Here is a 54,528-nt window from a genome sequence, read left to right on the forward strand (position 1 = left end):
CACCGGCAAGATGCCGGCGCCCAGCATGAGCCCGGCCCTCAGACGCCGCACCGGCGCAATTGACGAAACTGTTCGTACCATCTGGATCCTCCCTGTGACCTGCGCCCCGCCAGCCAGGAGCGAACCCTCCGGGCAACTTGGACGCAGAACCAACAGGTATTAGAATAATTTACATTTTTCAACGCCGGATATACATTATTGAGAACGCCATTGATTGTCGTCGATGTCGCAAAGAACGTGCGATCCGCGAAAATCCTCGCGATTGCGCTGAGACAACAAGAATCGAGCCCTGACCAACCCGGGACGTGGCGGAGGAGTGCGCCTTGGAATCATACACGATCTTGCACAGGCTCTTCGGGCGCATTTGCGATTCTAGACATGTTGCTTTCCGATGAGTGATGACATCCGGCATGTCGGAACGGTTAACAGTGCGCCCAGGATGCGCTTGAGCGACACGGTCCGCGAGAACTTCGAGCACCTGACCTCCCGCGGCGACATCGCTTCTGACCGGCGCCTGCCCTCCGATTTGGAACTCGCGGAACGGTTCGAAGTCTCACGCCCCGTAACCGCGGCGCGCTGGCGCGCCTCGGAAATGACGGTGTTGTCGTGTCGCGGCAGGGGTCCGGCTCTTTCGTGCGAAGCCAACGGGACCGTGCGGAGCGTCCGCCGAAGAGCGACCCGCGCCGACGTCCAACGCTGCCGCGAGGTCCGCGCCAGCTTCGTGTCGGCCAGAACTGCGTTGCTCGATCAAATCAATAACGCGCGACAGCGCATGTTCGAAGGGAACCGATACATGACCGATTCAAGCCGACCCACCAATGGCGCCTGGCCGGGCCGCGCTCGGAGTCCGATCGAGCGATCCGGTCCGCGCGTCGCATTGACCGGCGCGTCCGGCTGGGTTGGCGTGCCGTCGAACGGGTCGACCAAGAACGCCGCGACGGCTCCTGGTCATATCCCTGCCGACAATGCCGGAACCCTGGCCGGGCCGGGTACCGAACGGAAGCGCCCGTCGCCCCTTCCAAGGATCGCCGAGCATCTACCGGGAGGCCGTTTCCGCGCGATCGGACATGACGGCACGGTTTGTCGGCGCCTGCAATGAGGGCATTCCGGGCGCACGCGCGACAGCCTGGCTCTGCGCGCCATGTCATTTCCAGCGACAGCATGGAGGCGGTCTTCTGGCCCGAGGCTGGCGGGCGCATGCTGCGCCTGCGTCATATCGATCACGGCGACCTTCTCGTGCCGCTGGAGGAGCGCTCCATCGACCTGGAAAACTGGCCCAAGGCAGGGGCCTTTCCGCTCTTTCCGTTTCATAACCGACTGCAGGGGGCCGCCTTCCCCCACGAAGGCCGTCTGATCCGCCTTCGCCCGAATTCGGGGAACGGCATGGATGTCATGCACGGTCCAGCCCATCGCCGGCCCTGGGTGACCTCCGACATGGGCGGTGATTTCCTCGAGATGAGACTGGAGTATCGCGCTGACGACTCGTGGCCCTTTGATTTCACGGCCATTCAGCGGTTCGAGCTGCACGGGAATAACCTCTCGGTGGCCTTGAGGCTAACGAATACGGGGGGTGCGGCCATGCCTTGCGGCATGGGCTGGCATCCGTACTTCCGATCGTGCAGCCGCAAGAGGATTCGCACCAACGCATGTCGCCAATGGAAACTCGCGGGCGGTTCGGACCTGCCGGAACAACTGGCTCGTCATGCCGGGACCGGAGAGGTCGCGATCGAGAGCGGACAAACGCTGCACTTTTCCGATTGGACCGAAGCAGCTGCCCTTGTCGGCGATGGTGCCAGCATGAGGATAACGGCCGATACCGGCATGTCACACCTCGTGATACACCTGAAAGGCGACTACCTGTGCATCGAGCCCGCCTCCCATGTGGCCGGTGCATTTGCGGATCTGCCGAACGCATCGAGCGACTTCGGATTACGTATCCTCGCGCCGGGCGATAGCCTGTCCGGTACGTTCAGAGTGGACGTGGAGTCGCCTCCGCCGGGCTCCGATCTTTCGGGGTAAGACCGGAGCCATCGCTCTATCTGGGTGCTGCATGTCGACTGGGCTCAGGGCCCGTTCATTCTCATTGCGTCGTCAGGCCTCCTCCAGATGCCGCTCGGCCACTGCGGCGGTCAGGAACCCGTCGAAATAGGCGGCAAGCTCCGCATAGCCGTCGAGCGGCAGGACCGTCGCGACATACTGATCGGGCCGCACCACGACGATGGCGCCCCGGGACCGGTCGATGCCGCGCGCGTCGAAGATGTCGGGGCCGTGCTTGAGGTCCGGGCAGAACATCTTTTCGTAGTCCTTCAGCCCGAACTTTCCCTTCCGCGGCTTCAGCATCTCCGGCATCGCCTCGACATCGAGGTCGCGGTAGGGCTGCTGGAAGATGGCGCGCAGGTCGAAGACGGCGTCGGGATCGGCAGCTTTCGGCGTGTATTTCACGACCGGCGAGTCGGGCGCGGTGGCGAGCGCGTCGCACAGCCGCGCGATGCCAGACCCCTCGGCCGCGGGATGGTCCCCGTCCGCGAAGGCGTAGAGGCGCCAGCGGCCGTCCGCCTCGTGCACATGGCCCAGATGCATGCGTTTCGCGTCGCCCAGCCGCACCACCGGGGCCGAGTGGAAGCGGGTGCCGACCTGGAAACCCTGCGCAAGCTGCTGGTGCCGTCCGTCGCCGGTCAGCACCGACGGCGCATAGACCGTCGCCGTGCCGGCGGTGTAGCGGCCGTGCTGCTGGAAATACGCCTGCACCTCCTGCGGGTCGACGCCCTCGCTTTCGGGGTCGTTCGGATCCTTCAGCGGCGCGCTCAGCATCTTCGCCCATTCCCGGTCGAAGTCAATCAGGGTCTTGGCGATGGCCTGCCGCTCGGCCGAGTAGGTGTGGAGGAACTCCGGCGCCGCCTGGTCGCGCAGCACCGCCGCCAGCTTCCAGCCCAGGTTGAAGGTGTCCTGCATCGACACGTTCATCCCCTGGCCGGCCTTCGGGCTGTGGGTGTGGCAGGCGTCGCCCGCGATGAAGACATGCGGCGCGCGGTCCTCGCCCGGCGGCACGTCGTCGAACTTGTCGGTCAGCCGCTGGCCGATCTCGTAGACCGACCACCAGGCCACGTCCTTCACCTCCAGCGAGTAGGGATGGAACACCTTCTGCGCGGCGCCGATCATCTGGTCCAGCGTGATGTTGCGTGCCTTCACCCGCTCGTGCGCCGCCAGCTCGTCGAGCTCCACGTAGATCCGCACCAGATACCCGCCCTCGCGCGGGATCAGCACGATCGAGCCGCCGTCCTTCGACTGGATCACGTTCTTCAGCCGGATGTCGGGGAAGTCCGTGACGGCCAGCACGTCCATCACGCCCCAGGCCTGGTTCGCCGCGTCGCCCTTCAGCACCCCGCCCAGCGAGGCGCGCACCGCGCTGCGGGCGCCATCGCAGCCGACGACGTATTTCGCGCGCACCGCCTCGATCTCGCCCGCATGGTCGGGATCGGTCCGCTCCAGCCGCACGGTCACGGGATGCGTGCCCTCGCCCACGGTCAGATCCAGCAGGCGGCGGGAGTAGTCGGGCGTCAGCCGGCTGGCCGAGTTGCGCATCTGTTCGAGGTAGAACTCGTGCACCCGCGCCTGGTTCAGGATCACATGCGGGAATTCCGACAGCCCGTCCTCGACGTCCTGGATGCGGCCGCTGCGGACGATGCGGTCGGGATTCTCGGCGTCGGGCTTCCAGAAGGCGACCTCGTTCACCCAGTAGGCTTCCTTCTCCAGCTTCTCGGCGAAGCCGAAGGCCTGGAACATCTCCATCGATCGGCAGGCGACGCCGTCGGCCTGGCCCAGCTCCAGCGGGCCGTCCTTCGCCTCGACGATGCGGGTCGAGATGTCGGGAAACCGCGCCATCTGCGCCGCCAGCGTCAGGCCCGCGGGACCGCAGCCGACGATCAGCACGTCTAGCGTCTCGGGCAGCGCATCGCTCTGCCGCGGCTCGTGGTCCAGCTTCGCGACATGCGGGTCGCCCACGTGAAAGCCGTTGAGGTGAAATTGCATGGCCGGGCCCTCCTCCTGCCGAAACGGTATTTACTTAGCATGCTGATTATAAGTATGCTTGTCAATATCCGAACGGAGCCGGGGCTGACATGAGGACAACCAACGACATGCCGGGGCACCTGGTGCGCCGGTTCCAGCAGGCGGCGGTGGCGATCTTCTACCGGGAGGTTGCCGCCACGGGGTACGACCTGTCGCCGGTGCAATTCGCGGCGCTGACGGCGGTGCGGGACAATCCGGGCATCGACCAGGCGACGCTGGCGGGGCTGATCGCCTATGACCGGACGACCATCGGCGGCGTCGTCGACCGGCTGGTGCAGAAGGGGTTTCTGGAGCGCAAGCACAGCGCGCGCGACCGCCGGGCGCGGGTCCTGAGGCTGACCGCGACGGGGCAGGGCGCGCTGCAACGGATCGAGCCGGCGGTCGAAGAGGCGCAGCGGGTGATGCTGCAGGGGCTGGACGCGGAGGAGGCGGCGCAGTTCATGGCGCTGTTGCGCAAGGCGCTGGGGGCCGTGAACGAGTTGAGCCGGGCACCGCTGAAGGAGGTGAAGCGCCCGCCCGCCGCGCCGGAGCAGCCGGGCGGCTAGGCCGCATAGGCGACCATCGCAGGGGCTATTGCACGGGCCATCGCACGGGTCCCGGAGGCATCGCGGCGCGGGCTGACTGCGCCGTGGCCGGGCGCCTGCCTCGGGAACCGACCCGTCGTCACGACTGGAGCGCTCGAAGAGCCCCCCGAAGCCTACCCGCCGTCAGCTTCCCGCGGCGAACTCGCGCGCCTGGCCGACCCAGTCGTCGCGGGTGGCGCGTCCGTTGACGCCGGGCAGCGAGCTGTCGACCCAACTCACCTCGGCCGGCGTCCAGGCGGCGATCTGGTCGAAGTGATAGATGCCGGCCTCGTTCAGATGTTGCTCCAGCTTCGGCCCGATCCCGGTGATCCGCTTGAGGTTGTCCGCCTGCCCGCCGCGCGGGGCATCCAGCGTCGCGGGCTTGTGCTCGTCCTCCGATACCGCCGCGTCGGCGGGCGACTTCGTTTCGGTGGCGGCCGGTGCAGGCTCCGGCGCGGGGGCGGGCGCGTCGGGCGCCTTCGGCCTCTCCGGCTCGGCCTGCGCCGGGGCCGACGTTTCCGGCCGCTCCGCCTCGGCCGGCGCGGCGCGGTCGGGCGCGGCGGCCGGGTCCGGCGGCGCGGGCGCGGGGTCGCGCGTGGTCGTCGTGTCGTCGGGCTTGAAGGGGGCCGGGTCGACCGGGCCGCGCAGGATATCGCCGCCGCCGGAACTCCGGATCTTCTCGCGCCGCCAGAACAGCACGGCGATGCCACCGACCAGCCCCAAAAGAACCGAGGCGCCAAAGCCGGCCCCGAGGATCAAGGCGAGAAAGAAGATCACGACCGCGGCCGCGCCGGCTTGTATGAGGGCTTGCTGTTGCAGATTGAACATGAACGGGGCTCCCTGAAGTCTACGTTTTTTCTGTTTGCGCGGGCGCGCGCCCCCTCCAGGACACGTGGTCTTCGCCCGCCGGTGCGCGGGGCGCCCGCCTGGCATGGCACGGGCGCCTCCGGCCGCCCCGTCCCCCTCCCGGGGACAGGAAGAAGGCCGCCCGCGCGGCCGCCCGCGCCGGCGTCTCCTCGTGCGCAAGATGCCCGAGGCCGGGCATTCGCACAACATGAGCGTGCAGAGGCCGGGTTGCGGCGCGGCCGGAGGTGTCGGGCGGACCGGCCGGATCGGGGGCCGCCGATCACCAGATGGGCAGGTGCCGAATTCTGCGGCAGCCGGGCCCGCGGGGCCTCGATGCGCCATAGCCGTATCCTCCTGCGCGGCCTTGGATGCGGTCGCCATCCTGCCTAGCTTGGGCTCAAGACAAGGAGTTCCCCGCATGTATCACTATTCGCTGCTCGACCTGTCGCCGGTGCCGGAAGGCGGCACCGCGGCGGATGCGCTGTCCAATACCGTCGCCCTCGCGAAGGCGGCCGAGCGGGCGGGCTATCACCGCTTCTGGCTGGCCGAGCATCACAACATGCCCGGCATCGCCAGCGCCGCGACGGCGGTGGTGATCGGGCGCGTCGCGTCCGAGACCTCCACCATCCGCGTGGGGGCGGGCGGCGTGATGCTGCCCAACCACGCGCCGCTGGTGATCGCCGAGCAGTTCGGGACGCTGGAGACGATGTATCCCGGCCGCATCGACCTCGGCCTCGGCCGCGCGCCGGGGACCGACATGGCGACGGCGCGGGCGCTGCGGCGGCACATGGTGCAGGAGGACAGCTTCCCGCAGGATGTCGTGGAATTGCTGCAGTATCTCAACGAGACCGACGAGGCCGCCCGCATCCGGGCCATTCCGGGGCTGGGAACGCATGTGCCGGTGTGGATTCTCGGCTCCAGCCTCTACGGCGCGCAGCTCGCGGCGCATCTGGGTCTGCCCTATGCCTTCGCCTCGCATTTCGCCCCGGCGATGCTGGAACAGGCGCTGACCGTTTACCGCGAGAGCTTCCGGCCCACCGGCGCACTGGCGCATCCCTACGCGATGATGGCCGCCGGCGTCTGCGCGGCGGAGACCGATGCCGAGGCAGCGTACCTGCGCTCGTCGCAGATCCTGTCCTTCGCGCGGCTGCGCTCCGGCCGGCCGGGCAAGCTGCCGCCGCCGGTGGAGAACGTGCGCGACCAGATCCCCGAGGCCGTGCTGGCGCAGGTGGACGAGGCGATGTCCTGTTCGGCCACCGGCTCGCCCGAGACGGTGCGGCGGCGGCTGGGCGAGCTGGTGGACCGCTACCGGCCCGACGAACTGATGGTGACGGGGATGATCCACGACCCGGCGGCGCGCGTGCGCTCGTTCGAGATCGCGGCGGAGGCGCTCGGCGACATCCAGGTGAAGGCGGCGGCGTGACGGCGCGATCAGGGGCGCTCGGACAGGCCGTGCCGCCGCCTACGCCGCGTCGGCCGCCCGGTACTTCGCGATGAACTCGTCGATGTACAGCCGCCGGATGTCCGGCAGCGCGGCGCGCAGCGCGTCGTGGCTCCAGTCCCACCAGGCGATGGCCTGCAGCGCCTCGGCCTGGTCCTCGCTGAACCGCCGCCGGATGGCCCAGGCCGGCACCCCGCCGACGATGGTATAGGGCGCCACGTCCTTCGACACCACGGCCCCCGCGCCCACCACCGCGCCGTCGCCGATGGTCACGCCGGGCAGCACCGTCACCCCGTGCCCGATCCAGACGTCGTGGCCGATGGTCACCCAATGGTCGCGGCGCCACTGGAAGAAGTCGGCGTCGTCCTCGCCCAGGTCGAACATCGCGGCGCGGTAGGTGAAGTGATGCTGCGCCGCGCGCCAGGTGGCGTGGTTGCCCGGGTTGATCCGGGCGCCCTGCGCGATGGAGCAGAACTTGCCGATGGTCGCCCAGACGGCGGAGCTGTCGGAGACGATATAGGAGTAGTCCCCCAGCGCCACCTCGCGCAGGGACACGCGGGCATAGACCTCGGTCCATCGACCGATGGTGCAGTCGACGACGCTGGCCGTCTCGTGGACCGTCGGGGTTTCGCTCAGCCTTTTCATCGCGTGCCCTCGTGCCGGCCGATGATGCGGCTGCGGATCAGGCCGGACAGGTAGTCGATCACGTAGACCATGGCGATGATCAGGAAGATGATCGACCAGGCCTCGTCCCAGCGATAGGCCGAGATGCGGTCGGACAGCAGAAACCCGATGCCGCCGGCCCCGACGATGCCGAGGATGGTGCCCGAGCGCACGTTGGACTCGAAGTTGTAGAGCAGCACCGACAGGATCACCGGCATCACCTGCGGCATCGTCCCGTAGCGGATCTGCTGCAGCCGCGAGCCGCCGGCGGCCCTCACCCCCTCCACCGGCTTGTCCGACGTGTTCTCGATGGCCTCCGAGAACAGCTTGGAAAAGGTGCCGATCTCGCTGACCGCGATGGCCAGGATGCCGGGCAGCGGGCCGAGCCCGAAGGCGCGGATGAAGATCAGCGCGAGGATCAGCGTCTCGAACGCCCGGATGATGTCATAGCCGCGGCGCACGCCCAGCCGCAGAGGCGACAGCCGGTTGATGTTCTTGGCGCCCAGGAACGACAGCGGAAAGGCGACGATGGCGCCCAGCAGCGTGCCGAGAAAGGCCATGGACAGCGTCTCGCCCAGCCCTTCGAGGATCGGCGCGAAGGCGGCCCAGCTCTTCCAGACATGCGGCGGGAACATGAAGCCCAGCACGTCGCCGAAGCGCAGGATGCCGGTCCAGATCCGGGCGGGCGCGAAGTTGAACGCCCAGAGGCAGTAGAGAAACAGCCCGGCGAACAGCGTCCAGAGCGCCCAGCGGCGCAGGCGCACGGGCAGGGCGGCGCGGAAGGCCAGCGGGTGCGCCGCGCGGGCGGCGGCGATGCGGTCGGGGGTCATGGTCATCCTTCGCGTCCCAGTCCGATGACCCGGTGGCGCAGTTTCTCCGAGCCGTAGTCGATGACCACCACGGTGACGAAGATGATGACGAACAGCGCCGACAGGTCGGTGTATTCCTGGAATGACATGGCGGTGCGGATCTCCTGGCCCAGGCCGCCCGCGCCGACGTAGCCGATGATCGACGAGGCGCGCACGTTGATCTCGAAGCGCAGCAGCGTGTAGCTGATGATGTTCGGCAGCACCTGCGGCACGGCGCCATAGCGGATCTGGTCGAACCAGGTGCCGCCGGCGGCCTTGACGCCTTCCAGGGGAGCCATGTCGATATTCTCGTTAGCCTCCGAGTAGAGCTTGCCGAGCGCGCCCGTGGCATGCAGCCCCACGGCGAGTACCCCGGCCATCGGGCCGACCGAGAAGCAGAAGACGAAGATCAGCGCCCAGACCAGTTCCGGCACGGTGCGCGCGATCTCCAGGTAGTGGCGGCAGATCCACAGCACCCATTTGTTGGGCGCCAGGTTGCGCGAGGCGGGGAAGGACAGGACGAAGCCGCCGATCACGCCCAGGGTGGTGGCCATGAAGGCGATCAGGATGGTCTCGATCAACAGCCGCAGCCAGACCTGCCAGCGCCAGAACCACTCGGCCAGGTCGGCGCCCAGGCTCTCCCAGCGCAGGGTGGGGAAGGTCTGGACGACGTATTCGCCCAGCCGCGGAAGGCCGGCCGGAATGATCCAGCGCCATTCGCGCGACCCGTCCTGCAGCGTGACCTGCGTGACCTTGAAGAAGTCGCCCAGCCAGGCGGTGGCGAGGAAGGCGGCGAGGAACAGCGCGCTGCCGACCGCCCAGTTCACGCGGGCGCGGCGGCGTTTCGTGGCGAAGTCCCGCTCGAACGCGGCGACGGCGCTGGGACCGGAGACCGGCGGATAGGCGGTGAGTTCTGCGGTGAGCGTCATGGCGTCCCGGACGAAGTGGGGGGCGGAGCCGATTTTTCGACGAAAAATCGCGCCCCGCCCCCGGGGGTCAGGCAGGGCGGATCAGGAGCCGCGGCGCTGGGTCTTCAGCCACTCGCGCATGTCGATGATCCACTGGTAGCGCTCGTGGTCGACACGGGCGAAGCCGGCATCCGGGTTCGGGTTGTCCGCGCTCCAGGAGGAATAGAGCTTGTAGCCGTCGGGGTCGGCCGTCGGGAAGTCCTCGATCGCGGCGGTGATCTCCTCGATCATCTCCTCCGGCAGGTTCTTGCGGAAGGTCCAGGGGCCCGAGGTGATTTCCGGGCTTTCCCAGATCTTGCAGATCACGCCCTCTTCCAGCATCCCCTTGCGCTCCATGCGCTGGTAGACGCCGTCCTCGTCGTTGTCCTGGTAGGTCGAGGCGGTGTCGAAGGTGCCGTTGGCCACGCCCTGCACGCCGGCCTCGTGGCTGCCCGAGAACGGGGTCGCCGCGAAATAGGTCGTCGGGTCGATGCCCTCGCGCTCGACGAAGTTGAAGTAGGGCACGGCATAGCCCGAGGTGGAGTCGGGGTCGGCGAAGGCATGGACCTTGCCCTCGGCGTCGTCCAGGCTCTCGATGCCGCTGTCGCAGCGGGTCACCACGATCGAGTGATAGCCGGTGTTCCCGTTCTGGGCGATGGTGGTCAGCGTCGGCACGACGCCGCCATCGGTGGCGGTGTAGACCGCGGCGTAGGAGGAGGAGCCGAAGCGGGCCACCTCGATCTGGTCGGCGGCGATGGCCTGCACGACGCCGTCGTAGTTGCCGGCGGTGAAGATCTCGACCTCGACGCCGAGTTCCTTTTCGAGATAGGCGCGCAGCGGTTCGTTCCGCATCAGGCGGTCTTTCTCGTTCTCGCCCGACAGGATGCCGAACTTGACGACTTGGTAGTCGTCGCGCCACCCGTCGGCGAGGGCCGGGGCAGCGATCAGCGCGGCGAGCGCAGCAGTGGTCATGAGCTTCATTGGAGAGTCTCCCGTGGTTGCCAATGAAAGGAAATCAGGCCGAGATCGTCTCGGCCTGGGGTTGGATCGACGTCGATGTGACGGACTCGCTGAACTCTTCGAGCCCGGCGGAGCCGTAGATGTCGCGCACCACCCGGTCGGTCAGGCCGGAGGCGGGGCCGTCGAACATCACGCGGCCGTCGCGCATGGCGATGACGCGGTCGCAGTAGCTGCGCGCGGTATCCAGCGTGTGCAGGTTGGTCAGGACGGTCAGCCCGTCCTCGCGGTTGATCCGGCGCAGCGCGTCCATCACCTTGGTCGCGTTGCCCGGGTCGAGCGAGGCGATCGGCTCGTCGGCCAGCATGATGCGCGGGTTCTGCACCAGCGCCCGCGCGATGGCGACGCGCTGCTGCTGGCCGCCCGACAGCGTGCCCGCCCGCTGCAGCGCCTTGGGCGCCATGTCCAGCCGGTCGAGCGCCTCGATCGCCATGGTGCGTTCCTCGTCCGAGAACTGCATGGCCATCGACGTGGCGAAGCCGTGATGCGCCAGCCGCCCGACCAGCACGTTGGTCAGCACGTCCAGCCGGTCGACCAGGTTGAACTGCTGGAAGATCATCGCGCAGTGCCGCCGCCAGTCGCGCAGCGCCTTGCCGCGCAGGTCGTTGACGGTGCGGTCGCCGAACACGATCTCGCCCGCGCTGGGGTCGATCAGCCGGTTGATCAGCCGCAGGAGCGTCGACTTGCCGGCGCCGGAGCGCCCGATCACGCCGACGAACTGGCCGGGGTCGATGGTGAGGGTGACGGCGTCGACGGCGGTGTTCTCGCCGAAGCGCCGGGTGAGGCCGGTAAGGGAAAGGGCATGACGTTCCATGGGGCGAGTGTGTCGCCCGATTCCGTGACCCGCGCTTTTCATTCGGATGAATTTTTCTCTGCCGTCGGACGACCGAAATATGACAGGGGCGCGGCGCCGCCGCCGCCCGGGCGGCCCGATCCCGCGGCCGGACCAGCCAAAACGGCGCCCCGCCACGAAACCGTCAAGGAAGCTTCGGCGAATCTTCACTGGACACCGCCCCCCGACTCGTCGCGTTAAGGGGCCTGAGCGCGGGTGTGACACAGACATCCGGCCGGCGGAGAGGGGAGCGGAACCGATGCAGGCGATGGTGTTCGAAGGCGCGCAGGTCGTGCTGCCCGACGGGATCGAACGGGTCTCCGTCCGGGTCGAGGACGGCCGCATCGTGGCGCTCGACGGTCCGGCGGACGGGGCGCAGCGGATCGACGCCCGCGGCCGGATGCTGGCGCCGGCGCTCGTCGACATCCACGGCGACGCCTTCGAGCGTCAGCTGATGCCGCGGCCCGGCGTCTTCGTGCCGACCGACGTGGCGATCCTGGAGACCGACCGCCAGCTCGCCGGCAACGGCATCGCCACCGCCTATCACGCGCTGACCTTCTCGTGGGAGCCGGGGCTGCGCTCCACCGAGCGGGGCCGCGAGCTGCTGCGGCGGCTGACCGCGCTGGCCCCGCGGCTCGCGGCGGAGAACCGGGTCCAGCTGCGGTGGGAAACCTTCTGCTTCGAGGCGCAGCCGGTGCTGGCCGAGGCGCTGGCGGGGCCGCTGACCCCGTCGATGGCCTTCAACGACCACACCTCAATGGCGATGCTGGCGCCCGAGGTGCCGCTGCAGGAGCGGCCGTTCGACCTTGCCCCGGACTATCCGGTCACCGACCTCGCGGATCCCGAGTTCCGCCGGAAGATGGCCGCGCGCGCCGAGCGGTCGAACGTTTCGGCCGACGCATACATGTCGCTTCTAGAGCGCATCTGGGCCCGCCGGCCGCAGGTGGCGGCGGCGATCGAGGACGTGTCCCGGCATGCACGGGCGGCCGGCGCGGCGATGCTCAGCCACGACGACAGCCAGCCCGAGACGCGGGCGTTCTACCGCGGTCACGGCGCGCGCATCTCCGAATTCCCGATGAACGAGCGCGTCACCCGGGCCGCCCGCGAGGCCGGCGACTGGATCGTCTTCGGCGCGCCCAACGTGCTGCGCGGCGGCAGCCATATCGGCGCCGCCTCGCCCTCGGCCGCCGACATGGTCGAGCGCGGGCTCTGCGACATCCTCGCGTCGGACTATTTCTATCCGGCGATGCTGTCGGCCGTGGCGCGGCTGCATGCCGAGAGGCGGGCGCCGCTGCACGCGCTGTGGAAGCTGGTTTCGGCCAACCCCGCGGCGGCGTCGGGGCTGTCGGACCGGGGCGAGATCGCGGTGGGGCGGCGCGCCGATCTCGTGCTGCTCGACTGGCCGGACGGCGCGGCGCCGAAGCCGGAGCTGACATTGCGCGCGGGCCGGGTGGCGCATCGGACGGGGGGCCGCGCTGTAGCCGGGGGTGTCTCGGACCGCTGACCCGGCCCGATCCGCTGGGGGGATTTCATCCCCGCCGCCCATCGGGCTCGAACCGGTGGCGCCGCGATGGGCGGCCCCCCCGAGCGTATTTGCAACGAGAAGAAGCGGCGGGGTCAGGCCTTGATCCGCCAGCCGGTGCGGAAAATCCACCAGATGATGCCCAGGCACAGCCCGGTGAACCCGGCGATCGCCAGGAGCGACCAGCCCAGCGCCACGTCGGCCATGCCGAAGAACGACCAGCGGAAGCCGGAGACGAGGTAGACGACCGGGTTGAACAGGGTGATCTTCTGCCAGGTCTCGGGCAGCATCGTGATCGAGTAGAACGAACCCCCGAGGAAGACGAGCGGTGTGACGATCAGGAGCGGCACGAGCTGCAGCTGTTCGAAGTTCTTCGCCCAGATGCCGATGATGAACCCCATCAGCGAGAACGACAGGCATGTGAGGACCAGGAAAGCGACCATCGCGACCGGGTGCTCGATGCGGATGTCGACGAACAGGTTCGCCGTGGCCAGGATGATCAGCCCGATGATCAGCGCCTTGGTGGCCGCGGCGCCGACATAGCCGATGACGATCTCCAGGAAGTTGATCGGCGCGGCCAGCAGCTCGTAGATGGTGCCGATGAATTTCGGGAAGTAGATGCCGAAGCTCGCGTTCGAGATCGACTGCATGATCACCGACAGCATGATCAGCCCCGGCACGATGAACGAACCGTAGGCCACGCCCTCGACCTGGTCGATGCGGCTGCCGATGGCGGTGCCGAAGACCACGAAATAGAGCGAGGTGGAGATGACCGGAGAGACGACCGACTGCCAGATGGTGCGGACCGTGCGCGTCATCTCGTAGATGTAGATCGCCTGGATCGCCCGCCAGTTCATGCCGCGTCCTCCGCGTTGTTGTCCCGGACCAGACCGACGAAGATCTCCTCGAGGCTCGACTGCCGCGTCTGGACGTCGCGCAGCACCAGCCCGGCCTCGGAGAGGTCGGTCAGCAGCTGGGTGATGCCGGTGCGCGCGGCCTGGGTGTCGTAGCTGTAGATCAGCACGTCGTCGCGCTCGCCGTGGCGCAGGTCGTATTTCGACAGGCTCTCGGGGATCGTTGCGACCGGCTCGTGCAGCTCGATCAGCAGGTCCTTGCGGCCCATCCGGCGCATCAGGCTGCCGGTCTCCTCGACCAGCAGGATGTCGCCGCGGCTGATCACGCCGATCCGGTCGGCGATCGCCTCGGCCTCTTCGATGTAATGGGTCGTCAGGATGATCGTCACGCCCTGCGCCTTCAGCTCGCGCACGATCTGCCACATGTCCTTGCGCAGCTCCACGTCCACCCCGGCCGTGGGTTCGTCGAGGAACAGCACCCGGGGCGCGTGGCTCAGCGCCTTGGCGATCAGCACCCGGCGTTTCATGCCGCCCGACAGCTCGCGGATCGGCGTGTCGCGCTTGTCCCAGAGCGAGAGCTTCTTGAGCACCTCGTCGAGATAGCTGTCGTTGCGGGGCAAGCCGTGCAGCCCGCGCGACAGGGCGACCGTGTTGATCACCTTCTCGAAGGGCTCCAGGTTCATCTCCTGCGGGACCAGTCCGATCATCCGGCGGGCGGCGCGGAAGTCCTCGATCACGTCGTGGCCGCCCACGGTGATCTTGCCCGAGGTCAGGGTGGCGATGCCGCAGATGATCGAGATCAGCGTGGTCTTGCCGGCCCCGTTCGGGCCCAAGAGCGCCAGGATCTCGCCCTCCTCGATCTCCAGCGACACGCCCTTCAGCGCCTCGCCGCCGCCGTCGTAGACTTTCCGGACGTCCCGTATCGACAACATGGTACTCATCGCGCGTCTCCCTTCGCAGGTCCGCCGGACCGTAGCGTCGATTTGCGACATCGCAATGAGAAACCGGCGGTCCCTTGCGGAACCGCCGGCCCTGGGTAACGACGGAGGGTCGTGGAAATCACATGGCGATCAGCACCTCGGCCTCGTAGGGCTTCAGTGTGGCGCGGGCCTGCGGGCCGTAGGCGGCGAGGTCGTGCGCCAGTTCAGGGAACAGCTTGAACAGCTCGGCCCGCTTGGCGGCGTCGAGCTTGCCCAGCCGCGCCTGGCCGGGATGGAAGCTCTCGGTCTCGGCGCCGTTGGAATAGACGATCTCGTGGCGGTCGAACATGAAGTGATAGTAGGTGACCGCCCGGGCACCGTGGTCGACGGTGATGGAATGGTCGTTGAGGAGCGCCTGCGCGGTGGCCAGCACCTCGTCCTCGCCGAACAGAAGCTGGCAGCGCCAGTCGTCGAGCAGCACGCAATGCTGCGGCGAGACGATCAGGTCGCGGGCGGGCTTGGCCTCTCCCAGCGCGCCGGCGCGGATGCGGATCGGGCGCAGGGTCGGGTCGGCCGCCAGCGCCGCGGCGTCGAGGGTGCGGGCCGCGATCCAGCGCACCGGCTGAAGCCCGTTGTCCTTGGTGCGGACGAGGTCGCCGACCTGCAGCTCCTCGACCGGCTTTCGGCCGCCGTCCACGTCGATCAGCGTGCCGGCCATCAGCGGCAGGGCGTGCGGCGTCTCTTCGGTGCGATGGGCCAGGGGCATGGCGGGACTCCCGCTGTGATTCTTCGGTCGGTTCCAGACTCGGCGGCGAAATCGGTGAAATCCGGCCGCCAATGTGGCCGAATCTGGGTTTTCCGCGCGGGCGGCGGGCCGCCCTTTCCCGGGCCGGCCCGGGCCGGCGACGACGGCTTCCGTGGCGGTGTCGCCGTGCCACGCCCGCGCCGTCATTGCGTCATACCTGCACCGCGGGCTTGTGCCATCCTGCGCGGTGAGAGCAGAACCAAAGGCATGAACGCCGGGGGCCGCGCGAGCGCCCCGGCACATAGCAATACGGGCCGCCGGATGAACGAGACAAGCGACGCCGAGGCGCTGCGGCGCCGGACGAAATACCATTTCATCGTGGGGCTGCCGCGGTCGGGCTCGACCATGCTGGCCGCGCTCCTGAACCAGAATCCGGATGTCCACGCCTCGGGCACCAGCGCCGCGCAGATCATCTTTCAGATGCTCTATAACCAGTTCTCGGGCGCTTCCGAGCTGTCGGCGCTTCTGGACGACGATCAGCGGCGCGAGGTGATGCATGCGGTGATCGACGCGGTGCATCACAAGCGGGGCGCCCGGCGCGTGGTGTTCGACACGAACCGCCGGTGGCTCCTGCGGGCCGAGCAGCTGGTGGCGCTCTATCCGCTGTGCCGCTTCGTGGTCACGGTGCGCGATCCGGCGCGGGTGGTCAGTTCGCTGGAGAAGGCGCGGCGGTCGCTGACCTTCCGCCAGTCGCGGCTGTTCGACCCGGACACGACGCTGACCCAGCGGGTCGACCGGCTGATGTCGCCCGAGGGGATCGTGGGCAATTCGCTGAACCTGGTGCAGGACGCGCTGGCCGGGCCGCTGTCGGAGCGGATGATCGTGATCGACTACGACCGGCTGCTGGCGGCGCCGGCGGAGACGATGGCGCTTCTCTACAAGTTCCTGCGCGAGCCCGCCTTCGAGCACGATTTCGAGGACTTCTCCTTCGAGCTGCCGCGGCTCGACACCTATCTGAACACGCCGGGGCTGCACACGATCCGCGGGCCGCTGCGCCCGCCGACGCGCGAGATGCTGCTGCCGCAGGAGATGGCGGAGAAGCTGTCGAAGCAGGCCACCGCCTGGACCGAGGTGCCGGGGACGCAGGCGACGTTTCTGCTGTAGCGTTTCTGCTGTAGGGCGGGGCCGCGGCTAGAGCCCCAGCCAGCGGTTCGGCTTGTTCAACTCGGGCCGTTTGGCCGCCGCCATCGCCCAGGCGAGCTTGAACTTGCGCCGCGACAGGGCGGTGCCGATCTTCGCCCGCGCCGTCTCGCGCGTGAGCAGCGCGCCGCCCTCGGCCATCGACAGGATCGTCTTCGCCCCGTCGATCAGCGCCGTGTCGGTCGTCAGGTCGCCGCCCACCTCCTCGGCCATGTAGCCCACCGACGACTGATAGGTGTTGATCGGGATCACCACCGGCAGGTTCAGGAACGGGCCGTAGCGCCCTGCCAGCGTCTCGGCATCGGGCAGTTCGCCGTGCGCGTCCAGGAGGTCCGAGGAGCCCACGTTGCCGATCTGCAGGTTCAGGTGCTCGTTGAAGAGCTGCGTCGGATCGGCCCAGGCGACGAGATCCCGGGAGGCCGCGATGACCGTGCCGTCGGAACCGGTCACGCCCAGCTTGGCCGTGGCCTCGCAGATGTCCCAGACGGTGACGGAGAGGACGGCCCGGAGGCTGCCATGGCCCTTGCCGATCCGGCCCTCGGACTGCAGCACCTGCAGCCGCCGGAACACGTCCCCGGTGACTTCCGACAGTGGCACCCAGCCCTCTTCGAAAAACATCGCGCCTGCCTTCCCGTGTCGCCTGCGCCCTGATTGCCGCAAATCGGCGCGCCTGACCAGAGGCCGCTCGTCCGCCCGTGCCCGGGCATCCTCGCTGCGTGGCCGGCGGCCGCCGGAGCGCGTCGGGCGGCCGCCGGCGGCCGGCTAGACGCCCATGCAGATGTATTTCATTTCGAGATAATCCTCGATCCCGTGGCTGGAGCCCTCGCGGCCGAGGCCGGACTGCTTGACGCCGCCGAAGGGCGCGACCTCGGTCGAGATCAGGCCGGTGTTCACGCCGACGATGCCGTATTCCAGCGCCTCGGCCACCTTGTAGACCCGGCTGAGATCGCGGGCGTAGAAGTAGGAGGCGAGGCCGAAGATCGTGTCGTTGGCGAGCCGGATCACCTCGTCCTCGTCGCGGAAGCGGAACAGCGGCGCGACGGGGCCGAAGGTCTCCTCGGTGGCGAACTTCATGTCGTGCTCGGCGCCGGTGATGACGGTGGGCTCGTAGAACAGCGGGCCGGCGTCGTGCGGCGCGCCGCCATAGATCACGCGCGCGCCCTTTTCGGAGGCGTCGGCGACGTGGTCGCGGACCTTCTCGACGGCGTTGGTGTCGATCAGCGGGCCGAAGTCGGTGCCGTCCTCCAGCCCGTCGCCGGTCTTGCGCTTTTTCAGGGCCTCCACGAGTTTCTCGGCGAAGGCGTCGTAGACGCCGTCCTGCACGTAGAGCCGGTTGGCGCAGACGCAGGTCTGGCCGTTGTTGCGAAACTTGCACATGATCGCGCCCTCGACGGCGGCGTCGATGTCGGCGTCGTCGAAGACGATGAAGGGCGCGTTGCCGCCGAGCTCCATCGAGCATTTCATCACCTGGTCGGCGGCCTGTTTCATCAGGATGCGGCCGACCTCGGTGGAGCCGGTGAAGGACAGCTTGCGCACGATCGGGTTCTCGCAGAATTCCTTGCCGATGTCGCTGGCGCGGTCGGAGGGGATGACCGAGAAGATGCCCTTGGGCAGGCCGGCGCGTTCGGCCAGCACCGCCAGCGCGAGGGCGGAGAGGGGCGTCTGCGAGGGCGGGCGGCAGACCATGGCGCAGCCGGCGGCCAGCGCCGGGCCCACCTTGCGGGTGATCATCGCGTTGGGGAAGTTCCAGGGCGTGATGCAGGCGGCGACGCCGATCGGCTGCTTGATGACGGTCAAGCGCTTGTCGGGCTGGTGGCCGGGGATCGTCTCGCCATAGATGCGGCGGGCCTCCTCGGCGAACCATTCGATGAAGGAGGCGCCGTACATGATCTCTCCCTTGGCCTCGGCGAGCGGCTTGCCCTGCTCGGCCGTCAGGATCGTGGCGAGGTCGTCGGCATTGGCGACCATCAGGTCGAACCAGGCGCGCAGCAGGTTGGAGCGGTCCTTGGCGGTGCGCTTGGCCCAGTCCTTCTGGGCGGTCTCGGCGGCGGCGATGGCGCGGGCGGTTTCGGCGCGGGAGAGGTCGGCGACCTCGATCAGGGTGTCGCCGCGGGCGGGGTTGGTGACCTTGAAGGTGCGGCCGTCATCGGCGTCGGCCCAGTCGCCGGCGAGGTAGGCCTTGCCGGTCAGGAGCGAGGGGTCCTTCAACAGGCCGGCGAGGTCGGTGGTGGCGTCGAGCATGGGGGTCTCCCTGGATGAGTGCTTGCCCCGCTCATAAGCCCCGGCCGGGGCGGCGGCAAGGGGCGCGGGAGGGGAGTGTCCGAGGGTGTCCGAGGTTGGACGCTATGTTAAGATTTTGATTTTATTGATGATAGCGGTAACTGCGGTTCGCGTCCATGCGGCGCCGGGGAGCGGGAGAGGGCCCGGATCGGGGTCCGGTTCGGGGTTTGGGGCGGGTCAGGAGGCGGGGCCGAAGCGGGTGGTCCAGGTCGGGAACGGGTCGGCCTCGGCTGCGGTCGCGTGGAAGACGCCGCGGGCGATGGCGCGGGACAGGCAGAGCGCGGCGGCGTGGCCCAGCAGCATCGGGTCGTCGATGGGGCGGGCGCCGGTGGCCGCGGCGAAGACGAGGTCGCCGTCGGCGGGCGTGTGGCTCGGCACCAGCGCGCGCGCCATGCCGTCATGCGCCGCCGTGGCCATGCGGGTGGCCTGGGCCTGGGTCAGCGCGGCGTCGGTGGCGACGATGGCGATGGTGGTGTTGCGCAGGCTGTGCTTGGTGGCCATCGGCAGCGGGTGCGGCGCGGGCGCGGGACCGAGGCCGCCGAATTCGGCGTTCAGCTCGAACGGCGCGGCCCAGAAATGCGGTGTGTCGTCCACGGTGGCACTGCCGATGGCGTTGACCACGGCGAGCGCGCCGACCGTGTGGCCCGAGGGCAGGACGAGCGAGGCGGAGCCGAGCCCGCCCTTGAGCCCGGCCGTGGTGGCGCCGGTGCCGGCGCCGGCCGTGCCGAGGGCGAAGGGCTCGGCCGCGCTGTGCAGCGCGGCTCGCCCCATGGCTGGGTAGGGGTTTTCGCCCCAGTCCTTGGCGCCGCCGTTCAGCAGGTCGAAGACGATGGCCGCGGGGACGATGGGAACGACCTGGCCGCCCACGTCGAGGCCCCGGCCCGCGGCGCGCAGGGCATCGGCCACGCCGGAGGCCGCCGAGAGCCCCAGCGCGGAGCCCCCGGACAGCACCAGCGCATGCGCCTCCTGCACCGTCTTGTCCGGGGCGAGCAGGTCGGTCTCGCGCGTGCCGGGCGCCCCGCCCATCACATGGACGCCGGCGGTGAACGGGGTGTCGGCGGTGAGGACCGTGACACCGGTCTTGATCCGGTGGTCCTCGGCGTGGCCGACTTTCAGGCCGGGGATGTCGGTGATCAGGTTTCTCGGGCCGGGCTGCATGGTGGGGGGCTGTGCGTGTGTCGCTGTCGGAATTGCGTATTTGGGACGAGAAGAAGAATGGGGGGCGGGGTGCTAGCGCCGGGGCGCGTGGGGGGGCGTGAGGCGGGTGTCGGATGTGGATCGGGGATTTCGGTGAGCGGGCTTCTCGGGCCGGGTGGCATGATCGGGGGCCTGTGCCTGGTGTCGCTGTCGGAATTGCGTATTTGGAACGAGAAGAAGCTGGGGCGTGGGCGCGGGGTGCAAGCGCCGGGGCGAGCGGCTCGCCGTGGGGCGGTGCTCAGATGCAGCGGCCGCCGTCGACCTCCATCGCGACGCCGGTGACCAGGCCGGCCTCGTCGGAGCAGAAGAAGCAGGCGGCGTTGCCCATGTCCTCGGGCGTGGAGAAGCGGCCGAGCGGGATGGTGGAGAGGAATTTGGCGCGGGTCTCCGGCGTGTCCTCGCCCATGAAGCTTTTCAGCAGCGGGGTTTCGCCCGCGACCGGGCAGAGCGCGTTGACGCGGACGCCGTGGGGGGCGAGCTCTACCGCCATGGTCTTGGTGGCGGTGATCATCCAGCCTTTCGAGGCATTGTACCAGTTGAGGTTGGGGCGCGGGCTGAGGCCGGCGGTCGAGGCGATGTTGAGGATCGCGCCGGCGCCGCGGGATTTCATGTGCGGCACCAGCGCGCGGGCGGTCAGGTAGACGGATTTCGCGTTGACGGCGAGGACGCGGTCGAACTCGTCCTCGGGCACGTCTTCCATCGGCATCGGCAGGTGGGTGATGCCGGCGTTGTTGACCAGGATGTCGGGCGTGCCGAACTCGTCCAGCGCGGCATTGGCCATGGCCGTGACGCTGGCGCCGTCGGAGACGTCGACCGTCCAGGCGAGGGCGCCGAGGTCGGTGGCGGTGCGCTCGGCCGCCTGCGCGTCGATGTCGGCGACCATGACGCGGGCGCCCTCGGCGGCGAATTTGGCGGCGATGCCGGCGCCGAAGCCCGAGCCCGCGCCGGTGACGATGGCGGTCTTTCCCTCTAGGCGCATGCTGCTCTCCCCGGTTCGCGTGCCGCGTCAGACTATCCGGTTGGCGGCGGATTCCAAGCCGTCGCGCTGGCGGGACGGGCGGCCCCGGGCCGGACCGGGGTGAAACCGGATGACGCAACCTTGCAAACGCGGTAGACAATCCGCAAGTGCACTGGATTGATTGACTTGCGAGGAAAGCGATGAGCGATTTCGATGCCCAGGTGCGGGAGAGCCAGGCCCAGGTGGCCGAGGCGCAGTCCAAGATCAGCGAGCTTACCAGCCGGGTGGAGCAGATCGGGGCGAAGGCGAAGTCCGGCGAGGACATCTCCATCGACATCGAGAACGCCACGCTGGACGACGTGCACAAGCACACCGAGTTGATGAATGCCAACATCGCCGAGCTGATCATGGGGCTGGACGATGTGACCAGCGGGTTCAGCCAGGACTTCGACGAGATGCGCAACAAGACCGGCTGGGAGAGCTTCGTCGGCATCTTCGCGCCGGGCAAGGCCGAGTCGATGCGCGAGGAGCGGATCCGCACGGCGAATATCGACGACAAGCTGCAGGATCTGATCGGCAAGTCGGACACCATCGTGAAGCTTCTGGAGAACCAGCTGACCGTGCTGAACGAGCACAAGGCGCAGGTGGAGGCGAACCTGTCGGGCACGCTGGACGAGCGCGAGGCGACGGTGGGCGAGCTGGAGAGCTTGCGCGCCGAGATCCAGGCGATGGATCCGAAGATCATCGAGCTGGAGAACAAGATCAGCGTGGAGCAGGACGCGGCGGCGCGCACCAAGCTGGAGAGCGAACTGGCCGAGATGAACGCCAGGTACAACGAGATGGTGCAGCAGGAGCAGGTGAAGCTCGCCAAGTCGCAAACGCTTGAGCGCTATATCGAGAAGGGCAAGACCTGGGTCGACAGCCTGCAGAACCAGGCGGCGACGCAGATGGTTCTGATCAACAAGCTGCAGACGGACACCAAGCAGCGAGTGGTGCTGTACGATGCGCTGACCAAGAGCTTGAAGACGGCGCAGCAGCAGGACGTGGCGCACCGGATCAACGAGATCGGAGTGGAGACCGACAAGGAGGCGCAGGCCGCCATGGCCGGGATCGGCGCCGCGACGAACCAGCGGATGGCCGACATGATGGAGGCGCACGAGGACCACATGGTCTTCGCCCGCAAGGTGCTGGAGCAGAAGGCGAAGGCGGACGAGCGCTTCGCGCGCCGGTTCCAGGCGATCGTGGAGAAGCACGACAAGAACTTGTACGGGGCGTGAGGTTTCCCTAATATAGCTAAATTAGCTAATTACGGGAAAGCGGGGAGATTCCATGCGCGAATACACCTCCACGGATCTGGCGAACAACACGGGCGACGTGCTGTCGGCCGCGGCGCGGGAGGCCGTGGAGATCACCCGGCACGGCAAGCCGCGCTTCGTGCTGATGAGCTATGAGAGCTACGAGCGGATGCGCGCCGGTGCCGATCCGCGGCGCGCGGTCCGTGTGGCCGAGATGGACGAGGCCGAGCGGGCCGGTCTGATCGCGGCGCTCGACGCGGAGCTGGACGATGGCTGATCGGCCGCGGGCCGGCGATGTGTTGGACTACCCTTATCTCTGGGCCTGGCAGGCGGGGCGCGGCGAAACCGAGGGGCGAAAGACGCGGCCCTGTGCCGTTGCCGTGGCGCTGCGCCGGACGGACGGGCAGCATGCGATCTTTCTGCTTGCCGTGACCAGCCGGGCGCCCGGGGCGGAGCGTCAGGCGATCGAGGTGCCGGAGACCGAACGGCGCCGCGCCGGGCTGACCGAGGACCGGGCGCTGTGGATCGTGCTCGACGAATACAACGCGGATGTGGTCGAGACGTCCTTCTACCTGGAAGCGGACGCGCGGATCGGTCGGTTCGGGGCGTCTTTCCTGCGGCAGGTTCAGGAGCGTTTCCGGGCGGTTCTGGCGCAGCCCGCCGCGCTGGGGGTACGGCGCGATGACTGACCGCGTCACCGGCGCCGATCTGTCCCGCGATCATGCGGGGCTGACCGACACCTTCGCGGCGCGGCGGTATTTCCGGAAGTTCGAGGCGATCACCGGGCATCTGGCGCGGGTGGCTGCCGTCATGGAGCGGGAGGAGCGGCTGTCGAAGCTCGACGTCAAGGTGCTGGGCGACTACGTGCAGCGGCTGGCGGGGACGTTCCGGGCGCTGTCGCTGAAATACCTGATGACCGGGCGGGACACCGGGACGTTCTTCGGCTCGCTGGCCATCGACCGGACGGAAAGCGGGTTTCCGGTGTTCCGCGAGCTTCTGACCATGGCCAACGACGCGCAGCAGGCGCCGACGCACCTGGCCGGGTCGATGGACACGACGCAGCTGAAGGACGCGATGATCCGGCAGATCGTGGGAGAGCTGGAGATCCCCACCAAGCTGCAATTCGCGATGTCGCAGCGGCTCTATTACGAGGCGCTGGAGGCGGGCGGGCTGTTCTGGGCGCAGAACGATCCGGATGCGCAGTGGCTGGGCGATATGGGCCCGGACCGGCGCAAGTACCTGCTGCACTGGGCGGTCTATGACAGCCAGGTGAACCTGCCGACGGTCTACCTGATGGAGCTGGAGGATAGCGGGCGGCGCGGGCTGCCGGTGGACGAGTGGCGCTGGCCCGAGGTGCAGGCGCATCTGATGGCGCAATCGCTGAACGGGCTGAAGCTTCTGACCATCGCGCAGGGGTTCGACCGGGATTTCGACGACCTGCACCCGAAACGGCTGCGCCGGTTCCATGTGGGGCCGATGTACTCGGGCGCCTACACGCTGCAGACCGGGCCGATCCACGACGTGCTGGAGGAGGCGCGGGCGCCCGAGGGCCAGGACTGGGCGCTGGCCTGGACCGAGGAGCGGCTGGAGAGCGAGCGGGTGGAGCGCGAACGGTCGGGCTGGTTCGGAACGGTGGAGCGGGAGATCTTCGCGCTGGACCCGTTCGCGGGGCGCGGGGTGGATACCGGAGCGACGGCGACGGAGCGGTCGATCATCATGCCGACGCGGCCCTTCCAGGTGCTGGCGGAGAAGAACCCGCCGGGGTTCCGCGAGGTGCGCAAGTTCGTCGTGTCGCCGAGCGGGCAGGTGGTGAGCTACCGGTGAGCGGGGGGCTGTCAGATTGTGCGCCTGCGGCGCGTTGTTTCTGGCACTTCGTGCGCGTTGGGGGGCCAGCCCCCCAAACCCCCCGGATTATTTCTGCCAAGATGAAGCAGGGGGCCGGCAGGCCGTGGAGGGCTGTGTGCGTCTGCGTATTTTGAACGAGAAGAATCGGGATTCGAGATGAGCGTTTCGGGCGACCAGATGGAGCTGCGCGAGGAGGAGATCGTCGCGCATTACGACGCGGCGGTGGCGATGCTGGAGGGGTTCGACCACACGCCGCGGATCGCCAAGGGCGCCGAGCGGCCGCAGGCCGAGCGGTCGAGCGGGATCGGCACGCGGCGGCGGTTCCGATCGACGACGCCGGGGCTGGTGACGCGGTCGACCGCGCGGCCCGAGGGGGTGCATCTGCTGGAACGGATCGAGGCGTCGGACGGGGGCGACGCGCTGGTCTCGCCGGTGCAGGCGACGGTGATGCGCTCGCTGCGGCGGGCGATCTCCATCGCGCTGGCGGTGGGCGAGGCCTATTCCGAGGCGACCGGGCTGACCGCGCTGAAGAAGGAGAACCTGGAGGGGCGCATCGCCTCGGCGCAGTCGGCGGAGTTCTCCGAGCTGTTGCAGGCCGAGGCGCTGGCGGTGCTCTACACCTTCGGCAACGCGACGGCCTTCCTGCTGGCGTCTTCCGCGAGCGAGGTGACGGTGGAGCTAGGCGGCATCGACGAGGTGCTGACCGACAACGCGCAGCTGGCGCTGCACGGCGTGCTGTGGGAACTGGACCAGGACCTGGAGAAATTCGCCGATACCGAGGCGCGGCTGGTCGCGGTGGTGCTCGCGTTCTGCGAGATGCTGATGGAGAAGGTCGGCCTGCGGGCGCAGACGGCGCCGCGGCTGGGGGCGTTCACCGGCGCGAGCTGGCGGGTAGAGGCGGACGATTTCACCATCCAGGGGTTCACGCCGGCGCGGAAGGCGCGCGGGTCGGCCCTGACCATGCAGTTCAAAAAGCCCAACGAGGTGGTCGGCAACCACATCGCCAAGTACCAGGCGATGAAGCTCTCGAAAATGCTGATGGCCTACGACTTCGAGCGCAAGCTGAACCCGTTCGCCGAGATGGGCGGGTTCATCTTCACCTTCATGGGCGACGGCGCGCCGGGGACGGGCAAGACCACGCTGATCCAGATGATGGCGGGGCTGATTTCCGAGTACTGCACGAACGCGGGCTACCCGTTCCGCTACCAGAACTTCGGGATCGACAATATCGACTCGTATCAGGGGAAGTCCGGGCAGAACGCGAAGGCCTTCATCGACAACGTGCTGGACCCCAACGTGATCGGCTTCGGCACCGTCGACGACATCGACCAGATCGCCGGCAAGCGCGGCGACCGGCAGTCGAGCGCGGGGCAGCAGGAGGTGACGGCCGTCCTGATGGAGGCGTTCGCCGGGGCGAACACGGTGGTGCGGGGGAACTGTACCTTCGGGATGTTTTCCAACTACCCAGAGAACGTGGACGACGCGCTGCGCCAGCGGGCCGGGGCGCGGTTCCTGGTGGACGGGCCGCAGACGCGGGAGGATTACATCGACATCCTCGCCCTGCTCCTGGGGCGCAAGCACGAGGTGCCGCTGGGCGATCACGATCTCTACGCCGCGCAGGAGATCCGGCGGGCCGTCGCGCGGTCGTTCGAGGCGCATTCGCGGCCGCAGGAGGAGGGCTTGCGGGAGGTCTGGGAGCGGGTCGAGGGGCGGATCGGGCGGCTGGACACGATCGCCAAGCTGGGGACCTACCTGAAGGCGATCCAGGAGGCGGACGCGCGGTTCACCGGCCGGGCGATCAAGAACATCACCGATGCCGTGAAGGTGCGCGCGATGGATTTCGAGCTTCCGGACGAGTGGATGGAGGAGCCGGAGCGGTTCCTGTTCAAATCCTACGACGAGAAGCTGGGGATGCTGGAGGAGATGCGGCAGCCGATCACGGATGAGATGGTGATCCAGGAGATCAACCGTTATGCCGATTCCGAGTTCCGCTATGCCGACAAGTCGGACGAGGCGGCCATCGAGGCGATGGTGCGCGACTTCGGCCGGCAGGAAGAGGCGCGGCGGAGATACGCCGAACGCAAGGGCTGAGCCGGGAGGTCCGTCATCCGACCCGAACCGATATCCTTTCTGAACACCGGGGTGCCGCTGATCGTGCTGGCCGCGCTGGCGGTGATCCTGCCGCTCTTGCTGGTGCCGCGGGGGACGCGCAAGCACTGGGAGGTCGCGGTGGCGATCTGGGGCGCGGCGGGGCTGTTGTTGCTGTGCGGCGGGGTCGTGTTCGCGGTGGTCTACGCAGCCGAGGGGGTCGGCGTGGGTCCGGCCTTCGGCCAGGCGCCGCTGGCGACGGGGTGGTTCTTCGTGCAACTGTCGGGAACGGCGGCGGTGGCGTGGCTGCCGGTGCTGTTTTTGGTGTGGCTGGGCCTGGCGCAGCGGGTGGAGAAGCGGAAGGGGCCGGATAAGGCGCGGGAGGGGAGGAAGTAGTTAAGGCACATGGATGAGAAGGCGCTAGTGCACTTGCTCAGTTACGGATTGACTTGGGAAAAGCTACGAAGAATTCCCGAGGAACACCTGGCTGCGCTTTCGGTAATTAGCTACGCAGCAAGCGAGTTAAACGCGCTTCGCCGAATTTACCTTACGCAACCACATGAACCCTGTGATGTGAAGCCTGTAGATAGTGCGGCAAGTATCCAGAAGCTTGTAATTCTGCGTTCATGGAGCTCAAAGTTATTTGAAGTTGCTGAATTTGTTGAGTTTGGTGGGAGGAAGCCGACCACGTCTGACTCAAAGCTGCTTGCGCTTTCATCAAGGGCAGTGGAATCGTTTTCTGAGCTCAAGTCAGGTGAGGGCTATCAAGTGGCGCGGATAGTACGTCACGAAGCATCAAATCACTATTCGTTTTCTGCTGCAAAAAAGAATCTTCCTAATGTCCCCAAAAACATGGACTGTGATTTCTACGTTGGAGAGATGGGTGGAAACAGCTTCTTTCCATTGGGCGAAGCTGTCATGTTTCATGCTAGGCTGAGTCGAAAATGGGCTGCCATTGAACCTTCGGAGCAGCGGCAAAAGCTTTTTGAAGAGTGGCTCGATTGGTGTTTGAAGGCGAGTCGCTGGGTTGATGAGGTGCACGCTGATTTTGCGGATCAGCTTTTGTTCGAGGCATTCAAAGATAGGAAGTTTAAAAAGAAAGTGTATTGGGTGCCGCTTGAGTACGTTGGGCATCATTCTGAACACACTACGCCCGTTTTCCTGAAGAAAGAGCCCTAATGAAACGCCTCATCTCCAAGGGTCTGATGTTCGGGAACCTCGTCGAGGTGTCCTCGCCCGCGCTGGTGGACCGGTACAACCGGGCGCTTAAGCACCTGACGGGCAACACGACCGGGCTCAACGACTTCCACGTGGACATCTCCGGCTACAGCCCCGAGATCGGCGAGGAGCTGGGCGATCCGCTGTACCTGAACCCCAACGGCTGCAACCGGCAGTTCATCCTGCTGACGACGGAGCAGAAGACCGCGCCGCTCTTGAACGCCAAATTCTCGTTCTCGCGCCGGGCGCTTCGGGACTTCATCGAACAGAACGAGACCAAGCTCTTCGCGCTGGTCACGCGGGACGCGGTGGCGGGCGAGCTGATGAACTCGGTGCTGGACCTGTCGAGCCCCGAGCGGCTGTTCGACATTCACCGGATCGTGGTCGAGGCGGACACCACCGGCGGCGACGTGAAGAACGCGCGCGCGCTGCAGGAGAAGATCGAGCATTTCCGCGACGACGACGACGCCTGGTGGGACGACGTGCTGATCGCCGAGATGATCGGGCTGGCCAAGCAGACCGGCGACGTTACGCGCAACCCGGTGGACCTGGGCAGCTTCGAGATGAAGGTGCCGGATTACTGGACGGCGCATTTCGGCGGGCTCTACATCTTTCGCGGGGTGGAGCATCCGGCGGCGATCGCGGCGGGGGACAAGGCCGCGCTGGGCGAGCTGCCGGTCAAGTTCCTGCTGGGGATGGATCAGCCGAACCGGATCGCCAAGTTCCTGGAGCTGAACGACCTTGCCGAGCCGATCGTGAAGGCGCGCGGCATCGACGCGGCGGCGATCCTGCGCCAGAAGATGGATTTCATCCTGGTGGACGCGGCGGCCGAGCAGGGCCACGACCTGACCGGCGCCACGCGGCGCGACCTGAGGATGCTGGCCCGCCGGATCGGCAGCGACCTGCCCGAGGCGTATCACGGGCTGGCCGCGCTGCTGCGCTGGGCGGAAGGCGGCGGCCCCTGGCCGCGGATCGCCAGCGACCACCCGGCCTATTTCTACACATTGCGGGCGGCGGCCGGGCCGCGGCGCGATCTGGTGAACCAGCTTCTGGCCGAGCTGACGCCGCTGGACGTGCGGCAGCTGTTCATCTGCCACAAGGAGCTGTTCTACACGCTCTACCGCGGCTGGGGCGAGCAGAAGCGCGAGTTCGTGGCCGAGTTCCTTGCGGCCGAATATCAGGTGGACAAGGCCGGCACCCGCGCGGCACTGTTCGGGCACGAGCCGGGCATGGAAGAGCCCGCGCCCCCGCCCGAGCCCGCGCGCCCGTCGCGCCGGCGCGACGATCTGGTGGCGCGGGTCGGCCCCTGGGGTGCGGTGCGGAGATAGGCGATGTTGGGTCTGGTCAAGCTGATCATCTTCGGCTTCGTCATTCTGACGGTGATCTACGTGCTGGTCTGGCTGTATTCCCGCTCGGTCCGGCGCGAGCGGCTGGAGGACCAGTGGGACGCCGACAATCCGGAAGGGGGTGACCCGCAGGCGAAGGAGACATATGTGGAGGACGGCATGAAGGACTATCACGCCTCGATCCGTCCGAAGCTGATCCTTCTCGTCTATGTCATTCCCGTGGTGCTGATCGTCGCGGTGATGATCGTCATCAACTGGAGCTGAGGTCGCCGCCGATGGTTTATGTCAAGTGGTTCTTCCGCATCGTCGTCTTCGTGCTGCTGTTCGGCGTGCTGCACTACACGCTGCCGCAGCATGACGTGGTGCGGGTGGTGAACACCTATCAGGAGCGGCAGGACCTGAACGACTGGACCCGGATCTTCTGGGCCCAGCCCGACGACCAGTCGGCCGAGCTGGTGAACCGCGACGTGCAGTTCATCCAGACGGTGCGCCGCAAGACCTGGCTGTTCGGCTTCGTCCCGCGCGAGTCCACCGGCGTGATGGTCTATCGCAACGAGGATACCGGCTGGTCCTGGCCGTTCTACTTCAAGTTCGACACCGCGAGCCTGCAGACCGAGGCGGACGACCTGCGCTCGACCGCCGAGAACCCGAAATGGGCCGTGATGACGCATTACGGCTGGCGGATGGAGCTGCTGTCCGTCTTCCCCAACGCGGTCGCGATCCGGCAGGTCGACTCGCCCGACTACTACCCGATCCCGTGGTTCAACATCTTCTTCTTCGTCTTTCTCGGTGTCGCCTGGCTGTTCCTGCGGGCGATGTGGCGACAGTTCCGCGAACGCTCCATCGACCCGGTGGTCGACAGCGCCGGCGAGGCGTGGGAGAGCGCGGACCAGCGGTTCGACGACACCCGCGGGCGGCTGCGCAGGTGGATTGACAGCTGGCGCCGCTCGCCGCGGCGATGATGCTTCTTCTCGTTTCAAATACGCAATAAGGGCTGACCGTCCCGCGTCGCCGGTCGGCGCAGGGTGGCGGTCGAGACCGGCCCCCGGCGGGGGCGGACCCGCCGGTTATTTCTTCACGGGCCGCAGCCGGTAGACGCCTTCGGGCAGGTTCAGCGCCGCCGACAGGTCGCGCAGCTGGGCGAAGGACAGCGTGATCCGCTGCAGCCGGTCGGTATGCGGGTCCAGCTGCTCGACCGTCACGCAGTCGTCGAAGCCGTTGATGATCACATCTTCCTTCAGATGCGGGCTGCCCTCGTCGACGAGGGTGATGACGGTGGCGTCGAAGTCGTGCTCGATGGTGAACATGCGGCGGAGCCTAGACCGCAACCGGACCGGGCGAAACCGATTCCCGCGCGGGCGGCGGTGCGGGGGCGCGGATTGATCCGGATCAAAGTCAGCGGGTCGCGAATCTGTTTGGGTCCGGCGCATCGGACAGGTCGAGGGGAGCCAAAGCCATGGGCAATCGGATGGAAGAGGCGAGGACGGCCTGTCTGATGCAGGGGATGTCCCGGACATTGGGCACGTCGCCGGCCGGCATAGAGGGACAGCTGGGCCGCGCGCGACTGGAGGCGATGGTGGAGACCTGCCGCGCCTGTACGAAGTCCGACGACTGCATCCTCTGGCTGCTGGAGCACGGGGCAGGGGCCCGGAGGGCGCCGGGATACTGCCTGAACGGCGAGCAGCTGGAAGTGCTGGCCGGCTAGGCGCGCAGGGCGGACCGCCCGGCCGGCGCCGGCACGCACGCCGCCCCCGAGGCCGACCGGCCCGGGGGCGGCGCTATTTCCGAAATTACCAATCGCCAGGCTGTTTCGAGTGTCGTTAAGATAGAGCCGCCGGCGCGTCGTCGTCATTGCGCCGGGCGTCACGAGAGGACAGTCAATGCTGAGCGAATTCAAGGCGTTCATCGCCAAGGGCAATGTCATGGACATGGCCGTGGGGATCATCATCGGCGCGGCCTTCACCGCGATCGTGAAGTCGATGGTGGACGATCTGATCAACCCCATCGTCGGGCTCTTCCTGGGCGGGGTGGATTTCACCGACAATTTCGTCGTGCTGCGGGGCGCGGGCGACTACCCCTCGCTGGCGGCCGCGCGCGAGGCGGGGGCGGCGGTGTTCGCCTACGGGTCGTTCATCATGGCGGTGATCAACTTCCTGATCATCGCCTTCGTGGTCTTCCTGCTGGTGCGCTACGTGAACCGGGTCAAGGACATGGCGGTGCGCAAGCCTGACGAGCCGGCCGAGGCGGCGCCGGCGGGGCCGACGCAGCTGGACGTGCTGCTGGAGATCCGCGATGCGCTGAAGAAAGGGTGATCGACGGCGGGTGCCGCATCTTTCGGATTTCGCGCCCACCTGTGCTAAGCTCTTGCCATTGCGTGAATTGATTCCGGAGGTGTCCCGATGCTTGCCCGACTGACGACGGCGGTGGCCGTTGTGTTCTTTGCCCTGGCCGCACAGGCCGAGACGATGATGGTGAATTCGCCGAACGACGGGTTCCTGAACCTGCGCACCGGGCCGGGGAACGGCTATCAGATCATCATGCAGATGCCGCACAGCTCGCTTCTGGAAACGCTGGAACGGTCGGGCAACTGGCTGCGGGTGCGCCACGAATCGGGCTACGAGGGCTGGGCCTATCGCAAGTACATGGTGCGCTACGATCCGACCCCGAACCTGTACCGGGTGTATTCGCCGAACGACGGCTTCCTGAACCTGCGCACGGGGCCGGGCACGCGCTTTGCCATCATCACGCCGATGTACAACGGAACCGAGGTGCGGATCCTGGAATGGTCCGGCAAATGGGTCCGCGTGCAGACCGAATACGGGCAGCAGGGCTGGGCCTATTCGAGCTATCTGGTGAAGTAGCCGCTGATCACGACATGGAAACGATGTGTTGCCGCGCCGCGTCTTTGGCGGACGCGGCGGCGTGGTATCCTTATGCGGATTGTTGGTGAATTCGCGGGGGCTTTCATGTTTCGGACACTGGGATTGGCGGTCGCGTTCGGCGTGGCCGCGACGGCGGGCGTTTCGGGCGAGGCGGTGCTGACGGGGCCGGCGGCGCTCTGGGCCGGGCCGGACGCGCATTACGAAACGGTCGGATCGGCCGGCGGCGGAACGCGGGTCGAGACGCTGTCGGGCGCCATCGGATGGACCCTCGTGCGCCTGCCGGGCGGCGCGCAGGGCTGGGTGCGGACGGCGAAGCTGGGCGCGCCGGGGGCCTATGCGGCGCCGGCCGTGTCGGCGGCGCCTGCGGCCCCCGTCGCGACCGAGGTCGCACCCTATACCTCCGTCGTCTGGCCGGAGGTCGGGCCGCTGACCCTGCGCGCCGGGCCGGGCATCGGCTATCCCGCCCTGCGCGGCATGGTGCGGGGCGACTGGGTCGCCGTCGTGGCCGAATCCGGCCCGTGGGTGAAGGTCGAGCATGAATCGGGCGCGACCGGCTGGGCCTGGCACGCCTATCTGACGCGCTGAGGCCCGGGCCGTCGCGCCCGGCTCGCTTCGCCGCGCCCGGCGGCGGGCGCGGCGTGGTGCGGACGGATCAGCTGTTGTTCATCCGCTCGTAGTCGAACTCCGGCAGTTCGGCGACATCGCCTTCCAGGTAGGGAAGGTCGTAGGTCGGATTGCCGGGCGCCCAGCCGCCGGCCGGCGTGCCGTCGATCGCACCGTAGGTGCGCGGGCTGTAATACGGGTAGGCATAGGTGCCCGGCCCGTAGCTGCCGGCGGTGCCGACGATGGTGGCGGAAATGCTGCCGTCGGAGATGATCAGGTCGCTGACATAGCCGTAATTGAGCCAGGATCCGCCGCTGTCATCCTGAATGCGCACGTAGTCGCCGATCAGGTCCGAGGCGCGCCAGGCGTCGGTCGTGAGCGGCACGTCGTCCAGCCCGGTGGTCACGCCCTGGCCGAGCTCGGTGCCGGGCAGGCCGGAATACTCGAACAGGTCGTAGTCGTTGACGGTCTGCTCGGTCACCGGAATCGTGATCCGGGCGCCGGACATGTCGACCTGCTGCAGCGGTACGCCGACATGGGTGTCGGCAATGTCCCAGAAGCCGCCGACTTCGGCGATCATCGCGACGATCTCGCCGTCGGCGTTCAGCACGAAGTCCTCGACATCGCCGATCTCGTCGCCGGTTTCGCCGTAGACCGGCTCTCCGAACATCTCCTCGATGCTCCAGCCGTCGCCGGAATAGATGTCGCTATAGGTCCAGGTGTTGAGGTTGATCTTGCCCGCGTCGATGGCGTCCTGCGCCGTGGCATCGGTGTCCTGCGCCAGGGCCGGCGCGGCGCCGGCGGCGGCAAGGGCGATCGCGGAAATCGTCAGGCGGGTCATTTGTGCCTCCGTTCTCTGCTCTGCGTTTGCAGGCGGGGCCGGAGGAGTGCGCCTCCCCCGGCTGCCTCTCGCCATGTCAACGCGGAACGGGCGCAGGTGTTCCCGGGCGACGCGCAGCCCGGGTGCCGCGCGTCGCGCCCGTGCGGGCGCTCCTTGCTATTGCTTCAGTGCGAGGTTCGGCGACAGCACGTCGATCTCCAGCGCGCGGCCGACCGGATAGCTCGTCAGGTGCCCCGCATGGACGTTCAGCCCGTCCAGCAGGTGCGGGTCGTCCTCCATCGCCTGCCGCCAGCCCTTGTCGGCCAGCGCCATCAGGAACGGCATCGTCGCGTTGCCGAGCGCGATGGTCGAGGTACGGGCCACCGCGCCGGGCATGTTGGCGACGCAGTAATGCATGATGCCGTCGACCTCGTAGATCGGATCCTCGTGCGTCGTGGCACGCGAGGTCTCGAAACAGCCGCCCTGGTCGATGGCGACGTCGACCACGGCCGCACCGGGCTTCATGTCGGACAGCTGCGCGCGGGTGACGAGTTTCGGCGCCGCCGCGCCGGGGATCAGCACGGCGCCGACCACCATGTCGGCCGCCGCCACCAGCTCGGCATTCGCGCCGGCGGAGGCGTAGCGGGTGCCGAACAGCCCGCGGAACGTGTCGTCGAGATAGCGCAGGCGGGGCAGCGAACGGTCGAGCACCGTCACATCCGCGCCCATCCCGGCGGCGACCCGCGCCGCGTGCGTGCCGACCACGCCGCCGCCGATCACGACGACCTGCGCCGGGCGCACGCCGGGCACCCCGCCCAGCAATACGCCGCGCCCGCCATTGGCCTTCTGCAGGGTCCAGGCGCCCATCTGCGGCGCCAGCTTGCCCGCCACCTCGGACATCGGCGCCAGGAGCGGCAGCCCGCCCTGCCGGTCGGTGACCGTCTCGTAGGCGATGCAGGTCGCGCCCGAGGCCATCAGGTCGCGCGTCTGCTCGGGGTCGGGGGCGAGGTGGAGATAGGTGAAGAGGATCTGCCCGGCGCGCAGCATGGCGCGTTCGGGGGCCTGCGGCTCCTTCACCTTCACGATCAGGTCGGCCTGGGCGAAGACCTCCTCGGCCGTGTCCAGAAGCGTGGCGCCGGCCTCGGCATAGTCGGAATCGGGAAAGCCCGAACCGGTGCCGGCGCCGGACTGTACCACGACCTGATGGCCGTGTTCGACCGCCTCGCGGGCGGCGTTGGGCGTCAGGCCGACGCGGTATTCCTGTGCCTTGATCTCTGTCGGGCAACCGATCTTCATGGACACCTCCCTTCCCTGATGTTGGCAGACTGGCCCAGGATCTGTGCAAATGCTTTGAAAAGACCGGTGCATATTGCGGGAGATCGCGCTAGGATGTTCGACGAAAACCGGGTTTGGCGGGAGAAATCTTCACGAATGGTCGAGATCGACGACACCGACGCGCGCATCCTGACCGCCCTGCAGAAGCGCGGGCGGATGTCGAACGCGGATCTCAGCGAACGGGTGAACCTGTCGCCCTCGGCCTGCCACCGCCGGGTGCAGCGGCTGGAGGCCGAAGGGGTGATCGCGCATTACGTGGCGCTGCTGGACGCGCGCAAGCTGGACCGGCCGGCGACGGTGTTCGTCGAGATCACGCTGGCCGGCCAGACCGAGGAGGCGCTGGACGCCTTCGAACGCGAGGTGGCGTTGATCCCCGACCTGCTGGAATGTCACCTGATGGCGGGGACGGCGGATTACCTGCTGAAAATCTCGGCCCGCGACACCGACGATTTCGCGCGCATCCACCGGCGCTACCTTGCCCGGCTGCCGGGCGTGGCGCAGATGCATTCGTCGTTCTCGCTGCGAACCGTGTTCCATACCACGGCGCTGCCGGTCTGAACCTTGCCGCAGATCAATGCGCGCGGCCCGGGGCGGGAATAGACGGGGCGCGACACAGGAGGGACATGCGATGATCGAACTGAGACCGACCGGCCGCGACGACACGATCTCGCTGCGGATCGCGCCGCCGGTGACCGAGGCGGATTACCGCGACGTGCTGATGCCGGCCATCGACGCGGCGGTCGAGACGGGCGACGGCGTCAAGCTGCTGGCGACCATCGAGGCGGGGCCGTCCGAGTTCACGCTGGGCGCGCTGTGGGACGACGCGCGGATGGGGCTGAAGCACTGGCGCGGGTTCGACCGGATCGCGGTGGTCACCGGCTCGACGGGCATGGGCTATGCGGTGCGGGCGCTGTCGGTGGTGATGCCCTGCCCGGTAAAGCTGTTCGATGCGGGCGAGGAGGATGCGGCGGCGCGCTGGCTGAGCGAATCGTTGGGCGCGATCCACCAGACGAAGCTGGCGGACGGCGTGCTGCAGGTGCAGCTTCTGGGCCGGTTGGACAGTGCCGCCTATGCCGCCGAGATCGCCGATCTGAACGCCTTCATCCGCGAAAGCGACCGGTTCCGCCTGCTGCTGGATATCCGCGATTTCGACGGCTGGCAGGGGCTGGGCGGGCTGGCCGAGCATTTCCGGCTGGTGCGCGACCATGCCCCGGCGCTGGAGCGCGCGGCCATCGTCGGCGATGCCGGCTGGCAGAAGATGGCCGCGGCGGTCGGGCGGCGGATTCTGGGCCGCGAGGCGCGCTATTTCGCGGCGGAGGACTATGCGGCGGCGAAGGACTGGATCCTGGAGGGATAGGGGGCCGGAGGCTCTGCCCCGCTGCCGGTGTCGCCCGGGTCAATGGCTCGGAGTATTTTTGCCAAGATGAAGCAGCTGCGCGGCGTCCGTGCGGTGCGGCCGGGCAGCGGGCAGGGCGATCACTGGGCGGTGCGATGCGGGGGGCCCGGAAAAGACAAACCCCCGGGCCAGGCCGCGGGGGTCGTCGGAGTGGCGGGTCGCCCCGCCGGCCGTGTGGCCAAGGTTCTCAGAGGAGACCTTCGCGCTGGGCCTTCTTGCGTGCGAGCTTGCGGGCGCGGCGAATGGCCTCGGCCTTCTCGCGGGCGCGCTTCTCGGACGGTTTCTCGAAATGTTGCCGAAGCTTCATTTCGCGGAACACGCCCTCACGCTGCAGCTTCTTTTTCAGGGCACGAAGCGCCTGATCGACATTGTTGTCGCGAACGCTGACCTGCATGTGGTTGTCACCACCTTTCTAAGTTGGAGTTGCATAAGACTGCAGGAAGTGGCCGTATAGCAAAGCGCGGCTAGATTGTCCACTCCAAGTCCGCGAAAACACCGGAGGTTTCCGATGCAGACGACCGAGCGGGCCGCCGGCCCGGACGCCGAACAGGCCGGCGCCGAGACAGACCCGGATCCCCGCAGCCGGCTGTTGCGGGCCGCGATGCCCCATGTCGCCTTCGACGGCTGGTCCGAGACCACGTTCCGCGCCGCCTCAGAGGATGCGGGGCTTCACCCGGAGGAGGCGCGCGCGGCCTGTCCGCGCGGCGCGCTGGACCTTGCCGTTGCCTTCCACAAGGCGGGCGACGCCGAAATGCTGCGGCGGATCGCGGCGGCGGAGCTGGGCGATTTGCGGTTCCGCGACCGCATCGCCTTTGCCGTGCGCGCCCGGATCGAGGCGATCGAGGACCGCGAGGCGGTGCGCCGCGGCAGCGCCTTCTTCTCGCTGCCGCAGAACGCCCCCGAGGGCGCGCGGCTGATCTGGGAGACGGCCGACGCGATCTGGACCGCGCTGGGCGACCCGTCGGACGACATCAATTGGTACACCAAGCGGGCCACGCTGAGCGGGGTCTACGGGGCCACCGTCCTGTTCTGGCTGGGCGACGATTCGGACGGCTTCGCGGACACCTGGGCCTTTCTCGACCGCCGGATCGAGGACGTGATGCGGATCGAGACGGTGAAGGCGCGGGTTCGGGACAACCCGGTGCTGAGCCGGGTCATGGCCGGGCCGAACCGGCTGTTGTCGCGGATCCGGGCGCCGGCGCGCGACCGGGTCGACATGCCGGGGCGCTGGGGCCCATAAACCGCAACGCCACACCGAAACGGGACGGGGAGGGGACATGACCAAGACGATGACCGCCGTGGAGATCAGCGAACCGGGCGGGCCGGAGGTGCTGCGCGCCGCGACGCGGCCGGTGCCGGAGCCGGGCGCGGGGCAGATCCTGATCCGCGTGGCCTATGCCGGGGTGAACCGGCCGGATGCGCTGCAGCGGGCGGGCAACTACGCGCCGCCGCCGGACGCCTCGGACCTGCCGGGGCTGGAAGCGTCGGGCGTCGTGGCCGATGTCGGCCCCGGCGTGACGGAGTGGGCCGTCGGCGATGAGGTCTGCGCCCTGCTTCCGGGCGGCGGCTATGCCGAATACGCGGTGACCTCGGCCCGCCATGCGCTGCCGGTGCCGCGGCCGCTGGGCCTGAAGGAGGCCGCCTGCCTGCCCGAGACCTACTTCACCGTCTGGACGAACGTGTTCATGCGCGGCGGGCTGCGGGGCGGCGAGCGGTTTTTGGTGCATGGCGGCTCCTCCGGTATCGGGACGACGGCGATCCAGCTGGCCAAGCAGGCCGGCGCGCGGGTCTTCGCGACGGCCGGCAGCGCGGAGAAGTGCCGCGTCTGCACCGAGCTTGGCGCCGAGCGGGCGATCAACTACCGCGACGAGGACTTCGTCGAGGTGGTGCGGGCCGAGGGCGGGGCCGACCTGATCCTGGACATGGTCGGCGGCGACTATATCCCGCGCAACGTCAAGGCGCTGGCCGATGACGGGCGGCTGGTGATGATCGCCTTCCTGTCGGGCGCGAAGGCGGAGCTGAACTTCGCACAGGTGATGGTCCGGCGCCTGACGCTGACCGGCTCGACCCTGCGCCCGCAGAGCGAGCAGGCCAAGGCAGAGATCGCCGAGGGCCTGCGCGAGTGGGTCTGGCCGATGCTGGAGGCGGGGCAGGTGGCGCCGGTGATGGATTCGATCTTCCCGCTGGACAAGGCGGCGGAGGCGCATGCGCGGCTGGAAAGCTCGGAGCATATCGGGAAGATCGTGCTGGAAGTGGCGCCGTAGCGGCGTTTGGGCCGGTTGGGGAGGCCCCAATGCCCCCTCCCCAACCCACCCCCTGTCAGGGGGAGGGGGCTGCCGCGTCCTGGGTCGGGGGCCGTGCGCGTCTGTCAGGCGACGGCCTTGCGGTACAGGTGCCAGGTGCTGTGACCGAGGATCGGCAGCGCCAGGATCAGCCCGATGAAGGCCGGGATCGAGCCCAGGATCAGCGCCGCGGCGACGATGGCGCCCCAGGTCAGGACCACGCGCGGGTTCCGGCGGAACACCTCGACCGAAGTCGCGATGGCCACCGGCACGCCGACCTTGCGGTCCAGCAGCAGCGGGAAGCTGACCACGCTGATCGCCAGGGCGGCGAGCGCGAAGAGGAAGCCGACGAGAACCCCGACAACGATCATCGTCCAGCCCGCGGGCGTCGTGAACACGTCGCTGACGAAGGCCGCGACCGAGGCCGGCGACTCCGGCCCGAGCGTCAGCCGGTAGATGCCGCCCGCGGCCAGCATCCAGCAAAAGAACAGCACCAGCAGGTAGAGACCCAGAACCACGATCGCGCCGAAGTTCGGGCTTCGCACCACGCTCAGCGCCGCGCCCCAGCTGGGCGCTTCGCCCCGTTCGCGGCGCCGGCTGATCTCGTAGAGCCCGACGGCGGCCAGCGGCCCCAGCAGGGCGAAGCCGGCGGCCAGCGGGAAGATCAGCGGCAGCATGTCGGCGTTCAGCCCGAAGGCCGCCAGCACCACCCCGATCACCGGATAGAGCAGCACGACGAACATCACGTCGGCGCGCGCGGCGCTGAAATCCGCCACGCCCTTGCGCAGCGCGTCGCGCAGATCCTCGGTGTCGAGGTCCTGAACCTCGATCGTGCGCGGATCGTCGCTGCCGATCGTTTCGACGGAATGGGTGACGTGTTCGGCGGCGCCGCCGACGGTCTGCACCACCCAGGACAGGGGGTTTCCGATTGTCTTGACCATGGCCTTGCTCCCAGTTGCGTGTCCCACCGCTGGGCCGAGGTTCCGGTCTACGGGTCGGCCGGAACATCGGCCAACGCTGTCAATAGAGTAGCACGAATGCGCCGTCTGGCGAGGCACAATGCCGCGAGGGGCGCGTGCGGTCAGTCGATGGGGTCGAGCAGGGCGTCGCGCATCGTGCAGTCGCGCACCACGTCCGCGCCGCAGTCGCGCGGCACGAGGTCGCGGGTGAGGCACAGCCGCACCTCCTGGATGCGGCCGGATTTGCAGGTGACGGTGAGCATGTCGGGTGTGAGCTCGGGGTTGGCCTTCAGGAACGCCGCCTCGATAACCGCGGCAGGGGTGCGCACCGGCCGATCCAGCTTGCGGAACAGGTCGGGCCGCGCCACGCGCCCGTAGGCCTCGCGCGACAGGGCGAAATAGGCGTCGGCCGACAGGCCGGAGCAGCGGCCGTGCTTCTGCCACTGGTGCCACGCGAGGCCGGAGGTGCCCATGATGTCGGCCATCGCGGCGGTGTCGGCGCGCGACGGGTTGCGCTCTGGGGTCGGGCAGTAGCTCGGCCAGCCGGTGTCGTATTGCGGCCAGAGCCCGTGCAGGATCCACCCCAGGTCGCGCGCGTCGTCGCATTGCGGGCTGCCGCGCGCCTCGCCCTCCAGCGCGCACCAGGTGGGCGACCAGGACAGCGACAGCACGTAATAGTCGAAATCGCCCGGTGCCTCGCTCTCGGCGCGGGCCAGCGAGGCGGTCAGTAACAGCGCGGCGAGCCAGCGCATCGGGGCTTTCCCTTCGGTTCGGAAATCGCTATATGCTGCCCGAACTTCCCCGAAAACGAGGATCGGGTCCAGCCGGACCAGCCGTTTTCCCGGCGAAGAGAGATATTGTCGAAGGAGACGTGTGATGCAGGCAAAACCGATCATGGCGAAGGCCACCGCGGTCTGGCTGGTGGACAACACCACGCTCAGCTTCAAGCAGATCGCCGATTTCTGCGGTCTGCACGAGCTGGAAGTGCAGGGGATCGCCGACGGGGACGTGGCCGCCGGCGTGAAGGGGTTCGATCCGATCGCCAACAATCAGTTGACGCAGGACGAGATCGACAAGGCCGAGAAGGACCCGCTCTATACGCTGAAGCTGAAGCACAACCCCGCCGCCGTCGGCGAGGAGAAGCGGCGCGGCCCGCGCTATACCCCGCTGTCCAAGCGTCAGGACCGGCCGAACGCGATCCTGTGGCTGGTGAAGTTCCACCCCGAGCTGACCGACGGCCAGATCTCGAAGCTGGTGGGCACCACCAAGCCGACGATCCAGTCGATCCGCGAGCGCACGCACTGGAACATCTCGAACATGCAGCCGATCGACCCGGTCGCGCTGGGCCTGTGCAAGCAGACCGAGCTGGACGCCGCCGTGCAGAAGGCCGCCAAGAAGCGCGACGCCGAGGGCGAGGTGATGTCCGACGACGAGCGCCGGCGCCTGGTCTCGACCGAGCAGAGCCTGGAGATGGAGCCGGAGCCGAAGATGCCGACGGCGATTTCGGGGCTGGAGAGCTTCTCGCTGACCGAGGATCCGCGGGGCGAGGCGGACGCGGACGAGCGCGAAGAGGATCTGCCGGACGCCGACAGCTTCTTCAACCTGCCGTCCGACGACGACCAGCCGGACGTCGACGACGACGACGACGAGGACGACGAGAAGCGGTAACGCCGCCCCCGCGCGAAAAAAGACCCCGGCCCGGCGGCCGGGGTTTTTTCTTAGCGGTAGAACATGTCGATGCTGGTAAAGGCGTCCAGCTCGTGGTCCTCGCGGAACAGCGCGTGGTCCGAGATAAGCCGGTCGGCGGCTTCCTCGGCAAAGCGCTGCATGTCCGCGACGAACAGCGCGCGCGGGCTGGCCGCGGCGGCGATCGACGGCTCGATGTCATAGTCGAGCTGGCCAAGATCGTCCGACAGCGCGTGGCTCTGCGCCAGCGCCGCGCCGCAGACCCGCGCATAGCTCTTCCAGGTCGAGTTGCTGAGATCGCCCAGGTCGATGTCCTCGCGGAACGGGGCGCGTTCGCGCGACATGTAGCTGTCGCCCCAGATCTCGACCGCCCCGTAGAAGATGTCGCCATGGGCGAGCTGCACCTGCTGCGCATGCGCGATCCGGTCGGCCTTGTCGCCCGCGTCGAAGGTGCTGGGCGGCGTCAGCCCGGCCAGCGCCGAGCGGCGGGCGCGCTTGAACTCGATGATCAGGTCGTCCGAGCCGTCCTGCGTCGGCCCCTCGATCAGCACGTAATAGCGCGGCAGGCCGAGCGAGGCGGTGCCCTGCCCATGACGGATGCAGACGTCCTTGACCTTCAGCGCGCCGGCCCGTGGCGGATGCTCGAACCCCTCCGAGGCGGCCAGCTGGTCGATCGCCGCCTGGAAGGTCTCGATCTCGGTCGAGACCGGCTGCAGCTCGTCGGTGGGGCGAAAGCCGGTGCGGTTTTCGTTCAGGTAATCCTCGTGAAGCCAGCCGGAGCGTTCGGTCCAAGCCTCGTCGAACAGGCGGCGGACGACCTTGGGGGCATTGTGATAGCGGATGCTCTCGTTGCGCTCGGTCGGACGCTCGGCATAGCGTTCGATGGCGTCGAGGTAGCCCTCCACGAACCTCCGCACGATCTTGTGCCGCTTCTTGCGCGACAGATCTCCTTCGCTCTTCGCGGCAATCCAGAAGCCGGTGACGCCGCGCTTGATGTCCCAGGTGAAGGGCGCATAGATCGCCTCGTCGAAATCGTTGACGCCGAAGATGGGCGCGCCGTTGCGGTCCGGCATGACGCCGAAATTCGTCGGGTGCACGTCGCCCAGCGCCATCACCGTGGGCATCCCCGCGTCGTGCCCGGCCAGGTCGCGATAGAACAGAAGCGCGGTGCCGCGGAAGAACTTGAACAGGTCGCCCGCCAGGATGTCGAACTTCTTTCGCGCGTCGGGTTCGCGATCCTCGATGCGCGCGGCGTGGTCCTCGCGCAGGGTGGCGCGCACGTGGTGCCGGCGACTTTCGCCGGTCAGCAGCATCGGCGGGGTGGCCAGCGCGCCGCGCGCGACATCCTCGGACAGCTCGCGGAAGGCGTCGACCTTGCCCTCCGCCTTGCGGACAGGTTCGATGCGGGTCGTCTGCGTTTCTCCGTCCGCCGTCCGCGTCTCGGTCTTTCGGGATTCGGTACTCGTCTTCCGGTCCGCCTTTTTCCCGGTGCCGCCGGTCTTGGCCATCGCCTCCGCTCCGTGTGTGGTTCGACAGGCCCAACGCGCGGCTTGTCGCCGCGTTCCGGGGCGGCCCTAGCGCGCCAGGCGCCCGTCGTCAAAATCTTCTAGAAGATTTTGACTTTGCAGGATTTTCCAGAAAATCCTGATGCGCACGATCTTCTAGAAGATCGTGCTGCCCGCGGGCTTACAGGCTCTTGCGGGCCTTCAGCGCGGCGGTGATCGTGCCGTCGTCGAGATAGTCCAGCTCGCCCCCGATCGGCACGCCCTGCGCCAGCGAGGTGACGTTCACGCGCCCCTCCAGCTGGTCGGCGATGTAATGCGCCGTGGTCTGCCCGTCGATCGTGGCGTTCAGCGCCAGGATCACTTCGGTGATCCCCTCCGCCGCCACCCGATCCACCAGCTTGGGGATGCGCAGCTCGTCCGGGCCGACGGCATCCAGCGCCGACAGCGTGCCGCCCAGCACGTGGTAGCGGCCCTTGAACACGCCCGCCCGCTCCATCGCCCAGAGATCGGCCACGTCCTCCACCACGCAGAGCTCGCCGGTCGCCCGCTTCTCGGCGGCGCAGATCGGGCAGATCTCGGCGGTCGAGATGTTGCCGCAGTTCAGGCATTCCCGCGCAGTCTGCGCCACCGCCTGCATCGCCTCGGCCAGGGGCTGCATCAAGAAGCCGCGCTTCGAGATCAGGTGCAGCACGGCGCGGCGGGCCGAGCGGGGGCCGAGGCCGGGCAGCTTGGCCATCATCTCGATCAGGGTTTCGATTTCGGCGGGTGCGTCGGACATGGCCGCACGGTAGACCGGGATGACAGCGAGCGACAGGAGCGATCTGCGATGCGTCAGGGCGATGTGTCATTCTGGTATGCCGACATCGGCGGTGTGCCCGCGCGGCGGGCGCCGATGCAGGGCGACACGCGGGCCGATATCTGCATCGTGGGCGCGGGCTATACCGGGCTGTGGACGGCCTATTACCTGAAGCAGGCCGATCAGTCGCTGGACGTGCTGGTGGTGGAGAAGGACTTCGCCGGCTTCGGCGCCTCCGGCCGCAACGGCGGCTGGCTGACCGGCGGTTTCGCCTGGACCCACGACCGTTACCGTGCCGCTGCCGGGGAGGCGGGCGTGCGCGCCATGGTGCGGGCGATGAATGGCACCGTGGACGAGGTGATCCGCGTGGCCGAAGCCGAGGGCATCGACGCCGACATCCTGCGCACCGACGAGCTGGTCTATGCCGTGAACGACGCCCAGCAGCGGCGGCTGGAGGACGAGGCCGAGACGCGCATCCGCTGGGGCGAGGAGGGGCGCGTGCGCACCATCGGCGCGGAAGAGGCGCGGGCGCGCGTCGACGTGCCCGGCACGCGCGGCGCGATGGTGGTGGGCGGCGTCGCGCGGGTACAGCCGGCCAAGCTGGTGCGCGGGCTGGCCGCGGCGGCGGAGCGGCTGGGCGTGCGGATCGTGGAAGGCACGGCCGTGACCTCCATCGCGCCCGGACGGGTGGACACCGACCGCGGCCGCGTCACCGCGCCGGTGATCCTGCGCGCCACGGAAGGGTTTACCGCCACGCTGCCGGGGTCGGAGCGCGACTGGCTGCCGCTCAACTCCGCCCAGATCGTGACCGAGCCGCTGCCGGACGCCGTCTGGGACCGCATCGGCTGGCACGGCCACGAGATCGTCGGCGATTTCAGCCACGTCTACTGCTACTGCCAGCGCACCCGCGAGGGACGGATCGCCGTGGGCGGGCGCGGGATGCCCTATCGCTACGGCTCCGGGCTCGACGACAACGGCCGGCCCGGCGGTGATACGGTGGCACGGCTGATGCGCATCCTGCGCCGGCACTTCCCGGCCGCGGCGGAGGCGCGGATCGACCATGCCTGGTGCGGCGTCCTGGGGGTGCCGCGCGACTGGTGCGCGACGGTGGGCTTCGACCGCGACACCGGGATCGGCTGGGCCGGCGGCTATGTCGGCGTGGGCGTCAGCACGTCGAACCTCGCCGGCCGCACGCTGGCCGACCTGGCGCGCGGGCAGGAGACCGAGCTGACCGGCCTGCCCTGGGTGAACCGCCGGGTGCGGCGGTGGGAGCCGGAGCCGCTGCGCTGGCTGGGGATCACCGGGATGTACCGGCTGCTGGACGCGGCCGACCGGCACGAGGCGCGGGGCGGCGGGCCGTCGCGGCTGGCGGCGCTGGGCTATAGGCTGACGGGGCGTTAGGGGCGGCCGATACCCGTCCGTTGATCCCCTGTTCAGCCCTATGCCGTAGCTGGTCGTCCTGCGAGCTTCGGGTGATCTGTGCCTTTTGCGATCCCGCGCTGTCGCCGTGCTGCTGACGCCTGGCGCGGCACCGATTTCGCGGCGTCCTGTTTCCGGGAGCGACCGCCCTTCAGGCGGCAAGACGCCTTGCCCGCACGGTGACGCCGCCGGTCAGAACGGCAGCTTCATATCCGCCGGCAGCCCCATTTCCTCGGTGATCTTGCGCATCTCTTCCTGGCTGCGCTCGGACGCCTTGGCCTGGGCGTCCTTGATGGCGGCAAGGATCAGGTCCTCGACCACCTCTTTCTCGTCGGGCTTGAAGATCGACGGGTCGATGTCCAGCCCGGTCAGATCGCCCTTGGCGGTCGCCGTGGCCTTCACCAGCCCGGCGCCGGATTCGCCGGTGACGGCGATCGCGTCCAGGCTCTCCTGCATCTCGGCCATCTTCGACTGCATTTCCTTGGCCTTCTTCATCATGCCGGCCATGTCGCCGAAGTTGCCCAGTCCCTTGAACATCGCATCGCTCCTCAATCCGGGTGTCCCCGGACAGATACGGGCGGCGCCGGGCGGAAACAAGGGACGAAACCCGACACGCGCGGCGGCGACGGGCGACCGGCCGGGCGGCAACCCGGGCCGGGGCGAACACAGCGCGCCGCGGCCCGCGATTCGTGCTAGGATGCCGTGGCTGGCGGTGGGCCGGCTCTGCATGGGAGAAGAGCGATGCGGGAAGTGTTCGTAGGGATCGTGCTGGTCATCGGGATGGCAGCCGGGCCGGCCCCGGCGCAGAAGTCGGGGCAGGCCGGGGTCGACGTCGTGGCGCCCGAGACGACGGACACGCCGCCCCCGGTCCCCGCCGAGCCGACCGCGCCGGACGGCGACGCCAGCCTGACGGCGGCGCTGGAGACCCTTGGCGCCACCTTTCCCGAGGGCGAGGTCGCCGCGTTCCGAACCTACCTGGACGGCCTGCCCCCCGGCGTGACCGCCGCCACGATCGGCCACCTGATGTACATGCGCCGGCACTGGGACAAGGCGGCGTGGTTCTTCGGCACCGACGCGGTGGCGGACCCGACCGACGTCGCCTCGCTGAACAACGTGGCCGCGATGCTGGCCGAAGTTCATGCCGACGCGGACGGCGCGCTGCCCGACAGCCTGCTGCTGGCGGCCCACGATGCGGCGCGGGCGGCCACCGCGCTCGACCCGCAGGGCGCGGCGGGCTGGAACAACCTGGGCCGGATCGCGCTGGTGCTCGGCCGGGCCGCGGAGGCCGCGGAGGCGGCGCGCCGGGCCACCGAGCTGGCGCCGGACGAGCCGCTTTACTGGTCCAACCTGGCCCGCGCGCTGGAGGCCGCCGGCGACAGCGCCGGCGCCGCCGAGGCGCTCGCCCGCGCCCGCGCGCTGGAGCCCAACGGCATTCCCTATCTCAGCGCCCGCGCCGCGCTGCCCTCGGGCGGCGCCTATTCCGACGCGCTGGCCCGCGTCTGCAACGTCAACTTCCGCTGCCAGGAGATCTGCCCCAAAAGCATCATCGGCGGCATCCAGTCGGTCACCTGCGAGATCGAGAACACCAACGCCCAGGCGGCCTGCCTGGAGGGCAAGCCCTATCCCACCGCCTACGACTGTTCCGAGGACCTGCCGGATTACGGCATCCTGATCCCGGGCCTGAATTCCGGCTTCTCGGCCTGCGTGCCGGGCTTCTGCGTGCATGTCCTCGTCGACGGCGAGGGCAATGTCGACGCCCGCGTCGAGGCCGGGGCCAGCGTCGGGCCGGTCACCGGCTACGTGACGGCCGACGGGCATTACTCGCCCGAGAACGGGTTCAGCTATGACAATGTAGGCGGCGGCGTGCGCTGGTCGCTGGTCAACGGCTCGACCGCCGGCAACGTCGCCAGCGGGCTGGGCCACCCGCCGGTCCATGTCGAGGCCGAAAGCACGGGCGGCGGGCCGGTCAGCGTCGATATCGAGACCTACAACATGGGCGTGATCTCGATCTGAAGCATGTCGCATATAGTGGGATCCGGTTTTGTGCTCCCCGGACATGCGAAAACAACAAGTTAGGGCGTGTCGCTTGAACGCGACACGCCCTGGTCGGACCGGGGTGCCGCCCGCACGAGTCCGCACGGACCCGCGCGGGTCGGGATCAGTTGCCGGGCGCCGTCTTGGTGAGCGCCGGGGCGTTGCCGTTGCCGACCCCGCCGGGCTCGCGGACGATGCCGGTTCCGGTGCCCTTGCCCGGGACCAGACCGCTCTTCGGCGGCGGCGCGCAGTAGTGCTTGTCGCCGGCGGCTTCGTAGCGGCAGATCTCGCCGTCGTCGCAGGGCGGATCGCAGCCCGCATTGGCGATGCCGGCGGACAGGGCGAGCAGGCCGAACGCGACGATGGGAATGACTGATCTCATGACTTCCTCCAAGGATTCGTTGAAATGGGTCTTCGGTGCCGGAAATGGCACGGGGAAGCCTATTGCGGGGGCGTGGACGCCGTAAAGGAGTTTCTCCGCCCCGCGGCCGCGCCGCTCAGTCCTCCTCGAACGGATCCCACTCGTCCTCGACCTCGGGCAGCGCCTCTGCCTCGGCCTCGGCGGCGACCTCCTCGGGGGTGCGGATCTCGGTGATCTTCGCGCTGGGAAAGGCATCGAACACCGCCCGGACCAATGGGTGCTGGCGCGCCTGGTCCTCCAGCTTCAGCCGGTCGGCGTCGCGCTCTTCGGCGATCGTCGCGCCGCCGCCCTCGTTGACGACGGTCACGGCCCAGCGCACGCCGGTCCAGCCCTGCAGACGGCCGGCCAGGCGCGCGGCAAGGTCGGCGGGCGCGTCCTCCGTCGGCACGAACTCGATCCGGCCGGGCTGATAGCGGGCCAGGCGCAGGGTCGTCTCCACCTCGACCAGCAGCTTCACGTCGCGGTTGGCGCGGATCAGCTCGACCACCTGGTCGAACCGCGCGAACCGGGCCAGCGCCTGCGACGCATCCAGCGCCTGCGCCGTCGCCGCGCCCGAGGCGGTGCCGCCCGAGCGCATCCGCGCGGCATGGCAGGACACCGCCGAGGCGCCGGGGCTCGCCCCGCCGCCCGGGCCGGCCGGCGGCGCCGGCGCGGCGGGCGGCGGCGTGTCCTGCAGCTTGCGGATCAGGTCCTCGGGCGGCGGCAGGTCGGCGACATGGGTCAGCCGGATCACCGCCATCTCGGCGGCCATCATCGCGTTCGGCGCCTGCGCCACCTCGTCCAGCGCCTTCAGCAGCATCTGCCACATCCGCGTCAGCGCCCGCATCGGCAGCTGCTCGGACATCGCCAGGCCGCGGGCGCGCTCGTCCGGGCCGATGGTCGGGTCGTCGGCGGCCTCGGGGGTGATCTTGATGACGCTCAGCCAGTGGGTGATCTCGGCCAGGTCGCGCAGCACCGCCAGCGGGTCCGCCCCGTCGGCATATTGCCCTGCCAGCTCGGTCAGCGCGCCGGCCGCGTCGCCCGACATGATCATGTCGAACAGGTCCATCACCCGGCCCCGGTCGGCGAGCCCCAGCATGGCGCGCACCTGTTCGGCCGTGGTCTCGCCCGCGCCATGGCTCAGCGCCTGGTCCAGCAGCGATTCCGCGTCGCGCGCCGAGCCCTCGGCGGCGCGGGTGATCAGCGCCAGCGCCTCGTCGGTGATCTCGCCGCCCTCGGCATCCGCGATCCGGCGCAGCAGCGCGATCATCACCTCCGGCTCGATCCGCCGCAGGTCGAACCGCTGGCAGCGCGACAGGACGGTGACGGGCACCTTGCGGATCTCGGTCGTGGCGAAGATGAACTTCACATGGGCCGGCGGTTCCTCCAGCGTCTTCAGCAGCGCGTTGAACGCGCTGGTCGACAGCATGTGGACCTCGTCTATGATGTAGATCTTGTAGCGCGCGCTGGCCGCCCGGTAATGCACGCTGTCGATGATCTCGCGCACGTCGTTGACGCCGGTATTCGACGCCGCGTCCATCTCGTAGACGTCCACGTGCCGGCCCTGCGAAATCGCCAGGCAATGCTCGCACCGCCCGCAGGGCTCCGTCGTCGGCCCGCCCGCGCCGTCGGCGCCGATGCAGTTCAGGCCCTTGGCGATGATCCGCGCCGTGGTCGTCTTGCCGGTGCCGCGGATGCCGGTGAGGATGAAGGCCTGCGCGATGCGGTCGGCCTTGAAGGCGTTCTTCAGGGTGCGCACCATCGCGTCCTGGCCGACGAGATCGGCGAAGGTCTCGGGCCGGTACTTGCGGGCCAGCACCTGGTAGGCGGCTTTGTCTTCGGTCATCGCGGGATCGGCGGAATCGGGCATGGGCGGAGAGTAGAGCATCCGCCGGTCGGCCCCAAGCCGGATGTCGGGGCAGGGCGGCGCGCAAGGCCGTTCGAACGGCCTTGGCCACGCGGTTGCGCAACCGCGTGCAAGCGCCTTGAAAGGCGCTTGCGCCAAGGCGCTTCGAAGCGCCTTGCGCCCCGGGTCCGGTGTGAAGCTATGGACGCGGGCGCCCCCGAGGGCTACTCTGCCCCTGCCGATCAGAGGCGGCATCCGGGTCCGCGGAAAGCTGTAGCAGCACCTCGCACGACAGACCGACCACATTTCGGTTGAACTCATGCCCGACCAGCGGACCGACGGGCGACGAGAGGGATACCGATGACCCAATCCACCGAGAGACTCCGTCGCGCGGCCAAGGCGCTGCGCAAGGCATTTGCCGCCGGCAACCCGGACGCCGTCGCCCGCGTGCGCGCCGTCCTGCCCGACGCGGACGAGCTGAAGCACACGGGCGCGCTGCACGTGATCGCCCGCGAGGACGGCCATGCCAGCTGGCCGCGGCTCAAGTTCGCCCACGAGATGGCCGCGATGGCCCGCGACGAGAAGGTGCGACGGCTGGAGATCGCGCTGCATTTCGGCCAGCACTGGGTCGTCGAGGCGCTGCTGACCGAGACCCCGGATCTCGGCCGCGACGATCTCGGCCTCGCCTGCGCGCTCTACGACATCGACCACGTGCGCAGCATACTGGCCCGTGACCCCGAGGCGGCGACCCGCGCCATCCGTAACCGCCGCCCCCTCCTGCACCTCGCCTTCTCGCAGCACCTGCACGCCGGCGGCGACCGCAGCGCGATGATGCAGATCGCCGAGGCGCTGCTGGCCGCCGGGGCCGACGTCAACGACAGCTACCCGTATCAGGGCGATCCGAACGTACCGCTCTCGGCGCTCTACGGCGCGCTCGGCCACGCCCACAACCTGCAGCTCGCCGAATGGCTGCTGGACCACGGCGCCGACCCGAACGACGGCGAATCCCTCTACCACGCGACAGAGCTCGGCCAGACCGAGGGCCTGCGCCTGCTTCTGTCCCACGGTGCGCGCCCCGAGGGCACCAACGCCCTGCCGCGCGCGCTCGACAGCAACGACCACGCCATGGTCCGCCTGCTGCTCACCGCCGGCGCCGACCCGAACGAGGGCATCGCGCTGCCGCCGTCCGGCGAGGCGCCCTTCGTCATCCCGGCCCTGCCGCAGGCCGCGCGGCGCCTGTGCGACGGCGCGATGATCGACCTGCTGCTGGAGGCCGGCGCCGACCCGTCGGAACGCTGGCAAGGCATCTCCCCCTATGCCATGGCCCGCGTCTACGGCAACGCCGCCGCCGCGCGCCGCATCGCCGAGGTCGGCGGCGACACCGCGCTGACCCCGGCCGAGGCGCTGCTCGCGGCCGCGGCGGACGACACCGTGCCCGAGGGGCAGTTCGTGGACCCGCGCAGGCTGCCCGAGGAGTTCCGCACCCTGCCGCGCAGCCTGATGCAGCTTCCCGACCGCCTGCCACATATCCGCCGCCTGATCGCGCTGGGGCTGGAGCCCGACCGCCCCGACGCGATGGACCTGACGCCGGTGCAGGTCGCCGGGTGGGAGGGGCTGCCCGACGCGATGGCCTTCTTCCTGTCGCTCGGCCCCGACCTCGACCACGTCAACGGCTATGGCGGCGATCTGCTGTCCACCGTCGTCCACGGCTCGGAGAACTGCCCCGCCCGGGCCGAGCGCGACCACGTCGCCTGCGCGCGCCTGGCGCTGGAGGCCGGCCGCCCCCTGCCGCGCCGCGTCATCGACTTCGCGGGCGATCCGGACATGGCCGGTTTCCTCGCCGACTGGGCCGAGGCGCATCCCGACAGGGTGGACGAGGCCGACCGCTAACCGCGCCATTGCCTCCCCGCCCGGTTCCGGCCATTCTTAGCGCAACGACAAGCGCGCGAGGGAGGACCGCCATGCAACAGGACCGGTCACGGCTGATTGTCCTGGTCCTGCTGCTGGCCTGGGTCGTGGCCTTCTTCGGCGCGTTCATCGCCTTCTACCTGACGCCGGCGAAGGATTTCGGCCTGGCCCGCGGCTGGAACAAGGTCGGCGTGTTCATGGCCTGGCAGGCCGCCGCGACGTTGCTGGCGCTGTTGACCGCGATCTTCGCCTGGGGGCTGCCGCGGCGCACCGGCCTGCGCCGGGCCGGCTTCGTGCCGGTGGCCGTGCTGGGGCTGTCGGCCCTGGCGCTGGCCGGTCTGCTCGTCTGGGTGAACCTGTCGGATCCCAGGCCCGAACCCGCCGCGCCGCCGTCGTCGGCCCCCGCCCCGGCGCCGGACGCGGCCCCGGTGACGGAGCCGCCGCCGGAGTGAGGCCGCGCCGGCGGCGCCCCAGGGGCCCGATCAGACGTCGCCCTTGCGCCTGCGGTGGTCCTTCGTCACCGCCGCCACATGCCGTGCGAACGCCTTGCCGCGCGCCCGCGCCTCGGCGATCGTCTCGGTGCTGCGCGCATCCTCGCGCAGGAGCTTGCGCCAGCGCTTCAGCCGCTCGGGGTCCAGCTCCCCCGCCGCGATCGCGGCGGTGACGGCACAGCCCGGCTCGGTCTCGTGCGCGCAGTCGGAAAACCGGCACGCCGCCGCCAGCGCCGCGATGTCCGAGAACACCTCGCCGATGCCCTCGGCCGCCTCGGTCAGCCCCAGCTCGCGCATCCCCGGCGTGTCGATCAGCCAGCCGCCGGAGACCATGGGCAACAGCGCCCGCGCCGTGGTGGTGTGCCGCCCCCTGGCGTCATCCTCGCGGATTCCGCGCGTCGCGTCGTGCCGCCCGGTCAGCGTGTTGGTCAGCGTGGTCTTGCCCACGCCCGACGAGCCCACCAGCGCCAGCGTCTGCCCCGCCCGGCACCACGGCTGCAACAGCTCGGCCGCCCCGGGGTCGCGCGCGTCCAGCGCGATGGCCGAGACCAGCGGCGACAGCCGCTCGGCCCGCCGGGCATAGTCCCGCGGGTCCGAGGCCAGGTCGGCCTTGGTCAGGATCACCAGCGGCAGGCACCCCGATGCTGCGGCCAGCGCGAGGTAGCGCTCCAGCCGCGCGACGTTGAAATCGGCGTTGCACGAGGTGACGATGCCCAGCGTGTCGACGTTCGCCGCGATCAGCTGCCGCGCCGCCCGTTCCCCGGCGGCCCGCCGCTGGATCAGCGTCTGCCTCTCCAGCACCCGCAGCACCCGCGCGCCATCGGTCAGCACCCAGTCGCCCACGGCGATCTCGCCGGTGGACATCCCCCCGGGAACCAGCCCCAGCGGCCCCTCCGGGGTCAGCGCCGTCACCCGATCCCGGGCCACGGCGGAAATGCGCGCGGGGCTGCCGGTATCGTCTTCGGTCAGCTGCGCACGAAACGTGTTGGACCAGCCGAGGCCGGTCAGCGAAATATCGGTCAATGTCTTGAGTCCTTCGAACGGAAAAGGGGCGCGAAACCGCCGGGGTCTCGCGTCGAAGCGCGCAGGACGCGCTAAGCCTTATTGGACGACAAGCTCCATGAAGCCTTCCGTTCGATAGGGTGAGAGGTTGGACAACGACCCAAGCGGGGCTCGTTACGGCTGCTTCCTTCCGGACCTGACCGGGTTGGCGAGGCGCTTGCCCGCGCCAACCTCTCGACCGGTTACATAAGAAGATCCCACCGGATTCGCAAGAGAACGCGCCCGGGCTTCTTCTCGTCCGAAATACGCCGGGGGGTATGGGGGGCAGCGCCCCCCATCGCAGGAAAAACAACGCGCCGCAGGCGCTCCGTTTGGAAACGCCCGGCTCAGAGCGTGATGCGGAACCGCGCGAAGCCGTCCGGGCCGTCGCCGGCATATTCCATGTCCACGCCGGTGACGGTCTCGACGTATTCCTCCGCCGCCGGGCCGGTGTCGAACAGCACGCTCGTGCCCTCTTCCATCGGCGCGAAGGTCCAGTTGGCGTCGGCCGACGGGTTGATGGTGCCCTGGTCCACGATATAGCGCACGATCACGTCGCGGTTGGTGTCCGGCCCCTCGAAGATGATCGTCGAGCCGTCCGCGCCGGGGAAGCTGCCGCCGCCGCCCGCCCGGTAGTTGTTTGTGGCCACCACGAATTCCTGCGCCGGATCGACCGGCGCGCCCTGGTACTCCAGGTTCACGATGCGGTTGGCGTCCGGGTTCACCAGGTTGCCGTCGCTGTCGAACTTCGACGGCTCGGACAGGTCGATCTGGTAGGTCACCCCGTCGATCACGTCGAAGTTATAGCTGGGAAAGTCGGGGTTCAGCAGCACCTGGTCCGCCTCGCCCGGCGTGATCTGGTTGAACATCCCGGCCGACCGCTCCAGCCAATCCTTCAGCTCTGCGCCCGTGACCTTCACCGCCCGGATCGTGTTGGGATAGAGGTACAGGTCCGCCACGTTCTTGATCGCGATGTCGCCGGCCGGCACGTCGGTGTAATACTCCGGCCCGCCGCGGCCCCCGGCCTTGAACGGCGCCGCCGCCGAGACCAGCGGCAGGTCGGCATACTCGGTCTCCGCGAGCATCTGCTCGATATACCACAGCTGCGCGTTCGACACGATCTGCACCGACGGGTCGTCCGCCACCAGTGCGAAGTAGGAATGCAGCGGCGCCGAGGTCTTGCCCACCGCGCGCCGCACATAGGCCAGCGTCGCGTCGTGCTCGTCCTGCACCGAGGCCAGGACCTCCTCGTCGCTCTCCACCAGCGCCTCGACCGAGCGGTCCTCGTTCCGCTTCGAGATCGGCCGCGCAGAGGTCTCGAAGCCCATCACCGTCCATTCGTTGCCGTCCCTCTCCAGCATCACGTCGATCAGGCCCAGATGCGAGCCCCAGAAGCCGCCCATCGTCGCGGGCTTGCCGTGGATCGTGCCGGTGGCCGGATCGACGGCGCCGGAGGCTTCGTAGGCGGTGCCCGGGAAGACCAGGTGGTGGTGGCCCGTCATCACCGCGTCGATCCCCTCGACGGCGGCCAGCGGAACGCTGGCGTTCTCCATCCCCTCGGCATGCCGGTCGGCGCCGATCCCCGAATGCGACAGCGCGATCACGATGTCCGCCCCGGCCTCGCGCATCTCGGGCACCCAGGCTTCGGCGGTGGCGACGATGTCGCGCACCTTCACGTTGCCCTCCAGGTGCTTCGAATCCCAGGTCATGATCTGCGGCGGGGTGAAGCCGATGACGCCCACCTTGATCCGGTGTTCGTTGCCGGCGCCGTCCGTGACCGTCCGGTCGAGGATCACGTAGGGCTTGAACAGCGTGGTATCGCCCCGCGGCCCGCCGCCCTGTTCGGTCGCCACGTTCGACAGCACCACCGGGAACGCGGCGCCGGCCATCGACTTCATCAGGAAATCCAGCCCGTAGTTGAACTCGTGGTTGCCGATGGTCGCCGCGTCGAAGCCCACGGTGTTCATCGCGGTGATGATCGGGTGCATGTCGCCCTCCTTCATCCCGCGCTCGTAGGCGATGTAGTCGCCCATCGGGTTGCCCTGGATCAGGTCGCCGTTGTCCAGCAGCATCGAGTTGGTGGCCTCGGCGCGGATCTCGTCCACGATGGACGCGGTGCGCGCCAGGCCCACCGTGTCGACGGGCCGGTCGCTGTAATAGTCGTAGGGGAAGACGTGAACGTGCAGGTCCGTCGTCTCCATCAGTCGCAGGTGGACCTGGTTCGCGGCGGCCCGGGCGGAATAGGGATGGAGGGCGATCAAGGACGCTCCGGCGGCGGTGCCGGCGAGGAACGCGCGGCGGTTGAAATGCGGCGTGGACTTTCTAGCCATTTCGATTCTCCCTGACTATCTGCGCTGAGCCTATAGCGGCGGCGTGTGACACCAAAGCGATGGTTGTCGCCACGGCATCCCTGCGCCGGCCGCCGCCGACGG

At 68.7% G+C, this 54,528-nt stretch carries 56 protein-coding genes and 1 other RNA gene; 29 read left to right on the plus strand and 28 right to left on the minus strand.

The annotated features are described in order from the left end of the window. The first annotated feature begins 391 nt into the window (after window positions 1–391). Both P1J78_RS08205 and P1J78_RS08210 read left to right on the plus strand, forming a co-directional pair. A complete protein-coding gene (locus tag P1J78_RS08205) occupies window positions 392–1,099 on the plus strand; it encodes a hypothetical protein (protein ID WP_275566855.1) in 708 nt (235 codons plus the stop codon). A gap of 62 nt (window positions 1,100–1,161) precedes the next feature. Beyond that, on the plus strand, window positions 1,162–2,019 hold the full coding sequence (locus P1J78_RS08210) for an aldose epimerase family protein (RefSeq protein ID WP_275566856.1): 858 nt from the start codon (window positions 1,162–1,164) through the stop codon (window positions 2,017–2,019). A gap of 72 nt (window positions 2,020–2,091) precedes the next feature. Here P1J78_RS08210 and P1J78_RS08215 read toward each other — a convergent pair whose 3' ends face one another. Next, complete coding sequence (locus tag P1J78_RS08215; protein ID WP_275566857.1) at window positions 2,092–4,029, minus strand: FAD-binding monooxygenase; 1,938 nt, start codon at window positions 4,027–4,029, stop codon at window positions 2,092–2,094. An 89-nt stretch (window positions 4,030–4,118) separates the two neighbouring features. Between P1J78_RS08215 and P1J78_RS08220 the strand changes: the two genes are divergently transcribed. Further along, complete coding sequence (locus P1J78_RS08220; RefSeq protein WP_275566858.1) at window positions 4,119–4,613, plus strand: MarR family winged helix-turn-helix transcriptional regulator; 495 nt, start codon at window positions 4,119–4,121, stop codon at window positions 4,611–4,613. A gap of 162 nt (window positions 4,614–4,775) precedes the next feature. Here P1J78_RS08220 and P1J78_RS08225 read toward each other — a convergent pair whose 3' ends face one another. Continuing rightward, complete coding sequence (locus P1J78_RS08225) at window positions 4,776–5,459, minus strand: helix-hairpin-helix domain-containing protein (RefSeq protein ID WP_275566859.1); 684 nt, start codon at window positions 5,457–5,459, stop codon at window positions 4,776–4,778. 436 nt (window positions 5,460–5,895) lie between these two features. Between P1J78_RS08225 and P1J78_RS08230 the strand changes: the two genes are divergently transcribed. Then, window positions 5,896–6,900 carry an LLM class flavin-dependent oxidoreductase gene (locus tag P1J78_RS08230; protein ID WP_275566860.1) on the plus strand — a complete coding sequence of 335 codons (1,005 nt, stop codon included), beginning with the start codon at window positions 5,896–5,898 and terminating at the stop codon, window positions 6,898–6,900. A gap of 39 nt (window positions 6,901–6,939) precedes the next feature. Here the strand turns inward: P1J78_RS08230 and P1J78_RS08235 are convergent, their stop codons facing one another. From P1J78_RS08235 to phnC, 5 genes are all read right to left on the minus strand, one after another. Beyond that, window positions 6,940–7,563 (minus strand): DapH/DapD/GlmU-related protein, encoded by a 624-nt coding sequence (locus tag P1J78_RS08235; protein ID WP_275566861.1) that lies wholly within the window; start codon window positions 7,561–7,563, stop codon window positions 6,940–6,942. Beyond that, window positions 7,560–8,417: a phosphonate ABC transporter, permease protein PhnE gene (gene phnE, locus P1J78_RS08240; protein ID WP_275566862.1), complete on the minus strand. Its 858-nt coding sequence runs from the start codon at window positions 8,415–8,417 to the stop codon at window positions 7,560–7,562. The genes P1J78_RS08235 and phnE (P1J78_RS08240) overlap by 4 nt, the downstream gene beginning before the upstream one ends. Then, window positions 8,414–9,358, minus strand: coding sequence for a phosphonate ABC transporter, permease protein PhnE (phnE, locus tag P1J78_RS08245; RefSeq protein ID WP_275566863.1), 945 nt, complete (start codon window positions 9,356–9,358; stop codon window positions 8,414–8,416). Before phnE (P1J78_RS08245) ends, phnE (P1J78_RS08240) begins: the two co-directional genes overlap by 4 nt. A gap of 81 nt (window positions 9,359–9,439) precedes the next feature. Beyond that, window positions 9,440–10,357, minus strand: coding sequence for a phosphate/phosphite/phosphonate ABC transporter substrate-binding protein (gene phnD / locus P1J78_RS08250; RefSeq protein ID WP_275566864.1), 918 nt, complete (start codon window positions 10,355–10,357; stop codon window positions 9,440–9,442). A gap of 34 nt (window positions 10,358–10,391) precedes the next feature. Then, window positions 10,392–11,207 carry a phosphonate ABC transporter ATP-binding protein gene (gene phnC, locus P1J78_RS08255; RefSeq protein ID WP_275566865.1) on the minus strand — a complete coding sequence of 272 codons (816 nt, stop codon included), beginning with the start codon at window positions 11,205–11,207 and terminating at the stop codon, window positions 10,392–10,394. 277 nt (window positions 11,208–11,484) lie between these two features. Between phnC and P1J78_RS08260 the strand changes: the two genes are divergently transcribed. Further along, window positions 11,485–12,729: an alpha-D-ribose 1-methylphosphonate 5-triphosphate diphosphatase gene (locus P1J78_RS08260; protein ID WP_275566866.1), complete on the plus strand. Its 1,245-nt coding sequence runs from the start codon at window positions 11,485–11,487 to the stop codon at window positions 12,727–12,729. A gap of 113 nt (window positions 12,730–12,842) precedes the next feature. Here the strand turns inward: P1J78_RS08260 and P1J78_RS08265 are convergent, their stop codons facing one another. The 3 genes from P1J78_RS08265 to P1J78_RS08275 form a co-directional block, all read right to left on the minus strand. After that, window positions 12,843–13,604: an ABC transporter permease gene (locus P1J78_RS08265; RefSeq protein WP_275566867.1), complete on the minus strand. Its 762-nt coding sequence runs from the start codon at window positions 13,602–13,604 to the stop codon at window positions 12,843–12,845. Continuing rightward, the gene (locus P1J78_RS08270; protein WP_275566868.1) at window positions 13,601–14,542 is read right to left on the minus strand and encodes an ABC transporter ATP-binding protein; all 942 of its coding nucleotides are present in this window, start codon (window positions 14,540–14,542) and stop codon (window positions 13,601–13,603) included. Before P1J78_RS08270 ends, P1J78_RS08265 begins: the two co-directional genes overlap by 4 nt. Before the next feature lie 118 nt (window positions 14,543–14,660). Further along, on the minus strand, window positions 14,661–15,287 hold the full coding sequence (locus tag P1J78_RS08275; protein ID WP_275566869.1) for a Hint domain-containing protein: 627 nt from the start codon (window positions 15,285–15,287) through the stop codon (window positions 14,661–14,663). Window positions 15,288–15,587: 300 nt separating this feature from the next. Between P1J78_RS08275 and P1J78_RS08280 the strand changes: the two genes are divergently transcribed. Beyond that, window positions 15,588–16,430 (plus strand): sulfotransferase family protein, encoded by an 843-nt coding sequence (locus P1J78_RS08280; RefSeq protein WP_275566870.1) that lies wholly within the window; start codon window positions 15,588–15,590, stop codon window positions 16,428–16,430. Window positions 16,431–16,457: 27 nt separating this feature from the next. Here the strand turns inward: P1J78_RS08280 and P1J78_RS08285 are convergent, their stop codons facing one another. From P1J78_RS08285 to P1J78_RS08300, 4 genes are all read right to left on the minus strand, one after another. Then, window positions 16,458–17,084, minus strand: coding sequence for a hypothetical protein (locus P1J78_RS08285; RefSeq protein WP_275566871.1), 627 nt, complete (start codon window positions 17,082–17,084; stop codon window positions 16,458–16,460). A gap of 144 nt (window positions 17,085–17,228) precedes the next feature. After that, window positions 17,229–18,707, minus strand: coding sequence for an NAD-dependent succinate-semialdehyde dehydrogenase (locus P1J78_RS08290; protein WP_275566872.1), 1,479 nt, complete (start codon window positions 18,705–18,707; stop codon window positions 17,229–17,231). A 216-nt stretch (window positions 18,708–18,923) separates the two neighbouring features. Next, a complete protein-coding gene (locus P1J78_RS08295) occupies window positions 18,924–19,904 on the minus strand; it encodes a P1 family peptidase (RefSeq protein WP_275566873.1) in 981 nt (326 codons plus the stop codon). A 277-nt stretch (window positions 19,905–20,181) separates the two neighbouring features. Then, complete coding sequence (locus tag P1J78_RS08300; RefSeq protein ID WP_275566874.1) at window positions 20,182–20,922, minus strand: SDR family oxidoreductase; 741 nt, start codon at window positions 20,920–20,922, stop codon at window positions 20,182–20,184. A 179-nt stretch (window positions 20,923–21,101) separates the two neighbouring features. Between P1J78_RS08300 and P1J78_RS08305 the strand changes: the two genes are divergently transcribed. The 10 genes from P1J78_RS08305 to P1J78_RS08350 all read left to right on the plus strand — a co-directional run bounded on the left by P1J78_RS08305 (window position 21,102) and on the right by P1J78_RS08350 (window position 29,655). Then, window positions 21,102–22,178, plus strand: a complete 1,077-nt coding sequence (locus P1J78_RS08305; RefSeq protein ID WP_275566875.1) for a coiled-coil domain-containing protein — start codon at window positions 21,102–21,104, stop codon at window positions 22,176–22,178. A 52-nt stretch (window positions 22,179–22,230) separates the two neighbouring features. Further along, entirely contained in the window at window positions 22,231–22,473 is a 243-nt protein-coding gene (locus tag P1J78_RS08310; protein WP_275566876.1) for a type II toxin-antitoxin system prevent-host-death family antitoxin, read from the plus strand. Window positions 22,474–22,492: 19 nt separating this feature from the next. Continuing rightward, the gene (locus tag P1J78_RS08315) at window positions 22,493–22,885 is read left to right on the plus strand and encodes a hypothetical protein (protein WP_374213210.1); all 393 of its coding nucleotides are present in this window, start codon (window positions 22,493–22,495) and stop codon (window positions 22,883–22,885) included. Then, window positions 22,878–24,020: a hypothetical protein gene (locus P1J78_RS08320; protein WP_275566878.1), complete on the plus strand. Its 1,143-nt coding sequence runs from the start codon at window positions 22,878–22,880 to the stop codon at window positions 24,018–24,020. The genes P1J78_RS08315 and P1J78_RS08320 overlap by 8 nt, the downstream gene beginning before the upstream one ends. Before the next feature lie 177 nt (window positions 24,021–24,197). Then, a complete protein-coding gene (locus P1J78_RS08325) occupies window positions 24,198–26,132 on the plus strand; it encodes an AAA family ATPase (protein ID WP_275566879.1) in 1,935 nt (644 codons plus the stop codon). A gap of 51 nt (window positions 26,133–26,183) precedes the next feature. Further along, entirely contained in the window at window positions 26,184–26,525 is a 342-nt protein-coding gene (locus P1J78_RS08330) for a hypothetical protein (protein WP_275566880.1), read from the plus strand. 9 nt (window positions 26,526–26,534) lie between these two features. Then, entirely contained in the window at window positions 26,535–27,308 is a 774-nt protein-coding gene (locus tag P1J78_RS08335; protein WP_275566881.1) for a hypothetical protein, read from the plus strand. Next, window positions 27,308–28,675 (plus strand): DUF6638 family protein, encoded by a 1,368-nt coding sequence (locus P1J78_RS08340; protein ID WP_275566882.1) that lies wholly within the window; start codon window positions 27,308–27,310, stop codon window positions 28,673–28,675. The genes P1J78_RS08335 and P1J78_RS08340 overlap by 1 nt, the downstream gene beginning before the upstream one ends. A 3-nt stretch (window positions 28,676–28,678) precedes the next feature. Beyond that, window positions 28,679–28,957 (plus strand): hypothetical protein, encoded by a 279-nt coding sequence (locus P1J78_RS08345; protein ID WP_275566883.1) that lies wholly within the window; start codon window positions 28,679–28,681, stop codon window positions 28,955–28,957. An 11-nt stretch (window positions 28,958–28,968) separates the two neighbouring features. Beyond that, a complete protein-coding gene (locus P1J78_RS08350) occupies window positions 28,969–29,655 on the plus strand; it encodes a DUF1523 family protein (protein WP_275566884.1) in 687 nt (228 codons plus the stop codon). A 105-nt stretch (window positions 29,656–29,760) separates the two neighbouring features. Here P1J78_RS08350 and P1J78_RS08355 read toward each other — a convergent pair whose 3' ends face one another. Then, a complete protein-coding gene (locus tag P1J78_RS08355) occupies window positions 29,761–30,000 on the minus strand; it encodes a DUF8831 family protein (RefSeq protein ID WP_275566885.1) in 240 nt (79 codons plus the stop codon). 149 nt (window positions 30,001–30,149) lie between these two features. Here P1J78_RS08355 and P1J78_RS08360 point away from each other — a divergent pair, with 149 nt between their 5' ends. The 4 genes from P1J78_RS08360 to P1J78_RS08375 all read left to right on the plus strand — a co-directional run bounded on the left by P1J78_RS08360 (window position 30,150) and on the right by P1J78_RS08375 (window position 32,160). Then, entirely contained in the window at window positions 30,150–30,398 is a 249-nt protein-coding gene (locus P1J78_RS08360) for a DUF6455 family protein (RefSeq protein WP_275566886.1), read from the plus strand. 175 nt (window positions 30,399–30,573) lie between these two features. Next, a complete protein-coding gene (mscL, locus tag P1J78_RS08365; RefSeq protein ID WP_275566887.1) occupies window positions 30,574–31,005 on the plus strand; it encodes a large conductance mechanosensitive channel protein MscL in 432 nt (143 codons plus the stop codon). Between the two features lie 87 nt (window positions 31,006–31,092). Then, window positions 31,093–31,554 carry an SH3 domain-containing protein gene (locus tag P1J78_RS08370; RefSeq protein ID WP_275566888.1) on the plus strand — a complete coding sequence of 154 codons (462 nt, stop codon included), beginning with the start codon at window positions 31,093–31,095 and terminating at the stop codon, window positions 31,552–31,554. A gap of 105 nt (window positions 31,555–31,659) precedes the next feature. Next, window positions 31,660–32,160: an SH3 domain-containing protein gene (locus P1J78_RS08375; protein WP_275566889.1), complete on the plus strand. Its 501-nt coding sequence runs from the start codon at window positions 31,660–31,662 to the stop codon at window positions 32,158–32,160. Window positions 32,161–32,227: 67 nt separating this feature from the next. On the opposite strand, the gene P1J78_RS08380 is transcribed toward P1J78_RS08375, so the two are convergent. Beyond that, the gene (locus P1J78_RS08380) at window positions 32,228–33,019 is read right to left on the minus strand and encodes a PRC-barrel domain-containing protein (protein WP_275566890.1); all 792 of its coding nucleotides are present in this window, start codon (window positions 33,017–33,019) and stop codon (window positions 32,228–32,230) included. A gap of 156 nt (window positions 33,020–33,175) precedes the next feature. Then, on the minus strand, window positions 33,176–34,294 hold the full coding sequence (gene ald / locus P1J78_RS08385) for an alanine dehydrogenase (RefSeq protein ID WP_275566891.1): 1,119 nt from the start codon (window positions 34,292–34,294) through the stop codon (window positions 33,176–33,178). Window positions 34,295–34,429: 135 nt separating this feature from the next. Between ald and P1J78_RS08390 the strand changes: the two genes are divergently transcribed. Both P1J78_RS08390 and P1J78_RS08395 read left to right on the plus strand, forming a co-directional pair. Continuing rightward, window positions 34,430–34,891 (plus strand): Lrp/AsnC family transcriptional regulator, encoded by a 462-nt coding sequence (locus P1J78_RS08390; RefSeq protein WP_275566892.1) that lies wholly within the window; start codon window positions 34,430–34,432, stop codon window positions 34,889–34,891. 70 nt (window positions 34,892–34,961) lie between these two features. Next, window positions 34,962–35,690 (plus strand): SpoIIAA family protein, encoded by a 729-nt coding sequence (locus P1J78_RS08395; RefSeq protein WP_275566893.1) that lies wholly within the window; start codon window positions 34,962–34,964, stop codon window positions 35,688–35,690. 226 nt (window positions 35,691–35,916) lie between these two features. Here P1J78_RS08395 and rpsU read toward each other — a convergent pair whose 3' ends face one another. After that, entirely contained in the window at window positions 35,917–36,123 is a 207-nt protein-coding gene (rpsU, locus tag P1J78_RS08400) for a 30S ribosomal protein S21 (protein WP_057812606.1), read from the minus strand. Window positions 36,124–36,237: 114 nt separating this feature from the next. Here rpsU and P1J78_RS08405 point away from each other — a divergent pair, with 114 nt between their 5' ends. Continuing rightward, complete coding sequence (locus P1J78_RS08405) at window positions 36,238–36,969, plus strand: COQ9 family protein (RefSeq protein ID WP_275566894.1); 732 nt, start codon at window positions 36,238–36,240, stop codon at window positions 36,967–36,969. 37 nt (window positions 36,970–37,006) lie between these two features. Then, the gene (locus tag P1J78_RS08410) at window positions 37,007–37,993 is read left to right on the plus strand and encodes an NAD(P)H-quinone oxidoreductase (RefSeq protein ID WP_275566895.1); all 987 of its coding nucleotides are present in this window, start codon (window positions 37,007–37,009) and stop codon (window positions 37,991–37,993) included. Window positions 37,994–38,097: 104 nt separating this feature from the next. Here P1J78_RS08410 and P1J78_RS08415 read toward each other — a convergent pair whose 3' ends face one another. Both P1J78_RS08415 and P1J78_RS08420 read right to left on the minus strand, forming a co-directional pair. Next, window positions 38,098–38,952, minus strand: coding sequence for a DUF2189 domain-containing protein (locus P1J78_RS08415; protein WP_275566896.1), 855 nt, complete (start codon window positions 38,950–38,952; stop codon window positions 38,098–38,100). Between the two features lie 140 nt (window positions 38,953–39,092). Beyond that, a complete protein-coding gene (locus P1J78_RS08420; RefSeq protein WP_275566897.1) occupies window positions 39,093–39,722 on the minus strand; it encodes a ribonuclease T2 family protein in 630 nt (209 codons plus the stop codon). Window positions 39,723–39,846: 124 nt separating this feature from the next. On the opposite strand from P1J78_RS08420, the gene P1J78_RS08425 reads away from it, so the two are divergent. Then, a complete protein-coding gene (locus P1J78_RS08425; protein ID WP_275566898.1) occupies window positions 39,847–40,638 on the plus strand; it encodes a DUF1013 domain-containing protein in 792 nt (263 codons plus the stop codon). Window positions 40,639–40,688: 50 nt separating this feature from the next. On the opposite strand, the gene P1J78_RS08430 is transcribed toward P1J78_RS08425, so the two are convergent. Both P1J78_RS08430 and recR read right to left on the minus strand, forming a co-directional pair. Beyond that, window positions 40,689–42,164, minus strand: a complete 1,476-nt coding sequence (locus P1J78_RS08430) for a DUF2252 domain-containing protein (RefSeq protein WP_275566899.1) — start codon at window positions 42,162–42,164, stop codon at window positions 40,689–40,691. A gap of 178 nt (window positions 42,165–42,342) precedes the next feature. Beyond that, window positions 42,343–42,939 carry a recombination mediator RecR gene (gene recR, locus P1J78_RS08435; protein ID WP_275566900.1) on the minus strand — a complete coding sequence of 199 codons (597 nt, stop codon included), beginning with the start codon at window positions 42,937–42,939 and terminating at the stop codon, window positions 42,343–42,345. Between the two features lie 48 nt (window positions 42,940–42,987). Between recR and P1J78_RS08440 the strand changes: the two genes are divergently transcribed. Next, a complete protein-coding gene (locus P1J78_RS08440) occupies window positions 42,988–44,358 on the plus strand; it encodes an NAD(P)/FAD-dependent oxidoreductase (protein WP_275566901.1) in 1,371 nt (456 codons plus the stop codon). 210 nt (window positions 44,359–44,568) lie between these two features. Here the strand turns inward: P1J78_RS08440 and P1J78_RS08445 are convergent, their stop codons facing one another. After that, window positions 44,569–44,913, minus strand: a complete 345-nt coding sequence (locus tag P1J78_RS08445) for a YbaB/EbfC family nucleoid-associated protein (protein WP_275566902.1) — start codon at window positions 44,911–44,913, stop codon at window positions 44,569–44,571. 204 nt (window positions 44,914–45,117) lie between these two features. Between P1J78_RS08445 and P1J78_RS08450 the strand changes: the two genes are divergently transcribed. Next, window positions 45,118–46,389, plus strand: a complete 1,272-nt coding sequence (locus P1J78_RS08450) for a tetratricopeptide repeat protein (protein WP_275566903.1) — start codon at window positions 45,118–45,120, stop codon at window positions 46,387–46,389. A 145-nt stretch (window positions 46,390–46,534) separates the two neighbouring features. Here P1J78_RS08450 and P1J78_RS08455 read toward each other — a convergent pair whose 3' ends face one another. Next, on the minus strand, window positions 46,535–46,792 hold the full coding sequence (locus P1J78_RS08455; RefSeq protein ID WP_275566904.1) for a hypothetical protein: 258 nt from the start codon (window positions 46,790–46,792) through the stop codon (window positions 46,535–46,537). A 115-nt stretch (window positions 46,793–46,907) separates the two neighbouring features. Beyond that, on the minus strand, window positions 46,908–48,656 hold the full coding sequence (locus P1J78_RS08460) for a DNA polymerase III subunit gamma/tau (RefSeq protein WP_275566905.1): 1,749 nt from the start codon (window positions 48,654–48,656) through the stop codon (window positions 46,908–46,910). Window positions 48,657–49,016: 360 nt separating this feature from the next. Here P1J78_RS08460 and P1J78_RS08465 point away from each other — a divergent pair, with 360 nt between their 5' ends. Together P1J78_RS08465 and P1J78_RS08470 are read left to right on the plus strand one after the other, a co-directional pair. Further along, a complete protein-coding gene (locus P1J78_RS08465) occupies window positions 49,017–50,546 on the plus strand; it encodes an ankyrin repeat domain-containing protein (RefSeq protein WP_275566906.1) in 1,530 nt (509 codons plus the stop codon). A 71-nt stretch (window positions 50,547–50,617) separates the two neighbouring features. Next, the gene (locus P1J78_RS08470; protein ID WP_275566907.1) at window positions 50,618–51,016 is read left to right on the plus strand and encodes a hypothetical protein; all 399 of its coding nucleotides are present in this window, start codon (window positions 50,618–50,620) and stop codon (window positions 51,014–51,016) included. A 30-nt stretch (window positions 51,017–51,046) separates the two neighbouring features. On the opposite strand, the gene rsgA is transcribed toward P1J78_RS08470, so the two are convergent. The 3 genes from rsgA to P1J78_RS08485 all read right to left on the minus strand — a co-directional run bounded on the left by rsgA (window position 51,047) and on the right by P1J78_RS08485 (window position 54,426). Beyond that, complete coding sequence (gene rsgA / locus P1J78_RS08475) at window positions 51,047–52,078, minus strand: ribosome small subunit-dependent GTPase A (protein WP_275566908.1); 1,032 nt, start codon at window positions 52,076–52,078, stop codon at window positions 51,047–51,049. 118 nt (window positions 52,079–52,196) lie between these two features. Then, window positions 52,197–52,293, minus strand: an RNA gene (gene ffs / locus P1J78_RS08480) — signal recognition particle sRNA small type. Between the two features lie 150 nt (window positions 52,294–52,443). Further along, a complete protein-coding gene (locus tag P1J78_RS08485; RefSeq protein ID WP_275566909.1) occupies window positions 52,444–54,426 on the minus strand; it encodes a bifunctional 2',3'-cyclic-nucleotide 2'-phosphodiesterase/3'-nucleotidase in 1,983 nt (660 codons plus the stop codon). Window positions 54,427–54,528: the final 102 nt, after the last annotated feature.

It is taken from the genome of Psychromarinibacter sediminicola, assembly GCF_029168335.1.
GTDB classification, from domain to species: Bacteria; Pseudomonadota; Alphaproteobacteria; order Rhodobacterales; family Rhodobacteraceae; genus Psychromarinibacter; species Psychromarinibacter sediminicola.

Bases quoted from the DNA above. Each gene is read 5' to 3' on its own strand.
- P1J78_RS08205 (WP_275566855.1), top strand. From the start codon at position 392: ATGAGTGATGACATCCGGCATGTCGGAACGGTTAACAGTGCGCCCAGG.
- P1J78_RS08210 (WP_275566856.1), top strand. From the start codon at position 1,162: ATGGAGGCGGTCTTCTGGCCCGAGGCTGGCGGGCGCATGCTGCGCCTG.
- P1J78_RS08215 (WP_275566857.1), bottom strand. From the start codon at position 4,029: ATGCAATTTCACCTCAACGGCTTTCACGTGGGCGACCCGCATGTCGCG.
- P1J78_RS08220 (WP_275566858.1), top strand. From the start codon at position 4,119: ATGAGGACAACCAACGACATGCCGGGGCACCTGGTGCGCCGGTTCCAG.
- P1J78_RS08225 (WP_275566859.1), bottom strand. From the start codon at position 5,459: ATGTTCAATCTGCAACAGCAAGCCCTCATACAAGCCGGCGCGGCCGCG.
- P1J78_RS08230 (WP_275566860.1), top strand. From the start codon at position 5,896: ATGTATCACTATTCGCTGCTCGACCTGTCGCCGGTGCCGGAAGGCGGC.
- P1J78_RS08235 (WP_275566861.1), bottom strand. From the start codon at position 7,563: ATGAAAAGGCTGAGCGAAACCCCGACGGTCCACGAGACGGCCAGCGTC.
- phnE (WP_275566862.1), bottom strand. From the start codon at position 8,417: ATGACCATGACCCCCGACCGCATCGCCGCCGCCCGCGCGGCGCACCCG.
- phnE (WP_275566863.1), bottom strand. From the start codon at position 9,358: ATGACGCTCACCGCAGAACTCACCGCCTATCCGCCGGTCTCCGGTCCC.
- phnD (WP_275566864.1), bottom strand. From the start codon at position 10,357: ATGAAGCTCATGACCACTGCTGCGCTCGCCGCGCTGATCGCTGCCCCG.
- phnC (WP_275566865.1), bottom strand. From the start codon at position 11,207: ATGGAACGTCATGCCCTTTCCCTTACCGGCCTCACCCGGCGCTTCGGC.
- P1J78_RS08260 (WP_275566866.1), top strand. From the start codon at position 11,485: ATGCAGGCGATGGTGTTCGAAGGCGCGCAGGTCGTGCTGCCCGACGGG.
- P1J78_RS08265 (WP_275566867.1), bottom strand. From the start codon at position 13,604: ATGAACTGGCGGGCGATCCAGGCGATCTACATCTACGAGATGACGCGC.
- P1J78_RS08270 (WP_275566868.1), bottom strand. From the start codon at position 14,542: ATGAGTACCATGTTGTCGATACGGGACGTCCGGAAAGTCTACGACGGC.
- P1J78_RS08275 (WP_275566869.1), bottom strand. From the start codon at position 15,287: ATGCCCCTGGCCCATCGCACCGAAGAGACGCCGCACGCCCTGCCGCTG.
- P1J78_RS08280 (WP_275566870.1), top strand. From the start codon at position 15,588: ATGAACGAGACAAGCGACGCCGAGGCGCTGCGGCGCCGGACGAAATAC.
- P1J78_RS08285 (WP_275566871.1), bottom strand. From the start codon at position 17,084: ATGTTTTTCGAAGAGGGCTGGGTGCCACTGTCGGAAGTCACCGGGGAC.
- P1J78_RS08290 (WP_275566872.1), bottom strand. From the start codon at position 18,707: ATGCTCGACGCCACCACCGACCTCGCCGGCCTGTTGAAGGACCCCTCG.
- P1J78_RS08295 (WP_275566873.1), bottom strand. From the start codon at position 19,904: ATGCAGCCCGGCCCGAGAAACCTGATCACCGACATCCCCGGCCTGAAA.
- P1J78_RS08300 (WP_275566874.1), bottom strand. From the start codon at position 20,922: ATGCGCCTAGAGGGAAAGACCGCCATCGTCACCGGCGCGGGCTCGGGC.
- P1J78_RS08305 (WP_275566875.1), top strand. From the start codon at position 21,102: ATGAGCGATTTCGATGCCCAGGTGCGGGAGAGCCAGGCCCAGGTGGCC.
- P1J78_RS08310 (WP_275566876.1), top strand. From the start codon at position 22,231: ATGCGCGAATACACCTCCACGGATCTGGCGAACAACACGGGCGACGTG.
- P1J78_RS08320 (WP_275566878.1), top strand. From the start codon at position 22,878: ATGACTGACCGCGTCACCGGCGCCGATCTGTCCCGCGATCATGCGGGG.
- P1J78_RS08325 (WP_275566879.1), top strand. From the start codon at position 24,198: ATGAGCGTTTCGGGCGACCAGATGGAGCTGCGCGAGGAGGAGATCGTC.
- P1J78_RS08335 (WP_275566881.1), top strand. From the start codon at position 26,535: ATGGATGAGAAGGCGCTAGTGCACTTGCTCAGTTACGGATTGACTTGG.
- P1J78_RS08340 (WP_275566882.1), top strand. From the start codon at position 27,308: ATGAAACGCCTCATCTCCAAGGGTCTGATGTTCGGGAACCTCGTCGAG.
- P1J78_RS08345 (WP_275566883.1), top strand. From the start codon at position 28,679: ATGTTGGGTCTGGTCAAGCTGATCATCTTCGGCTTCGTCATTCTGACG.
- P1J78_RS08350 (WP_275566884.1), top strand. From the start codon at position 28,969: ATGGTTTATGTCAAGTGGTTCTTCCGCATCGTCGTCTTCGTGCTGCTG.
- P1J78_RS08355 (WP_275566885.1), bottom strand. From the start codon at position 30,000: ATGTTCACCATCGAGCACGACTTCGACGCCACCGTCATCACCCTCGTC.
- P1J78_RS08360 (WP_275566886.1), top strand. From the start codon at position 30,150: ATGGGCAATCGGATGGAAGAGGCGAGGACGGCCTGTCTGATGCAGGGG.
- mscL (WP_275566887.1), top strand. From the start codon at position 30,574: ATGCTGAGCGAATTCAAGGCGTTCATCGCCAAGGGCAATGTCATGGAC.
- P1J78_RS08370 (WP_275566888.1), top strand. From the start codon at position 31,093: ATGCTTGCCCGACTGACGACGGCGGTGGCCGTTGTGTTCTTTGCCCTG.
- P1J78_RS08375 (WP_275566889.1), top strand. From the start codon at position 31,660: ATGTTTCGGACACTGGGATTGGCGGTCGCGTTCGGCGTGGCCGCGACG.
- P1J78_RS08380 (WP_275566890.1), bottom strand. From the start codon at position 33,019: ATGACCCGCCTGACGATTTCCGCGATCGCCCTTGCCGCCGCCGGCGCC.
- ald (WP_275566891.1), bottom strand. From the start codon at position 34,294: ATGAAGATCGGTTGCCCGACAGAGATCAAGGCACAGGAATACCGCGTC.
- P1J78_RS08390 (WP_275566892.1), top strand. From the start codon at position 34,430: ATGGTCGAGATCGACGACACCGACGCGCGCATCCTGACCGCCCTGCAG.
- P1J78_RS08395 (WP_275566893.1), top strand. From the start codon at position 34,962: ATGATCGAACTGAGACCGACCGGCCGCGACGACACGATCTCGCTGCGG.
- rpsU (WP_057812606.1), bottom strand. From the start codon at position 36,123: ATGCAGGTCAGCGTTCGCGACAACAATGTCGATCAGGCGCTTCGTGCC.
- P1J78_RS08405 (WP_275566894.1), top strand. From the start codon at position 36,238: ATGCAGACGACCGAGCGGGCCGCCGGCCCGGACGCCGAACAGGCCGGC.
- P1J78_RS08410 (WP_275566895.1), top strand. From the start codon at position 37,007: ATGACCAAGACGATGACCGCCGTGGAGATCAGCGAACCGGGCGGGCCG.
- P1J78_RS08415 (WP_275566896.1), bottom strand. From the start codon at position 38,952: ATGGTCAAGACAATCGGAAACCCCCTGTCCTGGGTGGTGCAGACCGTC.
- P1J78_RS08420 (WP_275566897.1), bottom strand. From the start codon at position 39,722: ATGCGCTGGCTCGCCGCGCTGTTACTGACCGCCTCGCTGGCCCGCGCC.
- P1J78_RS08425 (WP_275566898.1), top strand. From the start codon at position 39,847: ATGCAGGCAAAACCGATCATGGCGAAGGCCACCGCGGTCTGGCTGGTG.
- P1J78_RS08430 (WP_275566899.1), bottom strand. From the start codon at position 42,164: ATGGCCAAGACCGGCGGCACCGGGAAAAAGGCGGACCGGAAGACGAGT.
- recR (WP_275566900.1), bottom strand. From the start codon at position 42,939: ATGTCCGACGCACCCGCCGAAATCGAAACCCTGATCGAGATGATGGCC.
- P1J78_RS08440 (WP_275566901.1), top strand. From the start codon at position 42,988: ATGCGTCAGGGCGATGTGTCATTCTGGTATGCCGACATCGGCGGTGTG.
- P1J78_RS08445 (WP_275566902.1), bottom strand. From the start codon at position 44,913: ATGTTCAAGGGACTGGGCAACTTCGGCGACATGGCCGGCATGATGAAG.
- P1J78_RS08450 (WP_275566903.1), top strand. From the start codon at position 45,118: ATGCGGGAAGTGTTCGTAGGGATCGTGCTGGTCATCGGGATGGCAGCC.
- P1J78_RS08455 (WP_275566904.1), bottom strand. From the start codon at position 46,792: ATGAGATCAGTCATTCCCATCGTCGCGTTCGGCCTGCTCGCCCTGTCC.
- P1J78_RS08460 (WP_275566905.1), bottom strand. From the start codon at position 48,656: ATGACCGAAGACAAAGCCGCCTACCAGGTGCTGGCCCGCAAGTACCGG.
- P1J78_RS08465 (WP_275566906.1), top strand. From the start codon at position 49,017: ATGACCCAATCCACCGAGAGACTCCGTCGCGCGGCCAAGGCGCTGCGC.
- P1J78_RS08470 (WP_275566907.1), top strand. From the start codon at position 50,618: ATGCAACAGGACCGGTCACGGCTGATTGTCCTGGTCCTGCTGCTGGCC.
- P1J78_RS08485 (WP_275566909.1), bottom strand. From the start codon at position 54,426: ATGGCTAGAAAGTCCACGCCGCATTTCAACCGCCGCGCGTTCCTCGCC.